General features: G+C 30.1%; 54 protein-coding genes, 2 tRNA genes and 1 pseudogene (2 of these 57 running past the window's edge). 30 read left to right on the forward strand and 27 right to left on the reverse strand.

The features are described 5' to 3' along the window. From DUT90_RS05965 to DUT90_RS06080, 25 genes are all read left to right on the forward strand, one after another. A protein-coding gene (locus DUT90_RS05965) for a DASH family cryptochrome (RefSeq protein WP_114426250.1) crosses the window boundary here: on the forward strand, positions 1-1,235 show its 3' portion. It extends 76 nt beyond the left edge of the window; only the last 1,235 of its 1,311 coding nucleotides appear in the window; its start codon lies off the left edge, out of view; the stop codon is at positions 1,233-1,235. Next, positions 1,236-2,720: a cryptochrome/photolyase family protein gene (locus DUT90_RS05970; RefSeq protein WP_114426251.1), complete on the forward strand. Its 1,485-nt coding sequence runs from the start codon at positions 1,236-1,238 to the stop codon at positions 2,718-2,720. It begins immediately after the preceding gene. Next, positions 2,713-4,200: a cryptochrome/deoxyribodipyrimidine photo-lyase family protein gene (locus tag DUT90_RS05975; protein ID WP_181858149.1), complete on the forward strand. Its 1,488-nt coding sequence runs from the start codon at positions 2,713-2,715 to the stop codon at positions 4,198-4,200. The genes DUT90_RS05970 and DUT90_RS05975 overlap by 8 nt, the downstream gene beginning before the upstream one ends. Positions 4,201-4,290: 90 nt before the next feature. Then, positions 4,291-4,722, forward strand: coding sequence for a hypothetical protein (locus tag DUT90_RS05980; protein WP_114426253.1), 432 nt, complete (start codon positions 4,291-4,293; stop codon positions 4,720-4,722). A gap of 11 nt (positions 4,723-4,733) precedes the next feature. After that, positions 4,734-5,006 carry a TIGR03643 family protein gene (locus DUT90_RS05985; RefSeq protein WP_114426336.1) on the forward strand — a complete coding sequence of 91 codons (273 nt, stop codon included), beginning with the start codon at positions 4,734-4,736 and terminating at the stop codon, positions 5,004-5,006. Positions 5,007-5,071: 65 nt separating this feature from the next. Beyond that, the gene (gene folE / locus DUT90_RS05990; protein ID WP_114426254.1) at positions 5,072-5,770 is read left to right on the forward strand and encodes a GTP cyclohydrolase I FolE; all 699 of its coding nucleotides are present in this window, start codon (positions 5,072-5,074) and stop codon (positions 5,768-5,770) included. Positions 5,771-5,773: 3 nt separating this feature from the next. Continuing rightward, the gene (locus DUT90_RS05995) at positions 5,774-6,001 is read left to right on the forward strand and encodes a hypothetical protein (RefSeq protein WP_114426255.1); all 228 of its coding nucleotides are present in this window, start codon (positions 5,774-5,776) and stop codon (positions 5,999-6,001) included. 72 nt (positions 6,002-6,073) lie between these two features. Next, on the forward strand, positions 6,074-6,289 hold the full coding sequence (locus DUT90_RS06000; protein WP_114426256.1) for a hypothetical protein: 216 nt from the start codon (positions 6,074-6,076) through the stop codon (positions 6,287-6,289). Positions 6,290-6,296: 7 nt separating this feature from the next. Continuing rightward, on the forward strand, positions 6,297-6,980 hold the full coding sequence (locus DUT90_RS06005) for an SDR family NAD(P)-dependent oxidoreductase (protein ID WP_114426257.1): 684 nt from the start codon (positions 6,297-6,299) through the stop codon (positions 6,978-6,980). A 5-nt stretch (positions 6,981-6,985) separates the two neighbouring features. Continuing rightward, positions 6,986-7,462 carry a glutathione peroxidase gene (locus DUT90_RS06010; protein WP_181858150.1) on the forward strand — a complete coding sequence of 159 codons (477 nt, stop codon included), beginning with the start codon at positions 6,986-6,988 and terminating at the stop codon, positions 7,460-7,462. A 6-nt stretch (positions 7,463-7,468) separates the two neighbouring features. Beyond that, positions 7,469-7,657, forward strand: a complete 189-nt coding sequence (locus tag DUT90_RS06015; protein WP_114426259.1) for a Lacal_2735 family protein — start codon at positions 7,469-7,471, stop codon at positions 7,655-7,657. Then, complete coding sequence (locus tag DUT90_RS06020; RefSeq protein ID WP_114426260.1) at positions 7,644-8,096, forward strand: TspO/MBR family protein; 453 nt, start codon at positions 7,644-7,646, stop codon at positions 8,094-8,096. Before DUT90_RS06015 ends, DUT90_RS06020 begins: the two co-directional genes overlap by 14 nt. 1 nt (position 8,097) lies before the next feature. Beyond that, entirely contained in the window at positions 8,098-8,562 is a 465-nt protein-coding gene (locus DUT90_RS06025) for an SRPBCC family protein (RefSeq protein ID WP_114426261.1), read from the forward strand. 1 nt (position 8,563) lies between these two features. After that, entirely contained in the window at positions 8,564-9,868 is a 1,305-nt protein-coding gene (locus DUT90_RS06030; RefSeq protein WP_114426262.1) for a deoxyribodipyrimidine photo-lyase, read from the forward strand. 288 nt (positions 9,869-10,156) lie between these two features. Beyond that, positions 10,157-10,230 (forward strand) — tRNA-Thr (locus DUT90_RS06035). Positions 10,231-10,300: 70 nt separating this feature from the next. Then, positions 10,301-10,375 (forward strand) — tRNA-Pro (locus DUT90_RS06040). 312 nt (positions 10,376-10,687) lie between these two features. Then, entirely contained in the window at positions 10,688-11,293 is a 606-nt protein-coding gene (gene udk / locus DUT90_RS06045; RefSeq protein WP_114426263.1) for a uridine kinase, read from the forward strand. 4 nt (positions 11,294-11,297) lie between these two features. Beyond that, positions 11,298-11,621 carry a septum formation initiator family protein gene (locus tag DUT90_RS06050; RefSeq protein ID WP_181858151.1) on the forward strand — a complete coding sequence of 108 codons (324 nt, stop codon included), beginning with the start codon at positions 11,298-11,300 and terminating at the stop codon, positions 11,619-11,621. Beyond that, on the forward strand, positions 11,614-12,960 hold the full coding sequence (locus DUT90_RS06055) for a methylmalonyl-CoA mutase subunit beta (protein ID WP_114426264.1): 1,347 nt from the start codon (positions 11,614-11,616) through the stop codon (positions 12,958-12,960). The genes DUT90_RS06050 and DUT90_RS06055 overlap by 8 nt, the downstream gene beginning before the upstream one ends. 5 nt (positions 12,961-12,965) lie before the next feature. Continuing rightward, positions 12,966-13,298 (forward strand): hypothetical protein, encoded by a 333-nt coding sequence (locus DUT90_RS06060; protein ID WP_114426265.1) that lies wholly within the window; start codon positions 12,966-12,968, stop codon positions 13,296-13,298. After that, positions 13,291-15,354 carry a methylmalonyl-CoA mutase gene (gene scpA / locus DUT90_RS06065; RefSeq protein ID WP_114426266.1) on the forward strand — a complete coding sequence of 688 codons (2,064 nt, stop codon included), beginning with the start codon at positions 13,291-13,293 and terminating at the stop codon, positions 15,352-15,354. The genes DUT90_RS06060 and scpA overlap by 8 nt, the downstream gene beginning before the upstream one ends. Before the next feature lie 11 nt (positions 15,355-15,365). Further along, the gene (locus DUT90_RS13340; RefSeq protein WP_181858152.1) at positions 15,366-15,542 is read left to right on the forward strand and encodes a hypothetical protein; all 177 of its coding nucleotides are present in this window, start codon (positions 15,366-15,368) and stop codon (positions 15,540-15,542) included. Between the two features lie 352 nt (positions 15,543-15,894). Further along, the gene (locus DUT90_RS06070) at positions 15,895-17,412 is read left to right on the forward strand and encodes a GH3 auxin-responsive promoter family protein (protein ID WP_114426267.1); all 1,518 of its coding nucleotides are present in this window, start codon (positions 15,895-15,897) and stop codon (positions 17,410-17,412) included. A 339-nt stretch (positions 17,413-17,751) separates the two neighbouring features. Further along, positions 17,752-19,014, forward strand: a complete 1,263-nt coding sequence (locus DUT90_RS06075; protein WP_114426268.1) for a putative DNA modification/repair radical SAM protein — start codon at positions 17,752-17,754, stop codon at positions 19,012-19,014. A gap of 34 nt (positions 19,015-19,048) precedes the next feature. Next, complete coding sequence (locus tag DUT90_RS06080; protein ID WP_408962306.1) at positions 19,049-19,843, forward strand: TIGR03915 family putative DNA repair protein; 795 nt, start codon at positions 19,049-19,051, stop codon at positions 19,841-19,843. Here the strand turns inward: DUT90_RS06080 and DUT90_RS06085 are convergent. After that, positions 19,838-20,404: a hypothetical protein gene (locus DUT90_RS06085; protein ID WP_114426270.1), complete on the reverse strand. Its 567-nt coding sequence runs from the start codon at positions 20,402-20,404 to the stop codon at positions 19,838-19,840. The genes DUT90_RS06080 and DUT90_RS06085 overlap by 6 nt on opposite strands. 102 nt (positions 20,405-20,506) lie before the next feature. On the opposite strand from DUT90_RS06085, the gene ccsA reads away from it, so the two are divergent. Both ccsA and DUT90_RS06095 read left to right on the forward strand, forming a co-directional pair. Beyond that, on the forward strand, positions 20,507-23,710 hold the full coding sequence (gene ccsA / locus DUT90_RS06090) for a cytochrome c biogenesis protein CcsA (RefSeq protein ID WP_114426271.1): 3,204 nt from the start codon (positions 20,507-20,509) through the stop codon (positions 23,708-23,710). A 132-nt stretch (positions 23,711-23,842) separates the two neighbouring features. Then, positions 23,843-24,358: a DUF2892 domain-containing protein gene (locus DUT90_RS06095; protein WP_114426272.1), complete on the forward strand. Its 516-nt coding sequence runs from the start codon at positions 23,843-23,845 to the stop codon at positions 24,356-24,358. A gap of 55 nt (positions 24,359-24,413) precedes the next feature. Here DUT90_RS06095 and DUT90_RS06100 read toward each other — a convergent pair whose 3' ends face one another. From DUT90_RS06100 to porU, 7 genes are all read right to left on the reverse strand, one after another. Further along, entirely contained in the window at positions 24,414-26,024 is a 1,611-nt protein-coding gene (locus tag DUT90_RS06100) for a LysM peptidoglycan-binding domain-containing protein (protein ID WP_114426338.1), read from the reverse strand. A 5-nt stretch (positions 26,025-26,029) separates the two neighbouring features. Further along, on the reverse strand, positions 26,030-27,565 hold the full coding sequence (guaA, locus tag DUT90_RS06105) for a glutamine-hydrolyzing GMP synthase (protein WP_114426273.1): 1,536 nt from the start codon (positions 27,563-27,565) through the stop codon (positions 26,030-26,032). A 69-nt stretch (positions 27,566-27,634) separates the two neighbouring features. Further along, positions 27,635-28,699: a 3-oxoacyl-ACP synthase III family protein gene (locus DUT90_RS06110; protein WP_114426274.1), complete on the reverse strand. Its 1,065-nt coding sequence runs from the start codon at positions 28,697-28,699 to the stop codon at positions 27,635-27,637. A 120-nt stretch (positions 28,700-28,819) separates the two neighbouring features. Further along, positions 28,820-29,203, reverse strand: coding sequence for a group III truncated hemoglobin (locus DUT90_RS06115; protein ID WP_114426275.1), 384 nt, complete (start codon positions 29,201-29,203; stop codon positions 28,820-28,822). Next, entirely contained in the window at positions 29,200-29,682 is a 483-nt protein-coding gene (cdd, locus tag DUT90_RS06120; RefSeq protein ID WP_114426276.1) for a cytidine deaminase, read from the reverse strand. Before cdd ends, DUT90_RS06115 begins: the two co-directional genes overlap by 4 nt. Positions 29,683-29,746: 64 nt before the next feature. After that, complete coding sequence (porV, locus tag DUT90_RS06125; protein ID WP_114426277.1) at positions 29,747-30,865, reverse strand: type IX secretion system outer membrane channel protein PorV; 1,119 nt, start codon at positions 30,863-30,865, stop codon at positions 29,747-29,749. A 39-nt stretch (positions 30,866-30,904) separates the two neighbouring features. After that, the gene (gene porU / locus DUT90_RS06130) at positions 30,905-34,303 is read right to left on the reverse strand and encodes a type IX secretion system sortase PorU (protein WP_114426278.1); all 3,399 of its coding nucleotides are present in this window, start codon (positions 34,301-34,303) and stop codon (positions 30,905-30,907) included. Between the two features lie 202 nt (positions 34,304-34,505). Between porU and gldJ the strand changes: the two genes are divergently transcribed. Beyond that, the gene (gldJ, locus tag DUT90_RS06135) at positions 34,506-36,179 is read left to right on the forward strand and encodes a gliding motility lipoprotein GldJ (RefSeq protein ID WP_114426279.1); all 1,674 of its coding nucleotides are present in this window, start codon (positions 34,506-34,508) and stop codon (positions 36,177-36,179) included. A 66-nt stretch (positions 36,180-36,245) separates the two neighbouring features. Next, a complete protein-coding gene (murF, locus tag DUT90_RS06140; RefSeq protein WP_114426280.1) occupies positions 36,246-37,502 on the forward strand; it encodes a UDP-N-acetylmuramoyl-tripeptide--D-alanyl-D-alanine ligase in 1,257 nt (418 codons plus the stop codon). Here murF and DUT90_RS06145 read toward each other — a convergent pair. After that, positions 37,495-38,349 (reverse strand): N-acetylglucosamine kinase, encoded by an 855-nt coding sequence (locus DUT90_RS06145; RefSeq protein WP_114426281.1) that lies wholly within the window; start codon positions 38,347-38,349, stop codon positions 37,495-37,497. The genes murF and DUT90_RS06145 overlap by 8 nt on opposite strands. A gap of 155 nt (positions 38,350-38,504) precedes the next feature. Here DUT90_RS06145 and DUT90_RS06150 point away from each other — a divergent pair, with 155 nt between their 5' ends. Continuing rightward, positions 38,505-39,242, forward strand: a complete 738-nt coding sequence (locus DUT90_RS06150) for a tyrosine-protein phosphatase (RefSeq protein ID WP_114426282.1) — start codon at positions 38,505-38,507, stop codon at positions 39,240-39,242. A 31-nt stretch (positions 39,243-39,273) separates the two neighbouring features. Here the strand turns inward: DUT90_RS06150 and DUT90_RS06155 are convergent, their stop codons facing one another. The 18 genes and pseudogenes from DUT90_RS06155 to DUT90_RS06240 form a co-directional block, all read right to left on the reverse strand. Next, the gene (locus tag DUT90_RS06155; protein WP_114426283.1) at positions 39,274-41,655 is read right to left on the reverse strand and encodes a tyrosine-protein kinase family protein; all 2,382 of its coding nucleotides are present in this window, start codon (positions 41,653-41,655) and stop codon (positions 39,274-39,276) included. A 1-nt stretch (position 41,656) separates the two neighbouring features. Then, a complete protein-coding gene (locus tag DUT90_RS06160) occupies positions 41,657-42,460 on the reverse strand; it encodes a polysaccharide biosynthesis/export family protein (RefSeq protein WP_114426284.1) in 804 nt (267 codons plus the stop codon). Between the two features lie 3 nt (positions 42,461-42,463). Then, positions 42,464-44,371, reverse strand: coding sequence for a nucleoside-diphosphate sugar epimerase/dehydratase (locus tag DUT90_RS06165; RefSeq protein ID WP_114426285.1), 1,908 nt, complete (start codon positions 44,369-44,371; stop codon positions 42,464-42,466). A gap of 262 nt (positions 44,372-44,633) precedes the next feature. Then, complete coding sequence (locus DUT90_RS06170) at positions 44,634-45,599, reverse strand: glycosyltransferase family 4 protein (RefSeq protein ID WP_114426286.1); 966 nt, start codon at positions 45,597-45,599, stop codon at positions 44,634-44,636. A gap of 4 nt (positions 45,600-45,603) precedes the next feature. Then, positions 45,604-46,527 carry an NAD-dependent epimerase/dehydratase family protein gene (locus DUT90_RS06175; protein ID WP_114426287.1) on the reverse strand — a complete coding sequence of 308 codons (924 nt, stop codon included), beginning with the start codon at positions 46,525-46,527 and terminating at the stop codon, positions 45,604-45,606. 3 nt (positions 46,528-46,530) lie between these two features. Then, complete coding sequence (locus DUT90_RS06180; protein WP_114426288.1) at positions 46,531-47,277, reverse strand: glycosyltransferase family 2 protein; 747 nt, start codon at positions 47,275-47,277, stop codon at positions 46,531-46,533. Positions 47,278-47,280: 3 nt separating this feature from the next. Then, the gene (locus tag DUT90_RS06185; protein WP_114426289.1) at positions 47,281-48,204 is read right to left on the reverse strand and encodes a glycosyltransferase family 2 protein; all 924 of its coding nucleotides are present in this window, start codon (positions 48,202-48,204) and stop codon (positions 47,281-47,283) included. 7 nt (positions 48,205-48,211) lie between these two features. Then, a pseudogene (locus DUT90_RS13565) lies at positions 48,212-48,367 on the reverse strand (type B chloramphenicol O-acetyltransferase); the annotation flags it as partial. A gap of 407 nt (positions 48,368-48,774) precedes the next feature. Continuing rightward, positions 48,775-49,893, reverse strand: a complete 1,119-nt coding sequence (locus DUT90_RS06195; RefSeq protein ID WP_114426291.1) for a glycosyltransferase family 4 protein — start codon at positions 49,891-49,893, stop codon at positions 48,775-48,777. A 24-nt stretch (positions 49,894-49,917) separates the two neighbouring features. Then, complete coding sequence (locus DUT90_RS13535; RefSeq protein WP_220222560.1) at positions 49,918-50,484, reverse strand: DapH/DapD/GlmU-related protein; 567 nt, start codon at positions 50,482-50,484, stop codon at positions 49,918-49,920. Beyond that, positions 50,474-51,580: a glycosyltransferase gene (locus DUT90_RS06205; protein ID WP_114426292.1), complete on the reverse strand. Its 1,107-nt coding sequence runs from the start codon at positions 51,578-51,580 to the stop codon at positions 50,474-50,476. The genes DUT90_RS13535 and DUT90_RS06205 overlap by 11 nt, the downstream gene beginning before the upstream one ends. Continuing rightward, positions 51,573-52,751 (reverse strand): O-antigen ligase, encoded by a 1,179-nt coding sequence (locus DUT90_RS06210; protein WP_114426293.1) that lies wholly within the window; start codon positions 52,749-52,751, stop codon positions 51,573-51,575. The genes DUT90_RS06205 and DUT90_RS06210 overlap by 8 nt, the downstream gene beginning before the upstream one ends. Positions 52,752-52,756: 5 nt before the next feature. Next, a complete protein-coding gene (locus DUT90_RS06215; protein ID WP_114426294.1) occupies positions 52,757-53,767 on the reverse strand; it encodes a glycosyltransferase in 1,011 nt (336 codons plus the stop codon). Between the two features lie 9 nt (positions 53,768-53,776). Beyond that, positions 53,777-54,697 (reverse strand): glycosyltransferase family 2 protein, encoded by a 921-nt coding sequence (locus DUT90_RS06220; protein ID WP_181858153.1) that lies wholly within the window; start codon positions 54,695-54,697, stop codon positions 53,777-53,779. Between the two features lie 10 nt (positions 54,698-54,707). After that, a complete protein-coding gene (locus DUT90_RS06225) occupies positions 54,708-55,757 on the reverse strand; it encodes a glycosyltransferase family 4 protein (RefSeq protein WP_114426296.1) in 1,050 nt (349 codons plus the stop codon). Positions 55,758-55,779: 22 nt separating this feature from the next. Continuing rightward, a complete protein-coding gene (locus tag DUT90_RS06230) occupies positions 55,780-56,301 on the reverse strand; it encodes an acyltransferase (RefSeq protein WP_258848509.1) in 522 nt (173 codons plus the stop codon). Between the two features lie 14 nt (positions 56,302-56,315). Next, positions 56,316-57,422 carry a polysaccharide pyruvyl transferase family protein gene (locus tag DUT90_RS06235; protein WP_114426298.1) on the reverse strand — a complete coding sequence of 369 codons (1,107 nt, stop codon included), beginning with the start codon at positions 57,420-57,422 and terminating at the stop codon, positions 56,316-56,318. After that, positions 57,422-57,671 carry the final stretch of an acyltransferase gene (locus DUT90_RS06240; protein ID WP_114426299.1) on the reverse strand. The gene runs 347 nt beyond the window's last position, so 250 of the gene's 597 nt are visible here — the last part of the coding sequence; the start codon falls outside the window, past its right edge; its stop codon occupies positions 57,422-57,424. Before DUT90_RS06240 ends, DUT90_RS06235 begins: the two co-directional genes overlap by 1 nt.

Below are 57,671 nucleotides of genomic sequence, written 5' to 3' on the forward strand. Positions count from 1 at the left end.
CTAAAGCTACCGAAAATCATGATAACGTAATTGCTGTGTTTTTCTTTGATCCAAAATTTTTTAATAAGGACAGATTTGGATTTAGAAAAACCGAAAAATTTAGAGCGCAATTTCTGTTAGAATCTATTAAAAATCTAGAAGAAAATTTAGCTAAATTAAATATTACTTTACTTACCTACTTTGAAAGTCCCGAAGAAAGAATATCTCAACTTTGTTCGGAATTTTCCATTAATACCATTTATACACAAAAGGAATGGACTCCTGAAGAACTTTTAAGCAATAGAGGTATTCAAAAATCTCTTGTAGAATCCATAAAAATTATTGAAGATTTTGATCAGTTTTTATATCATCCTGAACACGTGACTTCTAATTTTTCTAAAATTCCGGACGTTTTTACCGTTTTTAGAAAAAAAATAGAAAAATACGTTTCGGTATTACCTGAGGTAAAACCTACTTTAATGCCTCTAGATAATTTGCTCTCTGTTTCAACTAAAATACCTACAATAGAAGATTTAGGGTACTCCACTTTTGAAGCCTCTCCAAAAACAGCTTTTCCTTTTAAAGGTGGTGAAGATACTGCTTTAAAGAGATTACATTATTATTTCTTTGAAACTAAAAAGGTAAGTTTTTATAAAAAAACAAGAAATGGTTTAGTAGGTATAGATTATTCTACAAAATTCTCATCATGGTTGGCAAACGGATCAATTTCACCAAAAACTATTTATTGGAACCTAAAGAACTTTGAAGAACAACACGGCAAAAATCAATCTACATATTGGGTGATTTTTGAATTGATTTGGAGAGATTACTTTAAGTATATTTCTTTAAAATACGATGCTAAAATATTTAAGATTGGAGGTATTCTTGATAGAGATTATGAATGGAAAAATAACCAGAACACCATTCAAAAATGGATTGATGGAGAAACTGATGATAATTTTGTAAATGCCAACATGATAGAACTTAAAGAAACTGGCTGGATGAGTAACCGCGGTAGACAAAATGTGGCCTCTTATTTTGCAAAAGAACTATTACAAGATTGGAGGATAGGTGCTGCATATTTTGAATCGATGTTAATAGATTATGATGTGCACAGCAACTATGGAAACTGGATGTATGTAGCTGGTGTTGGCAATGATCCTAGAGATCGAAAATTTAACGTAAAGTTACAAGCAGATCGTTATGACAATAATCATTCATTCAGAAATTTATGGCTTCAAAAAACATTGTTTTAGATGAAAGAGAACAAGGTACAAATTATTTTTCCACATCAACTTTTTAAAAAAACCGATGTTTTACAAACTGTTGATACGATTTATTTGGTAGAAGAATATTTGTTTTTCAATCAATATAAATTCCATAAACAAAAAATTGCTTTTCATAGAGCAAGCATGAAAGCCTATGAAGCTTTCTTATTAGAACTTAACAAAAAAGTAGTTTACATTGATGCCATTGATGAAAACAGCGATATTAGACTGCTATTACCTAAGTTAGAAAATGATGGTTTTACAAAAATTCATATCATTAATCCCACAGATAATTGGCTAGAAAAACACATTGTGGCATCTAAAGGAAATTTAGAAATTATTTGGTATAGCAATCCTTTATTTATCAATACAAAAGAAGATTTATCCTCTTTTTTTAAACCTTCCAAAAAAAAGTTTTTTCAAACCTCGTTTTATAAAAGTGAAAGAAAAAACAGAGATATTCTTATGGATGGTAAAAACCCGACAGGTGGCAAGTGGACATTTGATGGGGAGAATAGAAAAAAATATCCGAAAGGAAAAATCCCTCCTAGCATTCAGTTTCCTGAAGCATCAAGCTATCATAAAGAGGCTAACCATTACATCAACACCCATTTTAAAGAAAACTATGGTAGTTTAAGTAATTTTGTACAGTACCCTATAAATTTCCAATCTGCAGAAAATTGGTTAACTCAATTTTTTGAAATCCGATTTCATGAGTTTGGTGTTTATGAAGATTCTATTGTTAAAGAAGAGCACTTTTTAAACCACAGCTTACTTTCTCCATTAATTAACGTAGGTTTATTAGACCCTTTAGATGTTATTCATAGAGCCATATATTATGCTACTAAAAATAATGTCCCAATTAATTCTACAGAAGGCTTTACAAGACAAATATTAGGTTGGAGGGAATTTATAAGAGGAGTGTACGAGGCAAAAGGGACCGAAGAAAGAACTAAGAATTTTTGGAATTTCTCTAGAAAAATTCCTGCTTCTTTTTATGATGGTACAACAGGAATACAACCCATAGATGATGTCATCAAAAAAGTAAATAAAACAGCATATGCCCATCACATAGAAAGATTGATGATTTTAGGAAACTTCATGGTCTTGTGTGAATTTGATCCAGACGAGGTCTATAAATGGTTTATGGAACTATTTATTGATGCTTACGATTGGGTAATGGTGCCCAACGTGTATGGGATGAGTTTGTTTGCCGATGGAGGTTTGATGTCTACAAAACCCTATATAAGCAGCAGTAATTATATTATGAAAATGAGTAATTACAAAAAAGGAACTTGGCAAGACACGTGGGATGGTTTGTTTTGGACCTTTATGGACAAGCATAGAAACTTCTTTTTAAGCAACCCTAGATTGGGCATGCTTATAAGAACTTTTGATAAAATGAAACAAGAAAAAAAAGAAATGCATTTTAATAATGCTACACTTTTTTTAAACGCATTAGATAATGGCTGATAAAGAAGAAATAAATATAGTATGGTTTAAGAGAGATCTTCGGTTACAAGATAACGAAGCTATTTTTAATGCCTTAAACACAGGTAAAAAAACCTTGTTTTTATACGTTTTTGAAAACTCTTTAATTAATGACCCTCATTACGATATACGTCACTGGAACTTTATAAAGCAGTCTATTGCAGATATAAATAAGGATTTAAAGCAACACAATACTAAAATTATTTGCGTACAAACAGAGGTCATTACTGCCTTTAATCAGTTGTTGAACTTTTATACTATAGATACTGTTTTTTCTCATCAAGAAACAGGCTTACTTATTACATACAATAGAGATAAAGATTTTGCAAGGTATTGCAGAAATAACAACATCAATTGGATTGAAAACAACAATAATGGTGTATTAAGAGGTTTATTGAATAGAGAAGATTGGTTTGAAAAATGGGATGATTACATGTATGCTCCGCAAATTCAAATTAGTTATTCAAATGCCAATTTTGTAGATATAAAAACTATAGAGACGTTAGAAAAAAATTTTACCACCCCTAATTTAGCTACAGAAAAACAAACAAAATTTCAGTTTGGTGGAACAAAAACAGCTTGGAAATATGCTATGAGTTTCTTTGAAGAGAGACACAAACAATACATGTTTCATATTTCTAAACCAGAACTATCTAGAGAAAGTACCAGTAGACTCTCTCCATATATAGCATGGGGAAATGTATCTATAAGGCAAATATTTCAAAAAGCATTATCCTATCAAAACGAAAATAACAAAAGACATTTAGGAGCTTTTATATCTCGATTACGTTGGCAAGCACATTTTATCCAAAAATTTGAAATGGAACATACCATGGAAAACGCTAGTGTAAATAAAGGATATCATAAATTAAAAAAAAGTATTTCTATAAAGTACCAAAAATCGTGGCAAGAAGGTAAAACTGGTTTTCCATTAGTAGATGCCAGTATGCGTTGTTTAATTGAAACAGGATTTCTAAACTTTAGAATGCGATCTCTTTTGGTTTCTTTTTTTACGCACATTCTATGGCAGCCTTGGCAGGCATCTTCACAATATTTGTCTAAGCTTTTTTTAGACTTTGAACCAGGCATTCATTTTCCTCAACTGCAAATGCAAGCAGGAGAAACAGGTATAAACAATCTTAGAATATACAATCCTATCAAAAATAGCACAGAACATGATGCAGACGCTACTTTTATAAAAAAATGGGTACCAGAACTAGCAAACTTACCCTTAGCCTTTATACATGAACCTTATTTAATGACGCCTTTAGATCAGCAGTTTAATAATTTTAAATTGGGTGAAGACTATCCATATCCAATCATAGAATTACAATCTGCACGAAAAAAAGCAAGCGACATTCTTTGGAACTTAAAAAAAAATTCCACTGTCTTAGAAGAAAACCTAAGAATCTTAAAAAAGCACACCCTTTCTGACAGAAACAGAATGCTTAAAAACGACTAAGCATCATCATTTTAGTAAATTATAATGTTATGTTAATTTTTGTTTAACATTAAATAAAATAAGTTAAACATTATTATATTTGAATAGATTATGATTTACAATACAACACACAACAATAAAGAAGCTGATGCTATTTTTGAAGACTTACTGGGTAGAAAAACACCTTTTTTAAGATCTATAAAACTAGGAGGTACTGGTTCTAAAAGAATGATTATTGATGAGGTTGGTAATGGTTTTAAAAAATACATGAATACAGTTTCAGATATTAATTATGGAAATATAGAGTTAAGACCTAAGGGTATCTTAGTTCACATAAATAAAGGCCTAAAAACATTTAGTTGGGCTATTCCATTCTACCAATTACACACATATAAAACAAGCGGATTTAGCATTCATGCTCAGGGTAATTTTGTGCGTTTTAAGAATAATAAACTGTTAAAAGAAAATAAAAAATTTATAGCCAAATTGATAGACCTTAAGATAGAGTTTGATAAACAATTTGATTTTGATTTTACTCATTAATGTTATTTTATATGAAACTAGACGCTGTAGCAACAGATAGAATTATAGAAATGGCTTGGGAAGATAGAACAACTTTTGAAGCCATAGAGCTGCAATTTGGCTTAAAGGAACAAGAAGTTATCAATCTCATGAGAAAAGAGATGAAACCATCGAGTTTTAGAATGTGGAGAAAAAGAGTACAAGGAAGAAAAACAAAACATCAAAAATTAAGAACATTTGAAAAAGGTAGATTTAAATGTACTAGACAAAAAACAATTTCTAATAACTCTATAGCAAAACGATAATTAACTAATAGTGCTTTGCTTTTAAGTTTAGGGTACTTGAAGACAGCACAATAAAAAGACAACCGATGATTACAGACGTAATAATAAAGGAGAAAAAAGTATCAGAAAAACTAAACGGTTTTACCGTTGAAGAAGTTGGAGATGACCACTTGTATACAGGCGTAGAAACTCCGATGAAAAAAGATGCTTTTATACTTTCTGATGAAGACAAAAAAGATAAAATCTCAAAGTTGTTTGCTGAAATTATGGACGTCATGGGGCTAGATCTTACTGATGATTCTTTAAAAGGAACACCAAAAAGAGTTGCAAAAATGTACATAGATGAAATCTTTTCTGGTCTAAACCCTACCAACAAACCCAAACCCGCTCTTTTTGATAATAAATACCAATACAACCAAATGTTGGTAGAAAAAAATATAACTTTTTACTCTAATTGCGAACATCACTTTGTTCCTATTATAGGTAAAGCACATGTAGCTTATATTTCTTCTGGCAAAGTAATTGGGCTATCTAAACTTAATAGAATTGTACAATATTATGCTAAAAGACCTCAAGTACAAGAAAGGCTTACCAATCAAATAGCTGAAGAGCTAAAAACGATTTTAGACACTGAAGATGTGGCGGTTATTATAGACGCTAAACATCTATGTGTATCATCTAGAGGTATTAAAGATGATACTTCATCCACAGTAACATCATACTTTGGAGGTAAATTTACTAATCAAGAAAAAATTACTGAATTACAAAACACTTTAAATTACTAAGTCATGGATTTAATCAACAAAGCACTAGAGTTTGAAAAAAGAAAAATGAGATTTCCAACAACTAGCGATCGTATTTTGGCTTCTAGAGAAGCCAAGTCTCTAATTTTAAGTCTAAATGAGATTTACAAAAAAAATAAAGATCAAAAAATAATGGATATTATGAAACGTTTGACTGCAATTAAACAGCGAATTGAAAAGCGTTTAAAAGGAAAACCTCTTACAGCAGCATAATAAATTCAGTTTTTTCTTGCTTTTCTAACTTTTATATCTATATTGCCAAATTAGATAAACCAGAAACGCATAATGAATTTATTAGAGAGAGCCACTGAGTTTGAAAATAGAAAATTCTCTTTCAAAACTACAAGTGATAGAATCTTAGCTTCAAGAGAGGTAAAAGCTTTAATACTAGAGCTTAACGAAGTATACAAACTAGAAAAAGATCCTAAAATTATGGATCAAATGAAGCGCTTGACAGCAGTTAAACAAAAAATTGAAAAGCGCTTGAAAGGAAGACCTTAAAGCACTTATGAAAAAAATTATAATTATTGGGGGAAGTAAAGGAATTGGAAACGCAATCTCTACTTCCCTTTTAGATGAAAATGAAGTTATAAACATTAGTAGAACTTCACCTCAAAAAACGCATCCAAATCTTACACATTACACTTGTGATGTACTTACTGATAATTTTCCTGAAATAGAAGCAGCAGATAATTTAATTTATTGTCCTGGAAGCATCAATCTAAAGCCAATATCTCGCTTAAAACTAAATGATTTTAGAAATGATTTTGAAATAAACGTAATTGGTGCTGTAAAAGCCGTCCAAAAATATTTGCCCATTCTTAAAGAAAGTAATCAATCTTCGATATTACTTTTTAGTACGGTCGCTTCTAAGTTAGGCATGCCTTTTCATGCTAGTGTTGCCGCCTCAAAATCTGCCATAGAAGGTCTTACGAAATCTTTAGGCGCAGAATTAGCTCCAAATATTAGAGTTAATGCTATAGCTCCAACAGTAACAGATACAGATTTAGCCTCAAAATTACTACGTAATGAGCGCTTAATAGAAAACATAAAAGAGCGTCATCCTCTCAAAAAATTCTTAGACCCTAAAGAAGTAGCTGATTTGGCTACATTTTTAATCTCAGAGAAAGCAAGCTCTATTTCTGGTCAAATTTTTGAACTTGACTGCGGAATCGTAAGCTTCAAAATCTAATTTTTATGACACATAGCATATATGACATTGAGATTAATAGTCTCAAAAACACACCTATACAATTATCAGATTTTAAAGGAAAACATATTTTAATTGTAAACGTTGCCTCTAAATGTGGTTTCACACCTCAATACAAAGAATTAGAAGAATTACATACAAAATATAAAGACAAACTTATAGTTATTGGGGTTCCTTGCAATCAGTTTGGAAAACAAGAACCAGGAGACGCTTCTGAAATTCAAGAATTTTGTCAAGTAAATTTTGGTGTATCTTTTTTAATTGCCGAGAAAGTAGATGTTAAAGGCATTAATCAACACCCGCTATATACGTGGTTAACACAAAGAGAATTTAACAATAAAAAAAGTTCTTCTGTAAAGTGGAATTTTCAAAAATATTTGATTTCACCTGAAGGTAAACTAATCGATTACTATTTTTCCATTACTAAGCCATCGAGTTCAAAAATTACAAAATACTTAAATTAGAAATATATGTTTGGATTATTTAAGAAAAAAAGTCAATTACAAAAATATCAAGAACTCTATAAAAAATTAATGGAAGACGCATACAAATTACAATCTATTAATAGAAGTGATAGCGATCAAAAATATCTAGAAGCAGACTTGATTTTAAAAAAGATAGAATCTTTGCAAGCAAAAGCAATTGATGAAAAAACTTAAATATACTCTCTTATTTTTTATCATAAATTTTACGGGTTTAGCTATTGGTAATTTTTTTATGAATGGTGGTCCAAAGTCTGATTGGTATTTAAATCTAAACAAAGCACCCTGGACACCCCCAGGTTGGGTATTTGGTGCTGCTTGGACTTTTATTATGATTTGTTTTTCTATATATTTAGGAAAACAATTTTCAGAAAAAAATCGAAGTAAATTAATAAGTGTCGTCTTTTGTTTAGCTTTTATTCTTAACGTAAGTTGGAATTATATATTTTTTAATCAACAACTGATTTTCTTAGCCTTAATTAACATTACACTATTAACAACAGTTTTATGCTATTGCTTTTTTAATTTTAAGAATTATAATTATTTGTTGCTGCCCTATATAATTTGGTTGTGTATAGCAACCTCTTTAAACCTATATATTCTAGTACACAACTAATATGAAAATATACACATTACATAAAAAACAAAAATTACCCATCTCTGTTGATCAAGCCTGGGAATTTTTATCTAGCCCAAAAAATTTAAAAACAATTACACCCGAATACATGGGGTTTCATATTCTTTCTGGAGCAAATAAACCTATGTTTCCTGGTCAAATCATTCAATATATTGTTACACCTGTACTAGGCATCAAAACAAAATGGGTAACTGAAATAACCCATGTTAAAGACAAAGAATATTTTGTAGATGAGCAACGTTACGGACCGTATGCTTTATGGCATCACAAACATTTTATTAATAAAATTGAAGGTGGTGTAGAAATGGAAGATATTATAGATTACAAAATACCTATGGGCATTTTAGGCCAAATAGTACACCCTATTTTGGTAAAACCAAAACTTGAAGAGATTTTTAATTACAGGCAAAAAAAACTGATATCCCTTTTTGGAGAATACAAGTAAAATGAAAAAGACAATTAATATTTTTTGGTTTAGACGAGATTTAAGATTAGATGACAATATTGGTTTCTATAATGCCTTAAAAAGTGAGCACCCTGTGCTTCCTATTTTTATTTTTGATGAAGCTATTTTAGATAAATTGCCAAAAGATGATGCACGTGTTACTTTTATTTTTAATGAATTGCAAAAGATGAGAAAAACCTTGCAAGATGAAAATGATAGTAGTTTGGCCATTTTTTATGGAACACCAAAACAGATTTATCAAAATTTAATAGAAGATTACCACATAGATACTGTTTTTACCAATAGAGATTACGAACCTTATGCAAGGGAAAGAGACAAAGAAATTAAAGGGTTATTAACAGAAAAGAACATTAATTTTAAAACCTTTAAAGACCAAGTAATTTTTGAAAAAAACGAAGTGGTTAAAAAAGATGGAGATCCTTATGTTGTATACACTCCTTATATGAAAGTTTGGAAAGAGCAATTTAAAACCTATAATTTAGACATTTACTACACAAATTCTTATTTAAAAAACCTTGTAAAAAACACACGTTTACCTAACCTTTCCTTATCCGATTTAGGTTTTACAAGGTCAGGTATAAAAATTGAACAATACAAGGTTACCCCTACATTAATTCAAGAATATGAAGATACACGTAACTTTCCTGCAAAAGATGCCACCTCTAAATTAGGACCACATTTACGTTTTGGAACAGTTAGCGTTAGAAAAATGATAAAAAAGGCTACCGCAGAAAAAAACGAAATCTTTTGGCAAGAATTAATTTGGAGAGAATTTTTCATGCAAATTTTATGGCATTTCCCACATACTCAAAACAAAGCTTTTAAAGAAAAATATGACAGAATAGCATGGAGAAATAATGAAGAAGAGTTTAAAGCATGGTGTAAAGGAGAAACAGGTTACCCTTTAGTAGATGCAGGAATGCGCCAATTAAACAAAACTGGTTTTATGCACAATAGAGTACGCATGTTAGTTGGTAGTTTTTTATGCAAACACTTACTTATAGATTGGAGATGGGGAGAAGCTTATTTTGCAGAAAAATTGCACGATTATGAAATGGCAAGTAATGTTGGTAATTGGCAATGGATTGCTGGTTCTGGCGTAGACGCATCTCCATACTTTAGAATATTCAATCCTACAACTCAAATTAAAAAATTTGACAAAAACCTAAATTATATCAAAAAATGGGTTCCAGAATTTCAGGAACTTAACTATGTAAAAGAAATTGTAAACCATAAATTTGCTAGAGAACGCTGTTTAAAAGTATATAAAGAAGCTGTTTCTTAACTATAAAGATCCTTTTTCAATCATAGATTGAATTAAATAAGTTACTAAAAAACAAAACAATAGTCTACAAATACAAAAAAAAGAATACGATACAAAGCAACAAATAAACTATTTAACCGTTCTGAAACTAGTAAACAGAAATTACAAAAAAGTAAATTTTTGTTTTAATACATTTTTTATTCTTGATTAAAGCTTCAATTTATTTGAAGCTTTTTTTATGAAATTTTTTAAAATTTATCTTGGAGGTCATTAATTTTTATATTTTATTTGCGCTCGTTAAAAATAATAGCCGATGTAGCTCAGCTGGCTAGAGCAGCTGATTTGTAATCAGCAGGTCGTGGGTTCGAGTCCCTCCATCGGCTCAATTTAAAAAAAGTCTCAAAAAATATATATTTTGAGACTTTCTTTTTTTTATTTTAGCAACACTAATTTCGGGTAGTAGCTTAGTCCGGTTAAAGTGCTGGTCTGGGGGACCAGAGATCGGAGGTTCGAATCCTCTCTACCCGACTTTTAATGATAATTTAAATTTGTATCGTTTCTCTGTAATAGATTCTCAAAATTTTAATTAAACCTTAAAGAATCTTATTCATAAAACAGTTAAGTTCTTTTAAAATTAACACACTTATAAAAAACTTTAATCATCAGTATTTAAAAGATATCCTTTCAGTACTAAACAGATCGATCTATTACTTACGGAAGTATAGAATTTATAATACTTGAAAAATAGTTCAAAAAAGAACTTGTATAAGTATCACTAAAACCTAAAAATTTATAAAATCTTTATTATTTTAGTGGTTTATTTATTAGAATCATAATTACATGCTTATTATCGGAATTGCAGGTGGTACTGGTAGTGGAAAAACTACGGTAGTAAACCAAATTGTTAAACATTTACCTACAGATGAAGTCTGCGTCTTGTCTCAAGACTCCTACTATAAAGCTACTGACAATCTATCTTACGAAGAAAGAACTAAGATAAATTTTGATCATCCAAGAGCAATTGATTTTGAGTTATTAGTAAAACATTTACAACATTTAAAAAAAGGAAAAACCATAGAACAACCTATTTATTCTTTTGTCACACATAACAGAACTAAAGATACATTAATAACTAGACCTAGAAAAGTTGTCATTGTAGAGGGTATTCTTATTTTTAATAATGAGGAACTTAGAAGCTTGTTTGATATAAAAATATTTGTCCATGCAGATACAGATGAACGTTTAATACGCAGAGTTCGAAGAGATATTTCTGAAAGAGGTAGAGATATAGATGAAGTTTTAAATCGTTATCAAAATACGTTAAAACCAATGCATTTACAATTTATAGAACCTACAAAAAATTTTGCAGATCTAATTATACCTAATGACAAACACAATACAGTTGCTATTGATATTGTCAGAACAGTAATAAACGAACGATTGTAACTTGATGAATTTTAACAAAGTAAAAAATAGTAAAATTGTAAAAATTACAACAAATATATTTGTACTAATTGGTGTACCCTTTTTAATTTGGATGTGTTTTTTTGATGAAAATTCTTATGTTGTACATAAAAAATTCAACAATGAAATTACTGATTTGGAAAATACAATTTTATTTTATCAGAAAAAAATAGCCGAAGACAAAGCTATTATTAAAAGCTTAAAAGATTCATTACAGTTAGAAAAATTTGCTAGAGAAAAATATTTAATGAAAAAAGAAAATGAAGATATATATATTATAGAATTTGATACCTTAAAAAATAATGACTAAGTTCTTATTTGATGAATTTCATAAAATATCACCTGCAGCTTGGAAACAGAAAATTCAATTTGATTTAAAAGGTGATGATTACAATGACACTTTACTTTGGAAAACAAATGAAGGCATTGTTGTAAAACCTTTTTATACATCAGAAGACAGAACAAATCTAACAACTAAATCCTCTCAAAAAGATTTTAATATATGTCAAAGCATATTTGTTGATGATGAAAAAATAGCAAATTCATTAGCTATTGATGCTTTAAACAGAGGAGCAAATTCAATACAGCTTAAAGCTAATTCTACTTTTAACTACGCTATTTTACTTAGAAACATCAACCTTAAAAACACCATACTCTATTTTAATTTCTCTTTTTTAGACGCTAATTTTACCATTGAGCTTTCTAAACACATAAATTCTCAAAATGCCTATTTTCAAGTAGATATTATTGGTAATTTAGCAGAAACAGGTAACTGGTTTTACAACTTAAAAAATGATTTTTCCATTTTAGAAAACATCGTAAACAACACTACAAATAGTATTTCTGTGTCATTAGATTTATATCAAAATTCTGGAGCTTCTATTACACAACAACTTGCTTACACATTAGCTCATGCTAACGAATATTTGAATTATTTTGGAAGCAAAGTGGCTTCAAGAATTCATTTTATCTTTTCTGTTGGAACAAATTATTTCTTTGAAATTTCTAAAATTAGAGCTTTTAGAATATTATGGAAATCTCTTTTAAGAGAATATTCTTTAAATAATAATACTCATATTTTTACAACACCAACGCTAAGAAATAAAACTCTTAAAGACTATAATGTTAACATGCTAAGAACTACATCAGAATGTATGAGTGCTATTTTTGGTGGATCAAATACAATTGCTAACGTTGCTTACGATGCTTTTTTTCAAAAGTCTAATGAATTTGGTGAAAGAATTTCAAGAAATCAATTGCTAATATTAAAAGAAGAATGCCAATTTGAATCACCACAAAATTATGCAAACGGTAGTTATTACATTGAATCTATAACGCATCAGCTTGCAGAAAATGCTCTTTTTATATTTAAAGAGATTGAAAATTCAGGTGGTTTTTTAAAACAGTTGAAGTCTGGGAAAATTCAAGAAAAAATAAAACAGAACGTTTTAAAAGAAAATAATCAATTTCTGAATAAAGAATTGGTTTTGGTAGGCACTAATTACTTACAAAACAAGAAAGAATCACATCATTCTAAATTTGAATTATACCCTTTTGTAAAAGAAAGAAATATAAAAACCCTAATTCCTCCAATAAATCGTAACCGAATTTCCGAATTAGATGAAAAAAACAAATCCCCTCTAAAATAGTATTTATGAATAATCAAAAAGAAATTGTTACACTACAAAAAAAGCAAAAAAATATAAAAAAAGAAATACAAGTAGTCAAAAAGAAACTACCTACATATGTAATCGCTTTTTTATTTTTTGCCTCTATTAGTCTCTATTTTCTTGAAGAAAGGTTTTACAATTTTTTTGGAAATAGCGTTAAGTTAGTCATAATAATTATACTTATAGCCTCGGTTATTTTCCTTCTTTTCCTAATAAAATTATACATAAATATCAAAACAAAACAAAAAGAATCAAAAAACATCGGTAGCAAGCTATACAAACTTATGAAGTTGGAGGTTAAAAATGATAATGAATAGAAAAGATATTTCAAATATTAGACTAATAAATCAAAAATCTTCAAAATCAAAAGAATTTAAACATGAAGGTTTTGTTGCTGGTATTGCTCCAAATTTGAGAGGGCCGTATGCTACAATGTATGTAAAAAAACCTTGGACCATAAGACAATACGCAGGTTTTTCTACTGCAGAAGAAAGTAACCTTTTTTACAGAAAAAATTTAGCAGCAGGACAAAAAGGTTTATCTGTAGCCTTTGATTTGGCTACTCACAGAGGGTATGATTCTGACCACCAACGCGTAGAAGGAGATGTAGGTAAAGCAGGAGTAGCTATAGATTCTGTAGAAGATATGAAAGTTTTATTCAATCAGATTCCTTTAGATAAAATGTCTGTTTCTATGACTATGAACGGAGCAGTCTTACCCATTTTAGCTTTTTATATCGTAGCTGCAGAAGAACAAGGAGTTGCTCAAGAACAACTTTCTGGAACCATACAAAACGATATTTTAAAGGAATTTATGGTTCGTAATACATACATCTATCCACCTTCCCCATCTATGAGAATTATTGCTGATATTTTTAATTATACCAGCAAAAAAATACCTAAATTCAACTCCATATCCATTTCTGGCTATCATATGCAAGAAGCTGGTGCCACTCCAGAAATAGAATTAGCATATACACTTGCAGATGGTTTAGAATACATTAAAAAAGGGTTAGAAGCAGGTATGGATATTGATACTTTTGCTCCAAGACTGTCATTTTTTTGGGCCATTGGTATGAGTCATTTTTCTGAAATTGCAAAATTAAGAGCAGCAAGAATGTTATGGGCAAAAATTGTAAAACAATTCAATCCTAAAAACCCAAAATCCTTATCATTAAGAACACATTGCCAAACAAGTGGTTGGAGTTTAACTGCACAAGATCCTTTTAACAATATTGCTAGAACAACAATTGAAGCAATGGCTGCCGTTTTTGGCGGTACACAAAGCTTACATACTAATGCTTTAGATGAGGCTATAGCGCTACCCACAGATTTTTCTGCTAGAATTGCAAGAAATACTCAAATTTTTTTACAACAAGAAACATATATAACCAAAACTGTAGACCCTTGGGCTGGTAGTTTTCATGTAGAACAATTAACAGAAGATATTGCTAATAAAGCTTGGAAACTGATTGAAGAAATTGAAGATTTAGGCGGAATGACAAAAGCTATTGAAAAAGGAATTCCGAAATTACGTATCGAAGAAGCTGCTGCAAAAAAACAGGCAAAAATTGACAACGGAGAAGATGTTATTGTTGGTGTAAACAAATACCAATTAAAACAAGAAGATCCGCTACATATTTTAGAAGTAGATAATGAAGCTGTTCGTAAATCTCAAATAGATCGGTTGGCAATATTAAAAGCAAATAGAAACGCTAAAGAAGTTAAAAAAAGTTTAGTAGCTTTAACTCATGCTGCAAAATCAGGAAAAGAAAACTTGTTAGATTTAGCTGTAAAAGCAGCCAAAAACAGAGCTACTTTAGGTGAAATTTCTGATGCTTTAGAAGAAGTTTTTGGACGACACAAAGCAGTAACTAAAACCATTTCTGGCGTGTATAGTAAAGAAATAAAAAACAATAAACTCTTTGAAAAAGCTAAAAAACTAGCAGATAAATTTGCAAAATTAGAAGGCAGACGCCCTAGAATTATGATTGCTAAATTAGGTCAAGATGGTCATGATCGTGGTGCAAAAGTTGTGGCTACTGGTTATGCTGATTTAGGATTTGATGTAGATATTGGCCCCCTATTTCAAACCCCACAAGAAGCTACAAAACAAGCTGTGGAAAATGATGCGCATATATTAGGAATCTCTTCTTTAGCTGCAGGACACAAAACGCTGGTACCTCAAGTAATTTCTGAACTAAAAAAATATGAACGAGATGATATTATGGTTATTGTAGGCGGTGTTATTCCTCCCCAAGACTATCAATATTTATTTGATGCTGGTGCTGTTGGTATTTATGGTCCAGGAACTAAAATAGCTCAAGCAGCCATAGATTTGTTAACCATTTTAATTGACAGTATAGTAGAATAAAAATCCTAAACATGACCCAAAAAATCACATACTACTTTTTAATGTTTCTTGGAGGCTTAAGTATTCTTGTTGGTATTTTATCCTTTATTAAAGGAGGTGATTTCTCTGCATATTTCTTTGCTTTTTTTATTGGAATAGCACTCATAGGAACAACGCATTACAACAAGCAACAAAAGAAGCGTAAATAACATGAGTCCGGGATAAAAAACATTGTTTATCAGTAAATTACTATTTTTATTGTTTAAAACGGATGTCATTTCAACTGAAATGGAGAAATCTTAGTTTGTATATGAGGTTTCTCAATCACACTTTTACTTCGTAAGCTAATTTCAATTTAAATACATTTAAATTTCAGCAATGTTCTAAATGAAAATCATCTATTTTTCAACTAAAGAACACTCGTATAATAGAAAAGTTATATAGAACTACTCACGGAAAATAACTTTACTGTACTAATTTTTTCTCAAATGCATTCACTTTTAAACTATTACCGTTAATAGTTATCTTGTAAAATAACCATTTTTGTAAAAAATCAACACAATGGCAATCATAGGAAACATTATAAAAGGGGTAATTAGCTTAACAGATACACTTATTTCTGAAACAAATCATACGCAAGCACAAGAAAAGGTATTAAAAAACTTATTAGAAACAGCCAAAGACACTCAGTTTGGTAAAAAACATCAATTTAAAACTATACTTAATAGCACTAATTTACAAGAAGTTTTTGCAGATTCTGTGCCTTACTTTGATTATCATAAAATCAATGAACAATGGTGGTACAAACTCCACCAAGGCGAAAAAGACGTCACTTGGCCAGATGCTCCTTCTTATTTTGCCTTAAGTTCAGGAACCACAGGTAAAAGCAGCAAAAAAATACCCGTAACAGATGCTATGATTGATGCCATAAAAAGCGCTGGAATTAAACAGGTACTTTCTTTAAACAATTTTGATTTACCTGCAGATTTTTTTGAAAAAGAAATTATGATGCTCGGTAGCTCTACAGATTTACAAGAAAACAACAATCATTTAGAAGGAGAAATTAGCGGAATTAGCGCAAGCAATATCCCTTTTTGGTTTAAAGGCTACTATAAACCTGGAGAAAATATTGCAAAAATTGATGATTGGGATGAACGCGTATCTCAAATTGCAAAAAATGCAAAAAACTGGGATATAGGTGCACTAAGCGGAATACCAGCGTGGATAGAACTCATGCTACAAGAAGTCATTACCTACCACAATGTTGAAAACATTCACCAAATTTGGCCAAACTTAAAAGTATACACTTCTGGTGGTGTTGCTTTTGGTCCGTACGAAAAAAGTTTTAAGGCACTTTTAGGCAAACCTGTTACCGTTATAGATACCTATTTAGCATCAGAGGGGTATATTGCTACCCAAACAAGACCAGAAACAGACGCTATGCAATTGAATACCGAAAACGGTATTTATTTTGAATTTGTTCCAATGAATCCAAAATACATCAAACAAGACGGTTCTTTAAAGAAAAACGCACCTTCAATATCCTTAAAAGATGTAGAGTTAGATAAAGATTATATTTTAATAATTAGCACGGTATCAGGAGCATGGAGGTACTTAATAGGAGATACCATTAAATTTACAAACATAGAAAAAGCAGAAATCAAAATTACTGGCAGAACCAAATTCTTTTTAAATACGGTAGGCTCTCAACTGTCTGTCAACAAAATGGATGATGCCATGAAACATTTAGAAGAAACATTTGCTACTAAAATTTCTGAGTATACCATCTGTGCAAAACGTTTTGATGACGGAGAATTTTATCACTCTTGGTACTTAGGTACAGCACTGAAAGCGAGTAATACAGAAATCGCAAAAACCTTAGATACTTTTCTAAAAAAAGCCAACAAAAATTATAAAGTGGCCAGAAGCAAAGCCTTAAAAGGAGTTAAAGTTCAGGTTATTCCTGTAGAAAAATTTCATGCTTGGAGTGATCAAAATAAGAAAAAAGGAGGTCAAGTAAAAATGGAGCGTGTTATGAAAGAAAAGAAATTTAAAAAATGGGAAGCCTTTGTAAATTAGATGTTTTAGAAGCTGTTTCCAGCTTTTGCTACTCGCTTTTTTATATCAAATTTTGTAGTAGTTGCCTTTATAAAAGGTATTTCCATTTCTTTAATCAAGTCTCAAACTTAACAAGACATAAAAAAGAGCTCAAACAAGCCGCTCAATCTGGGCTAAACTTGTTTGCTTACTTGTAGAATTCTAGAAAAGGTTTTCTCCTTTTTTAAAAACATTTCATTTTGTGGAAAAGTATTATAACAACATGTTTTTCAAAAGCTGAAAATAATTAATTTCATGCAAGATTAACCTCAGCAAATTAAAGCTCAATATTTTTAAGAAACACCAAAAAACCAAGAGTTTATGTCTTTTGAACGCACTTTAGAAAAACTAAAAATTTTGGCAGATGCTGCAAAATACGACGTTTCTTGTTCTTCTAGCGGAAGCAAAAGATCAAATACAAACAAAGGTTTAGGAAATGCTACAGGAATGGGAATTTGCCATTCGTACACAGAAGATGGTAGGTGTGTTTCTTTGTTAAAAATTTTATTGACAAACTATTGCATTTTCGACTGTGCCTATTGTGTTACAAGAAAAAGTAACGATGTAAAAAGAGCTGCTTTTCAGGTACAAGAAGTAGTAGACTTAACTATAAATTTTTATCGTAGAAATTACATTGAAGGTTTGTTTTTAAGTTCTGGTATTTTTAAAAGTGCAGACTACACTATGGAGCGTTTAGTTGCCGTTGCCAAGAAATTACGTTTGGAAGAAAATTTTAACGGGTATATTCATTTAAAATCTATTCCTGGTGCTTCAGATGAATTAATGCGTGAGGCTGGTTTATATGCAGATAGATTGAGTGTAAATATCGAAATTCCAACAAAATCTGGACTACAATTACTAGCTCCTGATAAAAAATTTGAAGATTTTATAAAACCCATGGACAAGGTAAAAAATGAAATCATCCAATACAAAGCAGAAAAAAAGATTATTAAAAGCACCCCAAAATATGCTCCTGCAGGTCAAAGCACTCAAATGATAGTGGGCGCAAGTGGAGAAAATGATTTCCAAATTTTAAAAACAGCAGAACATTACTATAAAAACTACAATTTAAAAAGGGTTTACTACTCGGGTTATGTTCCTATTAGTTATGATAACAGGTTGCCTACTATTGGCAGCGAAGTACCAATGTTAAGAGAAAACAGGTTGTACCAATCAGACTGGTTAACCCGTTTTTATGGTTTTCAAACCAATGAAATTGTAAACTTACAGCATCAAAATTTAGACTTAGACATAGATCCAAAACTAAGTTGGGCATTAAGAAACTTGCAGGAGTTTCCTGTAGATGTAAATAAAGCAAGTAAAAGAATGTTGGCTAGAATTCCTGGTGTGGGTATGAAATCTGTTGCCAAAATTATAATGGCAAGAAAATATAGGAGATTAAATTGGGAGCATCTTAAAAAAATTGGAATATCTTTTAACAGAGCTCAATACTTTTTAGTTTGCGATAGTCATCAATTTGAAAGAAGAGACTTAACAGCAGAAAAAATTAAAAGTTTTATCCTAAAAAATTCTAAAAGTAAATATGAAAAAATGTTAAGCCCTCAATTAAATTTGTTCACTTAACCATTATAGCTTCACTTCTTTTTAATATTTTTTAATGAATATAAAACCTAGGATGCAAGAAAAAACATTAGTATACGATGGTTCTTTTGAAGGCTTTTTATCTTGTGTTTTTTATGTTTTTGAGTACAAATTACAGCAAGTAACTATTCAAAATCAACTTACAAATCAAAATAGATTATTTTCAGAAAATGAAAGTATTATTACAGATTTAGAAAAATCTGACCGAGTTTGGCAAGGTTTAAAACGGAAAGCATCTACAATTACGTCAACCAAAATCTACTATGCTTTTTTAAGCGAAAAGGAGAATATAGAAAACATATTACTATCTTACATTCAATACATTTTTAACCATCAACAAAAGGTAGACACAGACTATACGAACCCTAGCGTTTTAAAAACCTCACAAGTTGCTAAAAATGTAAGCAGAGAAAAACATAGAATGGAAGCTTTTATTAGATTTAAACTTACCAAAGACACTATTTATTTTGCCAATATAGAACCAGATTTTAATGTATTACCCTTAATTTCTAAGCATTTTAAAAACAGATATGCAGATCAAAAATGGGTTATTTATGATATCAAAAGAAATTATGGTATGTATTACAACTTGCAAACGTTAGAGTTCATTAACATGGAATTCCCACAAAACTTTGACTTTACAAAAACAGACAATAATTTCTTTTCCGATAAAGAATTCCATTTTCAAAAATTATGGAAAGATTATTTTGATAGCACCAATATTAAAGAGCGTAAAAATATAAAACTTCATGTTAGGCACGTTCCAAAACGCTATTGGAAATATTTGAGTGAAAAACAACCAGATTTATGATAACACCTCTTTCATTTTATCTCTTTCTGCTACCAAAACCATTATTTCTTCTGGAGACAGATAATACTTTCTCATTCTGTTTTTATACACTTCAGAAATATCTGCATGACTTAGTATAAAGTTTTTTGTTTTTAAAATATAATCTTCCATTTTATGCTGTACCGCAAAATTGTCGGCAGCTCTTTCTGCTTTAACAATATAGTTTTCAGAAAACAAATACCTTATTCCAAACCAAATTAAATTCCACTTCCCTCTATTTTGATAATCCATAATGTGTCCTAATTCATGGCCTATCCAACCAATAAAAATATCATCAGGAATATCAAGAGTAGAAAACTCTTTGCCTGAAATTTTAAATTTCTGACTAATTAAAATCAAATATTTTCTATCCTTTTTAGGTTTAAAAAAGCTTCCAAAAGTAGGTCTTGCCTGCATTGTAGACTTTTTAATATTTTTTTTGATTTTAAACTCAATATAAACATCATTTAATTGCGGATAATAACGTAACGCATGTTGCACTTTCTCTTTGATTTTCTCAGGTATTATTTTTGAATTATCCATATATTTTTTAGGTATTTTAACACTTAAATATAAACTATCAGTAAAGGTTTTTTGTGCTTTTATGCGTAAATTTGTAACTCTTTTAAAAAGCTTAATTTCAAGATGAAAAACGCATTTAATTTTCTCTACTCTACTCGTTTAATGGCTATCCTTTTTTTTCTGTTTGCAACTGCCATGGGCGTTGCTACTTTTATAGAAAATGATTATGGCACACAGACTTCTAAAGCACTCATTTATAATGCATGGTGGTTTGAGGCTATAATGGTCTTTTTTGTGATTAACTTTTTTGGAAATATTTTTAGATATAGATTGCTTAGAAAAGAAAAATGGTCTGTTCTCATGTTTCATTTGGCCTTTTTGTTCATTCTCATTGGTGCTGGAATTACTAGGTATATAGGGTATGAAGGAATAATGCTTATTAAAGAAGGAGAAACGACTAATCAATTTTTGTCAGAAACTACCTACTTAAATGTTGTTGTTGATAATGGGCAACTTCAAAAGCCAGAAATTAATAAACCTATGTTGCTCTCTGCTTGGGGTAAAAACTCTTGGTCTTTTAGTGATGATTTTAAATCTGACGGCAAAAAACAAGAATTTACAATCAATTTAGTTGATTATATTCCATGGGCAGAAAAGAAATTAGTTGAAGATGAAAACGGAGTTGAACATTTGTTTTTTGTAGAATCTACAGACGGTACTAGACACGAACATTGGATAAAAAAAGGGACCATCCAAAATATTCATGGGGTTTTAGTAGGTTTTGATGCTCAGGATGACAATGCATCTATCAACTTTAAAAAACAAGATGGAAGCTTAAAAATAATAACCAAAGAAAATGGAGATTGGTTGCGTATGGCAGATCAAAAAAGAGGAAAATTAACAAAAGATTCTATTCAACATTTTCAATATTTAACCTTACATAATGTTGCTGGTTTACAATTTGTTGTGCCTAGACCTGCAGAAAAAGGTATGATGAAAACTGTAAGCGGTCCAAAAGATGATAAAAAGCTAGACGTTATTACGCTAGATATAAGTACTAATGGTGAGACAAAAAGAATTGAGTTAACAGGTGGTAAATTTAACTCTCAAGGATCTGAAGAAGTTGCTGTAGGCGGATTAAACTTTAGAATGCTCTATGGCTCTAAAATTTTACAGACACCTTTTTCTGTAAAATTGAATGACTTTCAGTTAGAGAAATATCCTGGATCAGAAAGTGCTGCTTCTTACGCCAGCGAAGTTACAGTTATAGACCCTAATGAAACTTTTGATTACCGTATTTTTATGAATCATATTTTAGACCATAAGGGGTATAAGTTTTTTCAATCTAGTTATGATTTATCTGGCCCCGTAGAAGAAACTCATTTATCTGTAAACCATGATTTCTTAGGTACTTTTATAACCTATTTAGGATACTCGCTACTCTACACAGGTTTAATTTGTATTCTTTTTGCCAAACATACACGCTTTGATACTTTAAAAAAGACACTAAAAAAAATACGAACTAAAAAAGCTACTTTAACCGCTATTTTATGTATCGTATTTAGTACAGTAAATTATGCACAAGAACACAATCATGATGAACATGATAATCATGATGGCCATGACCATGCACAACAAAGCACAACCGTTAATCATCAACAAATAAGGATAGCTGACAGACAAATAGATTCTATTTTACATGCAAATTTGATAGACGAAGATCATGCAGAAAATTTTAATCGATTGATTATCCAAGATGCTGGAGGTAGAATGAAACCTGCACATACTTTTGCGTCTGAATTGGTTAGAAAAGTAAGTCATACTGAAACATTTAAAAACATGGCTGCAAGTCAAGTGTTGCTTTCTATTGTAGAAAATCCGCGCTTGTGGTTTGAAGTACCTGTTATTTACTTAGAAAAAGGAAATACCAAAATTAGAGAATTTTTAAATTTAGAGACAACCACTGAGTATGCCAGATTATCAGATTTTATTACTCCGAGAGGTGAATATAGAATAAGAGAACAAGTTGCTGAAGCACAGAAAAAAAATGTCAAAAATAAGTTTGAAAAAGACTTAATAAAAATTGATAGAAGAATTGGTTTACTATACAGTGCTATCGGTGGTGGAATACTGAGAATCTACCCAATCCCGAATGATGAAAACAACAAATGGGTTTCTAAACCAGAAGCAACTAAAGCTGGTTTTAAAGGGATAGACTCTGTTTTTGTACGTCAGTCTTTACCAGTTTACATCAGTTTCTTACAAGAAGGGAAAAAAACTGGAGATTACACCAAAGCCAATCAAATTTTAAGTGGCCTACAAAAGTTTCAAAAGAAGTATGGTTCAGAAGTATATCCTAATGAAGAAAAAATTGATTTAGAAATATCTTATAATAAAATTCAGCCTTTTCAAGCACTAGCCAAATATTACGGCTATTTAAGTGTAGTGCTTCTCATATTTGTTTTTATTGAAATTTTCAACACTAAAAAATGGGTAAATACTTTTATAAAAATCTTAATTGGTGGTGTTATTCTCTTATTTTTATTACACACTTTTAGTTTAGGAGCTCGATGGTATATTAGTGGTAACGCTCCTTGGAGTAATGCTTATGAGTCTATCATATTTGTAGCTTGGTCTACAATGTTATTTGGTCTTTTTATAGGTAGAAAATCTACACTTACCATTGCTGCGACTACTTTCTTAGTAGCCATTATGCTAGGTTTTGCTCATCAAAATTGGTTAGATCCTGAAATTGCAAACTTGCAACCCGTTTTAAATTCTTGGTGGCTTTTGGTACACACTTCTATTATAGTAGCTAGTTATGGACCGCTTTCTTTAGGAATGATCTTAGGGATTGTTTCGCTCTTTTTAATCGTCTTCACCAATAAAAAGAACAAAAAGAAGATGGATATAAATATCAAAGAAATTACCATTATTAATGAAATGACCGTTACTGTAGGTTTAATTATGTTAACCATTGGTAACTTTTTAGGAGGTATGTGGGCCAATGAAAGTTGGGGAAGATATTGGGGATGGGACCCAAAAGAAACGTGGGCATTAATTTCTATAATGGTTTATGCTTTTGTTTTGCATATGCGTTTAATACCTGGTTTACGAAGTAGGTATACTTTTAATTTATGGACAATTGTTGCTTATGCTTCTATTATGATGACCTATTTTGGTGTTAATTTTTATCTATCTGGATTGCATTCTTATGCTAGTGGAGATAAAGTTATTACACCAACATCTGTATATTATTCTGTAGGATTTGTAGCTATTTTAGCTTCTTTAGCATACATTAAAAATAATAAATATTACAAAAAGTAACTTCTTGGTAAAAAAACCTAAAAAAAGAAATTTCATTAGAAGTTCCATAGAAATTTAGCAAGAAAATGTATTTTTGCCCTTTCATATTTAAATAACATCTCGACTATTTTCGGGTAGACAAATAAAAAATAAATGTTTCATAAAAATATAAAATTAGTATTAGCTGCTTTAATTACAGTTTGGTCTGTGTACCAATTTAGCCAAGGAAATATTATGAATGGAATTTCCATTCTATTATTAGCAGGAATTTTTGTCTTGTTTTATTTTAAAAACGAATTTATTTTATTGGCTTTTTTACAGTTGAGAAAGCAAAATTTTGACAGTACAAAAGAGTGGCTGAGTTATATAAAAAACCCTGAAGCTGCTTTAACCACAAAACAACAAGGCTACTACAATTATTTACATGGTATTATGTTAAGTCAAACTAACATTACACAGTCAGAAAAGTTTTTGCGTAAAGCTGTACGTTTAGGTTTGGCTATGGATCATGATTTGGCTATGGCTAAATTACAATTGGCAGGTATAGCAATGACCAAAAGACGTAAACGTGAAGCTACTACTTTAATGGCTGAAGCTAAAAAGCTTGACAAGCATGGTATGCTAAAAGAACAAATGCAAATGATGAAACAGCAGATGAAAAAAATATAATTTTATCTTTTCTATAAAAAAAATCCGCTAGTAGCGGATTTTTTTATAAGATGATTTATTTGAGTCTTTTAAGACTTAAATCTTTATTATACTTTACAATAAAAAGCCCTTTGTTTTCTGTTGTTCCAAGTAATTTATTATTATAATCAAATTTAGATTCGACTCTAAAAGATGCCCCATCTTTAAACGTAGATTTTAATTTTTTACCAGAAGCTAATCTTATTAAAATATCATAAGTAATATCAAAACCTTTTGTAGCATAAAAAGATGGTAAAGCATTATTGTTTTTAATGTATTGTGCATTGAATGTTTTTGTCATTGGCGAGTTTTCATCAACGTATTCATCACTTACATAAGTAAAGTTTACTCTAGCTAATTTTAAGTTATCTATTTTTTCAAATGCTTTTCCTTTATTATAGGTAAACACTCGCATTTGTAAGGAATCTGCCAAACTATTTGCACTATTTATAGCGTCAGAGACAATTACTTTATCATCTGTAGCCAACAAAAGCCAATTTTTTGTATCAGGTTTTAAAACATTTGTAAATCGTTCTCTAGGAATGTATCCTTCTTTTGGTTTTACCACATGCACTTTAGCAATAGAATCGTGCGCTTCTAAAGTAGATGCAATCATCTTAGATGATACATCTGAAGCGAATTTACCATCACCAACAACAATAATATTTTGGTTACTAATACTATCTTTTAAAAACGTTAAAAGTTCTTCTCTAAAAACTTCTTTTTCAGGAGACGTTTTGATCAATTTTGATGAGGTAAACTTAGATTGATTTTTAGAATATATTGGATATACAACTGGTGTTGATGTTTTGCCTGATAAAAACTGTGCTTCTTCATAATACAATGGTCCAATAATAACATCATTATCATCTAAATCTATATCTTTTAGTATCGTATTTAATTTAGTACTATTTCTACCTGTATCATATACGTTAACAGTTACATTTACCCCTTGCTTTCTTAAAGAATCTACTGCAATTTCTGACCCTAAGTAAAAATCTGTAACAATGTTGGCTAACCTACTTCTTGTAAATAATTCTTCTGCTTGTAGACTATCATTTTCTTCTGTTACAAAAGGTAACAAGAGAGCAACTTTAATAGAAATACCTTCTTTTATTACATCTTCATAAATGGTAATATTTGATGCTACTTCATTTACTATTGGTCTTATTTTGATAATTTGTCCTGTTTTTAGTCCTTCAGATAATTCTGGATTTAAAGCTAACAAATCAGTTTGTTTTACATTGTAGAAACGCGTTAAAGCATAAAAGGTATCTCCTTTTTTTACCTGGTAAATCACAAAATTTTTCTTGAGTTCTTCTAAAGCATCATCTTTTGCTGTTTCTTTTTCATTTATTGCTTTTTTGCTCTCAAGATGTTTCTTTTTATCTTTAACTATATTTTTATTAGGTTGTACTCTGGTAACACTTTTTTTGTTTGGAATTACTATTACTGTGTTTGCTGATGGTTTTCTAGCCACATCAGGGTTTAACCTTAACAAATCTTTTGTTTTCATATCCAATTTACTGGCTATAGAGCGCATTGTTTCTCCTTCTTTAACCTTATATTGAATGTATTTTTTTTGCTGTCCGCATGAAACAGAAAAGGTTAAAAAACAGCAAAGAATAAAAAATTTGAGGTGCTTCATGTACGTTATTCCCATTCTATTGTTGCAGGTGGTTTTGAGCTAATATCATACACAACTCTATTTACACCTTTTACGTTATTAATTATTTTATTAGATGTTTTCTGCAAAAATTCGTAGGGTAAATTTACCCAATCTGCGGTCATTCCATCTGTACTTTCTACAGCTCTTAAAGCTACTACTTTTTCATAAGTTCTCTCATCTCCCATAACTCCTACAGAATTAACAGGAAGTAACATGGCCCCTGCTTGCCAAACGCTATTATATAAACCATCTTCTTTAAGTCCGTTTATAAAAATAGCATCTACCTCTTGTAAGATACGTACTTTTTCTGCGGTAATATCTCCCAAAATACGGATTCCTAACCCAGGACCAGGAAAAGGGTGACGCCCCAATAACTCTGGATCAATTCCCATAGAAGCTCCTACTCTTCTTACTTCATCTTTAAAAATCATACGTAATGGTTCTACAATTTTTAATTTCATAAAATCAGGTAAACCTCCTACATTATGATGGCTTTTAATGGTTGCAGATGGCCCTCCGTTTACTGAAACAGATTCAATAACATCAGGATAAATTGTACCTTGTGCCAACCAAGTTACATCTTTAATTTGGTGTGCTTCATCATCAAAAACTTCAATAAATGCATTTCCTATAGCCTTTCTTTTTTGTTCAGGGTCTGTTACACCTTTTAAAGCTTTTAAGAAACGTTTGGAAGCATCTACTCCTTTAACGTTTAAACCCATACCTTCGTATTGTGCAAGCACATTTTTAAACTCATCTTTTCGTAAAAGACCATTGTTTACAAAAATACAGTATAGGTTTTTTCCGATAGCCTTGTTTAGTAACACTGCGGCAACTGTAGAATCTACACCTCCAGAAAGCCCTAAAACTACCTTGTCGTTTCCTACTTTTTCTTTGATTGATGCTACTGTACTATCTACAAAAGAATCTGGGGTCCATGTTTGCGCAACCCCTGCAATTTTTACCAAAAAATTTTCTAGTAATTGTTTACCATCTTTAGAATGATATACTTCTGGATGAAATTGAATAGCAAAAGTTGTTTCTCCATCAATTGTATAAGCAGCATTTTCTACGTCTTTAGTACTTGCTAGTAATTTTGCATTTGTTGGCAATTCTTTAATAGTGTCTGAATGACTCATCCAAACTTGACTACCTTCTGATATATTTTCAAAAAAAGTCTCATCACTTTTTATAAAAGATAAATTGGCTCTACCATACTCTCTAGTATTAGAAGGTGCTACTTTTCCTCCAGAAAAATGTGCTAAGTACTGAGCACCGTAACAAACCGCTAACATTGGTTTTTTACCTCTAATTTCTGATAAATCTGGGTGTAAAACATTTTCTCCTCTTACAGAGTTTGGGCTACCGGATAGTATAACCGCTTTGAATTCTGATTGGTTTTTTGGTGGATGATTGTATGGGTGAATTTCACAATAAATGTTTAATTCTCTAACTCTTCTCGCAATTAGCTGCGTGTATTGCGAACCGAAATCTAAAATAAGTACCTTGTCTTGTTGCATGCGCAAAAATAATATTTTGAATTAGATTTACGATAAGAATTTATAATTTTTACAACAAATGAGTATTCCTTAAAATTGATATACTATTGCATTGATATTCATCCCTGCACCTACAGAGGCTAAAAGCACAACATCTCCTTTATTAACTTCTTGGTTTTCTATTTGGCCTTTTAAAACCAAATCTAATAATGTAGGAACAGTTGCTACAGAACTATTGCCTAATTTATGAATACTCATAGGCATTACATCTTTGGGTACTGGCTTTTTATACAACCTGTAAAAACGTTTTATGATGGCTTCATCCATTTTTTCATTGGCTTGATGGATAAATATTTTTTTTATATCTTCTATAGCTATACCGCTTTTATCTACAGCAGATTTCATAGCTTTAGGTACATTTGTTATGGCAAACTCGTAAATTTTTCTACCATACATTTTAATATAACGGGTATCTTTTGTTTTGGCTTGTTTATAAGACGGACCAAAAAATAAAAAATAAGCCTCTTCTTTTGCCCATGTTTGTGAGGCGTGTGCTAAAATTCCCGAATCAGATGCTGATGTTTTTTCTACGATACAAGCACCTGCTCCGTCACTATAAATCATAGAATCTCTATCATGTTTATCTACAACTCTAGACAAGGTTTCTGCACCTATAACCAAACATTTTTTTGCAATACCCGCTTTAATAAATGCCTGCGCTTGTATGACTCCTTCTACCCAACCTGGACAGCCAAATAAAATATCATAAGCTACACAATTGGGATTTTCTATTTGCAAGCGATATTTAACTCTAGTTGCTAAACTTGGTAACATATCGCCTTGAACGGTACCTTCTTTAACATCACCAAAATTATGCGCTAAAATGATATAATCTAGTTCTTCTGGGTTTATGCCTGCATCTGCTATTGCTTTTTCGGCTGCAAAAAATGCTAAATCTGAGGTTGTATATTCTGGCTTTGCATAGCGTCTTTCATCTATACCCGTAATGGCTTTAAATTTTTCTATAATAACTTTATTTTCTGAAGAAAAAGAACTCCCATCATTATTCAAAAAATCTTCATTTAAAAAATCTTTATTTTCTTTTTTTATTGATGGAATAAAAGTACCTGTTCCTGTTATTTTAGAATTTACCATAAACGTTTAATTTGACAGAGCAATATATGAAAAGAAATTACATTGCATTTATTATGCACGCATAACAATGGGAAACTCAAAACGATTTCTAAAGAATATTACCTATAAAAAGTTAGACGTTTAATTTTCATAAACATTCATCTTAAGTTGCATTACTGTTGCTATAGACGTTGCCCTATTTTTCATTAAGTTACATTTTTGTCCTTCAAAATAGTTATCAATCGTTGCAAATAAATACGATATCCAAATCGTAAAATGTTGTTTTTTAAACCTTGTAAAAGCATTTTGGTCTAGATGTTTTTTCATAACATTATTTGAATACACTGCTGTATCTAATAAAATATCTGACCAGAAATTTGTAATAACTTCTATATGGCTTTGTAAATGATTATCTGCAACAATATTTTTAAAAAAAGGAAACATTTTTGGATCACCTAACAACTCATTGTAAAATTTTGTGATAATGAATTTGATGTCTTCTCTAGATGAAATATCTACTCTCATAAATATGAACTATCAAACGAAAAAGGCAATAAAGAAAGTAACGACTCTGTTTTGACAATTTCCCCTACTTCTCCCATAAAAATAACCTGAAAAGGTGTTTTTTGATTGATTTCATATTCAGATAGTGTTTGTCTACATGCACCACAAGGTCCTATAGGTTTATCTACTTTTGAGAGTTCTGAACTGGCTGTAATTGCTAATTTTTTAATTTTTACCCCTGGGTAATGAGACCCTGCATTCCAAATAGCGACTCTTTCTGCACACATTCCTGATGGATAAGCTGCATTTTCTTGATTATTTCCCAAAACAATCTCACCATTTTCTAACAATATTGCTGCACCAACATTAAACTTAGAATAGGGTGCATAGGCTTTTTTTCTTGCTTCTATTGCCTTGTTCATTAATAATAAATCTTCTTTTTGAAGTTCTGAAATATCATTAAAAATAGTGACCGATGTTGAAACCTGAATTTTGTGCATATTATTTTAGTCAAAAAAAGCAGCCTAATGAGACTGCCTTTGAGTTGTATACATTTAATGAGTTTTAATAATCGTCAAAAATTTCACCTAAATCAAATGATAAAGAAAAACGTAATGAGTTTTCTAAAGGGTTATTTACATCAGAAGAGTTGATTAAATACGATAAATCTATATTTAACGCATTGGTCTTAAAACCACCTCCTAAAGTAAAAAATTGTCTATTTCCTTTATTAGGGTTTTCATTAAAATATCCTGCTCTAATAGCAAATGCATTGTTGTATAAATACTCTGCACCCAAAGCATAGGTAAATTCTTGCAACTCTTCACTAAACCCTCCTGGAGCATCTCCAAAAGAAGTAAAAATACCTTCTACCCAACCAATTTCTTGATCAGAACCATCAGGTTGTGGTGTAGGTACTAATAATTTTGTAAATTCTAATGTTGTAGAAATCGTGTTGTAATCGTCCAAAATAAAATCAAATCCTCCTCCTAATTTTAAATTCGTAGGAATAAAATCTTCTTGACCAGGAGTATACGATACTTTAGGTCCAATATTAGTAATATTAAAACCAATTCTATAACGTCCGTTAAAATTACCATAGTTTTCTTCAAAAGATTGGTAGTATCCAGAAACGTCTACAGCAAATGAATTTATTGGCTGTAACGTGTTACCTGCTGTACCGTTAAAAGACAAATTAGATCTTAAATATTTTAAACCAACTCCCATAGAAAAGGTTTCACTCAATTTTAATGAATACACACCTGTTACAACAAATTCGTTAGGGTTTATTGAACCGTTTGGGTTTCCATTATTGTCCGTTAAATCTATTTGTCCTAAAGAGAAATATCTAAATTCTGCACCCCAGGCAGCATTTTCACTAAATCTTTTCATATAAGAAGCACTACCTATAAAAATATCATCTGTTAAATTTCTTAACCAAGGAGAATACGTTATACCAGCTTTAACTTCTCTATCACTAAAAGCTATTTTAGATGGGTTGTGAAAAAGTGAAAACCCATCTGCACTTGTAGCAACTCCAATATCTCCCATACCTCCAGATCTTGCATCAGGAGCAATTAATAAAAAAGGTGCTGCAGTTGTAATTCCTCCTCTTGTTTGTGCTTTTGTAACAGCGCTTATTGCTAAAACACAAACGATAAAACATACTATAATTTTCTTCATTTTTTATTTTCTATTCTTAATTTTACAAATATCTAACTTTTATTGAAGTATTACTAATTTTTCATACTTCTCTGCAACCAAATTACTTGTTGTAGACTTTACTCTAAGTTTATATACATAAACTCCTTTACCTATTTTATTACCAAAATCATCTAAACCATTCCATGTAATATTTCTTGATAAATTACCTGTTGTTTGCACGGTTTGATTAATGGTTTTTATGAGTTTACCTGAAACGGTAAACACTTGAACCTGTACCTCTAAAGCTTCATTTGGCTTATTGTGATTAAACCAAAATTCTGTATAATTTATAAATGGATTTGGATAATTTAAAACATTTTCTAAATTAAGTATCTCATCACTTACAACCACGAAGTTTAACGTGGCTTCAGACGAATTATTGTAAGTATCCCAAGCTTTAACACTTAAGGTATGAGGACCAACTTCTAAGTCTCTGAGCCTAAAGGTTACCTTACCCCTAGTAAAATCGTTGAGTTCTGTTTCGTAAAAATCATTTAAAACGATAGGATTAGATGTGTCTCCATCTAAAATACCTACAATATCATGATCTACTGCTGTAATAGAAGTATTAATACCACTTGGGTCTGCTAAAGATGCTATTAAATTGGGGGAAGTATTTGTATTTCCTCCATCTGTAAATGATTCGTCATTCATAAATAATCTAATCTCAGGACCAACTGTATCATCAGGTGCATCTTCATTTATACCTCCAATAACTACATCTAAATTAAACCCAGATTTGTCTATTTCTCCATTTTCTGCATAAAAACTCAGTTTACCTCTACCAAAAGCTATTTTAATATCTTTGGGTACTATAAAGTCTACTTTAAACACACCATTTTCTACTGTAGATTTTCCTTTAAATAATTTACTATTCTGTGTATCAAAGTCTAAGTTTACTCCAGAACCATCGTTATCTAAAGTTCTTTGTGCTATAGGCTTATCAAAAATTGTAGTTGACAACGTACCATTAAAATCGCTCATCAAATTGTTGGCTCTATCTTGCACCTCTCCTTCAAAAGTTACTCTAGAAAGTGCTTTTATAGTATCTAACGATTGTGTAATATCTCTATCATTCATTTTGGTAAGCCTAATATTAGGCTCAGGAATGGCAAGCTTCATCGCGGGATCTCCAAAATTGTAAATAAAAAACTTTTGATTTGTTCTAGCACTATTTTTTGCTTTTACCAAGGATTCTGCAATAGTTAAATCTTCATCATTAAACTCTAATAAAATTCTAATTAAATCTTCATTAAAAGCTTGCCCAACGTTTATAAACACCTCTCTAGTAGTGGTTATCATATTAGCTGCACCACCTTGCTCACTCCAAAAAGTCAACTCACCTGCAGTGATTCTGCTTGGGTTATCAAACCTAGAAAAATCGCAGGTAACCGTTATTAAAAGTGGTAGTGTATTTCTGTTGTTTAGATTTTGAATTTGAGGTCTTTCTAAAATTCTTTCAGAAGCAAAACCATCTTCTCCTCCATGTCCAAAATAATCAAAAACCAATGTTCCTCTTTCTATAGCGTTATTTATAGCGTTGTTAACTTCTGGATATCTTTCTCCTCCTGATGAGTTTTGCTGTACAAAAGAATCTGCATAAATTTTATCGACATTAAAAACCGGTCTGCTTTCTTTAATTTCATCAGCTATGATTTCTACACCTCTTTGAATAGCAATATCAAAAGAATCATCTATATCATCTGCCAATAGCGTTATTGTATTTCTCCAGTCTCCAATTGCATTTCTACTGTAATAACTCAAAATCTTATCAACTACAATTCTTGCTTGAGGTATATCTGAAACGGGAATCCTACTTGAAGCTACATCTATAGTATGTGTATTAGACATTGTACCTTCATTATCTTCTAACATTACAAAAAAATCATCTGTAACATAAGAAATGGCAAGATTAAAACTATCTTCCGCTAATTTTACGGGTACTATATTGTTGTTTCCTGGCGTTCTGTTTTTATAATCAAAAGAGCTATCTCCAAAGAAGCAAACAAACTTTAATTTTTGATCTTCTGAAGAATTTGTATCGTACAAGTGTCTTATAAAATCTCTTATCCCTGTAATGTCTTTAGAACCTGATGCGAATTCATTATAAATTTCGTCTAAAACAACAACTTTGGTAGACAAATCTGAATTTTCTTGATGAAAATCTGCGAGTCTTTGAGCTTCAGAAGCCAATTCGTTATTGGTGATAATTAAATAATTGATATCTCTTAAACTATGTAAGTCTTGATTGGCTACTCTACCTTCTTGAAGTGCTTGTGGTGTATAAAAGTCATTTTGATTCAGTACCACATATTCTTTTAAAACCCCTCCTTCATCTGTAAAACTAAAAGCATTATCTGTATTTTCATTTGCAATTGTTTCTGGATTTATAGGGTTTGTTACATCCCAAACTTGAAAAATATTATTATTGTTTTCTATTAGATACTCTACAGCAGATGTAGCGTTGGCTTGGTCAAAGTTTCTAAATGAAAATTGATTTCCGTTTGCTAGTAACTGTTTTTTTCCGATAACTTCTATATAATCTAAAAAAGCATTAGCAGATGGGTTGCCTCCATTATTATATGTAATGGTTACATTAACAGCATCTCCACTTACTGAAGCACTTGCAATATTTTCTCTAGTTACAGCTTTGGTTAATGATGTAGGTCTTACACCAAAATAACCCAATGTAAACAAATCTTGATCATTTACCCTTATATCCATAGAAGATGAAGATATAGATGCGGCTACTCCTCTTACACGAATACGAAGATCTTCATTAGGCACTGCATTTGGAAACGGAATACTAAAACTTTGCGTATTTTCAATATTAAAATCTTGATTAAAAAACCATTGAGTTCCTGCAGCTAAAATATTACGTTCTTCTTTCTCAAAAAAAGTATAATCATTGTAAGTTGTAATTTGAGACGTTGTGTTAGCTACAACAGGGTTTTTTGGTTGTATGCGTTTTCCGTTTTCTTCAGAAACTGTTATAAAATAAAAAGACTCGTCAGAAAAAATATTTTGTCTATGCCTAGTAGTATTAGGGTTACTTGTACTTACAATCCAATCATGAGGTCCTTTAGCATAAAAAAGGATAAAGTCTGAACTGTCAAAAGAGCCATCACTTTCTCCTTCTATATAAATTGCATTTTCTTGTAAATCTTCAAATCGAAAATCTGAATTTAAAACAGGTAGTAAGTTTCCTCCATTTCCATAAATACGAATTTTTCTAGGGTCTAAACCGTTAGTAGAAACTCCAATTTCTTGCAATAGGTTTCTATCTATTCTAAAAACACCTGTTGTATCTACAGAAAACTTAAACCAATCTCCAGAAGATAACACAGAATTAGTAACTTGAGCGTTTGCAACTTGTATAAACGCAACAAATAAGAGTAAAAAAATATGTCTTTTCATAATTGTATTCAAATAACGCAAATTATTTGTAGATATTTTAACACAAATGCTCTAAAATTATACTAAATTTAAATCGTTCTCGTTTATTAGAATGTGAACGTAAAAATGAGGCGTTAAAATTAGCATTTTACTTGTCTGAACGTAGAATTATTGTAAATTGCATCGCTATAATCAAAACCCTAAACAATTTTCAAATTAGAAAATGAAAAACATCTATAAAATATCACTGTTTACGCTGTGTGTATTCGTATTAGCTAGTTGTAGCAGATCAACTTCTGGGAGTTCTAAATTAACAGGAATTCCTTTTAACAACCCAAAATATGGCAATTATATAAGAGGTGGGGCTTTTGCTGGTCAAGACACACCTTTAGGTATGGTAGCCATAGAAGGAGGTACATTTACTATGGGACAAGTTCAAGATGACGTTATGTTTGATTGGAATACAACCCCAAAAAAAATGCATATTCGTTCTTTTTTTATGGATGAAACTGAGGTTACCAACTCAGAATACTTTTTATATGTACAATATATCAAAGACGTTTTTCCTCCATCAGAAGAAAAATACAAGCACATATACAATTCTGTTTTACCTGACACTTTAGTGTGGAGAAAAAGTTTAGGTAATACAGATATTTTATCTGAAAATTATTTACGTCATCCTGCTTATGCTGATTATCCTGTAGTTGGAGTGAGTTGGTTACAGGCAAATCAATATTGTAAATGGAGAACTGACGCGGTAAATTTAAAAAAATTAATAGACAAGGGATATATCAAAAATATTTTTGATAATGATTCTATTAGAAACTTTTTTGATACGGATGTATTTTTTGCTGACTCTGAAAAACTTTTTGATGGTGACTCTACAATCTACCAAAGAGGTATTAGAACAAGGGGTGCTGTGAGAGGAGAAAGAGGATCTTTTCAAGGTAGAAAAATTACTAAAGCAGATGGTGTTTTAAGTCAAAAATTTAGACTTCCTACAGAAGCTGAGTGGGAGTTTGCTGCCAAAGCTAATATTGAAAACAGAGAATACAATAATGTTAGAGGTAGAAAAAAATATGCTTGGAACGGTAAGTATACAAGAGAAACTGAAAAAAGATTTAGAGGAGACCAATTGGCAAACTTTAAGCAAGGTAAAGGTCAATACAGTGGTCTATCTGGTTGGAGTTCTGATGGTTCAGACATTCCTATTCGTGTAAAATCTTATCCTCCAAATGCATTTGGATTGTACGATATGTCTGGAAATGTCGCAGAATGGGTAGCAGATGTTTACAGACCGATAATAGACAATGAAGCTAATGATTTTAATTATTTTAGAGGCAATGTGTTTACCAAGAAAATGATTGATAAAGAAGGTAATGTAGTTATTGCTGACGTTTCTAGTGGTGCTGAAGTTGAATATGATACGTTACCAAACGGTAATATTATTCCTAAACAATTACCAGGAAGTATCAAATATATTCCAATTACTAAAAATGATGTTACGTTAAGAAGAAACTTTAGTGTTTCTGACAATAGAGCCATTGGGGATGGTGATTTAAATTCGTCTAGATTTTATCAAGATGATGAAGATCAATTTGCTTCTAGACCTACTATGTACAATTCTCCAAGAAGACCAACCAAAGAGGTAGATCCTGATACAGGAGAGGAAATTCTAGTAAATGATGCTAAAAAGAGAACAACTTTAATTAGCGACAGAACTAGAGTTTACAAAGGTGGATCTTGGGTTGATAGAGAATATTGGCTAGATCCAGCACAAAGAAGATACCTACCTGAATATATGGCTACAAACTTTATTGGTTTTAGATGTGTAACGGACAAAGTAGGCCCTATGACCTACAAAAAAAGAACTGCTAGAAATCCTTCTAGAAAATAATATTTTTTTATACAAATAAAGCCTCATTGTAAAGTTTGCAATGAGGTTTTTTTTTATTTTTAAATCATGGACTTAGAAAGTATATATAAATACTACACAGAAAATTATCTCATAGATACAGATACTCGTAATATCAGACAGAATAGTATGTTTTTTGCGCTTAAGGGTGAGAATTTCAACGGAAATATGTTTGCTGAAAAAGCACTTTCCTTTGGTGCTTCATATGCCGTGATTGATGAAGCTGAATATAAAACAGATGATAGAATTATTTTGGTTGATGATGCTCTACACACACTTCAAAGACTTGCTAATTATCATCGAAAAAAACTAAGTATTCCTATTTTTGGACTGACAGGTAGTAATGGAAAAACAACCACCAAAGAATTAATAAATGCTGTGTTATCAAAAAAATACAGGACCACTGCGACACAAGGCAATTTGAACAATCATATTGGGGTACCACTTACACTTTTATCTATGACACCTGAAACAGAAATAGGTATTGTAGAAATGGGGGCTAACCACCAAAAAGAAATTGCTTTCTTATCTTCTATTTGTGAACCTGATTATGGCTATATTACAAACTTTGGCAAAGCACATTTAGAGGGTTTTGGCGGAGTTGAAGGTGTTAAAAAAGGAAAAAGTGAATTGTATACTTTTTTGAGAGCACACAAAAAGACAGCATTTATAAACCCTCATGACAGTATACAGGTAGAAAAAACTAAAGACATAAAAAAAGTTGTATTTTTGGAAAGTATAACTTACTTAGGCCTTAACCCCTATGTGAAATTGTCTTATAAAAATGATACAATACAGAGTAATTTAATTGGAAAATACAATTACTACAATATAGCTATTGCATGTACTGTAGGACACTTTTTTAAAGTTAATCATTTAGATATCAAAAAAGCTATTGAAAACTACATACCAGATAACAATAGATCTCAAGTGATACAAAAAGGTTCTAATACTATTATTTTAGATGCTTATAATGCAAATCCTTCTTCAATGATTGCTGCTTTAGAAAATTTTAATGCCATGACATTTAAATCTAAAACTGTTATTTTAGGAGATATGTTTGAACTAGGAAGTGATAGTGAAAAAGAACATCAATTTATCGCTAAACTAGCTGGAAAATTTAGCTTTGACTGTTGTCTTTTTGTTGGAAAACATTTTTCTAAGGTAAGTACTAACCCTAATTTTTTTAAGAATTTTGATGATTTATACGATTCACTAAAGAATAATCCACTTCAGCATCAGTCTATATTAATTAAAGGCTCTAGAGGTATGCGTCTAGAAAGGCTTTTAGAAATTATTAATTGATATTGTTTTTATGATATTTTAACAACTTATCTATAGGCCTTTGTATAACATCTGTAACTTTTAAATTATTTTTTACAGCTATTTTTTCTAAAATATCTCTAAAATAATGCGCTATAGACCCTATAAAATAAACTGGTGTCTCAGAAGTTTTGTTATAGGGCAATACTCTATATTTAAAAAATTCTTGAAACCCTTTCTTTATGATTCTTTTAATGTACTTATCTTCTTTAAAATCAAACATAAACTTAGCAAAAGAAGCTAAATACATATTTGGGTTTGAAGCTCTATATAAATTCTTCTTTATATAGTCTGCATCTAGATTAAATTCCTCTTTAAATTTTTCTGCAATATTTTTTGGCATTATATTATAATAATAATCAATAATCAATCTCTTTCCAAAGTAATTACCACTAGCTTCATCCATTAAAATATAACCTAAAGAAGGCACCAACATTTCCATCTTTTCTCCATTAAAATAACAACTGTTAGAACCCGTTCCTAAAATACAAACTATAGCTGGTTTTTTACCAGAAGCCGCGTAAACTGCAGCCAACATATCTTCATCTATAACAACTTTAGCATTTACAAAAATAGACTCTAAAACTTCTTTTAAAATTTGAACTGGGTTTGGAGTTCCACATCCAGCACCATAAAAATGAATTTCTTCTACTTGATCTTTTACCTGTATAAGTTGAAACATATTAATAATTCTATTATGTAACTCTTCTGCAGGAACAATTGCTGGGTTTAAGCCTAAAGTTCTAGTTCTAAATAATTCTGTCTTGTTCGTTGTATCTATAGCAATCCAATCTGCTTTAGTTGAACCTCCGTCAGCAATTAGTATCATATTTTTTTATTTTACTCAAAGATATTACAAGTAACATTCATATACAATAGTAGTAATATCTTCAATCGTTTTCGTAATTATTAATTTATCTTAGACTTGTAAATATTGAAAGTATATTATATTTAATTATTGTAAATTTGCTTTAAAGGCTAATTATGTTATTTTTTAAGAAAAAAGAAATTCCACTATCTGATTTTTTTCCTAAAGGATTTGTAGATATTCATTCGCATTTATTACCTGGTATTGATGATGGTGCAAATGATATAGATGATTCTATAGAACTTATTATAAAAATGCGTTCTTATGGTATAAAAAAGCTTATCACTACTCCTCATGTTTTAGGTGATGTTTATCCAAACACAACCGAAACGATTTTAGAAAAATTAGAACTTGTAAAATCTGAGTTGATTAAAAGAAATATTACTGATATAGACGTTTCCGCTTCAGCAGAATATATGATAGACGAACAATTTTCACTACGTCTAGAAAACAACGATATTCTTACCTTAAAAGACAATTTTATATTGGTAGAGATGTCTTATTTTAATGCTCCTTATAATTTGTATGATGTTCTTTTTGAAATTCAGTTAAAAGGTTACAAACCCATTTTAGCACATCCTGAGCGTTATATTTTTTATCATAATAATTTTGAAAATTTTCAAAAACTAAAACGAGCTGGATGTTTATTTCAATTGAACTTATTGTCATTAACTGAACAGTATGGCAAAGGAGTGCAAAATACAGCTAAAAAATTAGTACAACAAAATTTCTATGATTTTGTAGGTACAGATACACATCATAAAGAACATCTAAAGCGTTTAAAAAGCATAGCGACCCCCAAAAACATAAAAACACTAGAACATTTGATTGCTAAGAATGCATATTTTAAATAAAAAAGGAAATCAAATTGATTTCCTTTTTTATTTAACTAAATATTTTCTTGTACCAAGGTTTTTGCTCTTGTTCTACATAACCATAGCCGTAACCGTAACCGTAGCCATAGCCGTAACCATAGCCATAACCTCTTTTCATATCTGTATCATTCAACACTACAGACATATTGGGTAATTTTTTCTCTTTATATAAAGATTGTGGAACTTGCAGCATTCTTTTATCTAAATAATTTGCTCTTGCTACATAGATGAACATATCTGAATACTTTGATATCAGCATTGTGTCTGTTACAAGATTTACAGGAGCAGTATCAACAATAATATAATCATATTGTTCTTTTACTAAAGAAAAGAGCTCTTTTATTCTATCAGTAAGCAATAATTCTGCTGGGTTAGGCGGAATAACTCCCGAAGCAATAATATCTAACCCTTTAATTTCAGGAATAGAAAAAACTATATCTTGAACACTTAATTCTTTATTTTTGATATAATTAGTAATTCCTTTTCTTTCAGGTATTCCTAAATACTCTGTAACCTTAGGAGCTCGCAAATCCATCCCCATTAACAACACTTTTTTATCAGAGAGAGACAATGCTGCGGATAAATTTATAGAGATAAAAGATTTTCCTTCCCCACTTGTGGTAGATGTTATAAAAATGGTTTTTCCTTTTTTATTTTCGTCATCAGTCAATATAAAATCTAGATTTGTTCTAATCAATCTAAATGCTTCTGCTGTGCTAGATCTAGAATCCTTTCCTATAACAATTTTTTCTTTAGTTTCAGAATGTGGCACATCACCCAAGAATGGAACATCTGTTAAATCTTCAATATCTTTTCTAGAATGGATTTTTGTATCTAATAAATTCTTTAGATATATAAAAACAAAAGGGATTACTAGACCCATAATTAGAGAAACTAAATAGATAATATTTTTTTTAGGTGAAACAGGAACCCCATTACCATAAGCTACATCTATAATTTTAGCATTAGGTACTGTAACAGCTAAAGATATAGCAGTTTCTTCTTTCTTCTTTAATAAATACGAGTATAAGCCTGAAATAATTTCTTGCTGTCTTGCTATATCAATAAATCCTCTTTCTAATACTGGAATAGACGAAAGTTTTTCCTTGATATTAGTTTCTACGTTATTAAATTCTCCTATTTGACTTTTTATTGATAAAATTAAATTTTCTATACTCTTGATTAAATTAATTCGTTGAAGTTTTGTTTCTGTAATAATACGTCTTAGATTTGGATTCTCTGGACCTGCACTTAACCTTAGTGTGTTTTTTTCAGAAACCAACTTATTATATGATATAATAGATTCAGAAATATTTTCGTCTCTTAATCCTAAGTTTGGTGGTAAGGTTTCTGTATCTGATTCTTTTAGTCTTTGGTAAACATCTTCAGCTAGGACTAATTCAGAATTTAACTCAATGAGTTTATCATTATATCTAGATGCCTCTTGTAAAATTATCTGACCTTCAGAAGACAAACCTATAAAGTTGTTCTTCTTTTTAAAATTTTTAACACTGTCTTGAATATCTCCTAATTCTATAAAAATCTTTTTAAGTCTTTCATCAATGAAATCTTTGGTTTTTTTTGAAACTTCGTTTTTATCACTTATTGCGTCTAAGTTATATTGCCTTACTAATTCATCCAAAAAGTCAACTGATTTTTCTAAAACATTACCATCTATAGATAAAATTAGTACACTAGAGTTTTTGTTAATAGGTGATATACTAACAGCTGATCTATATTTATCTATAGCTCTTGTTCTTTTTGATATTTTAATAAAAATCTCTTTATTGACCTTATAGTCTGGTCGTACTAAATTTATACTAATAGTTCCTAAGTTACTGTTTTCAATTACACTTCCAAAAGTAAACTCTCCAAGGTTTTTGTTTTGTGAATTTTTTAGTAAGAATTTTTCGTTATCTATTATTGAAACTGATATTAGTGTATCTTTTTCTAAGATTTTAGGGTTCATCTTAGAAAAATTCAACTTAATCGGGGTCCTTTTATATAATTCAGAATTAATAACTCTTCCTTCTACAAAATAAACTACGTTGAGTTCTAGACTATCTACAACTTTACCTACAATTTTTCTAGACCTAATTATTTCTATTTCGTTATCTGTATTATTTGAAGAACCTGTACCTACTATTCCTAAATCTGAAACTGCTTTTAACTCATCAGAGATACCAGACTTTTGGTTATCCTTAATCATGATACTGGCAGAGGCACTATATTTTGGTGTAGAATATTTTAAATATAAATAGGCTATTGAAAAAGAAATAAGACAACTTAACAAAAACCATTTCCAATTATACAAATACCTTTCAAGTTCTTGTCTAATATTTAAAGAATCATTTACTTTTATTTTTTCTTTAGAACTCACTGAATCTTGCATATTATCTAATTAAAAGGGAAACTATAGTAATTAATAAACCTGTTATAGAAATAAATAGACTTCTATTAGAATTATTAGAAGCTGATTGAATTCTAGCATAATTGTGTTCAACATAAATATTATCATTTTGTTGTAAATAGAATACTGGAGAGGTGTATATATTTTTTGACCTCAAATCTATCCTGTACTCTTTTTTTTCGTCTCCTTCTTCTCTAGTTACTAAAATATTATCTCTTCTCCCGGAAATATTTAAATCACCCGCTAAACTTAGTGCGTCCAAGATTGTGACTCTTTCATTAGGTATAGTATAAGCTCCTGGTCTTCTAACATCTCCAAAAATATTTACTTTAAAATTTGTTATTCTAATATTTATCGTAGGATTTTTTAAAAATCTAGGTGATAATTTACTTTTTAATAAAGAAATGACTTCCTCCCTAGTTTTTCCTGCTACTTTAATAGAACCCAATACGGGGAAATCTATGTTACCTTTACTATCCACTAAATAAGGTATAAGCTGTCTTTCTTGGCCTATTCTGTCTGGCGCAGTGATATTTACTGAAACGGTTGGTAAATTAAAAGGAATAGCAGCTTTGATATCGTCAGCAATTACAGTAATCTGCAATAAATCATCAGGTTTAAAGATTGTGGTATATATGTTACTAACCTTTTTTTGGTTTATAGTATCATTTTGAAGGTATGCAATTTTTTTATTGGAGACACATGAAGTTATAGTTATAAGGAATAAAAAGGAAAATATAACTCTATAAAATATAGACATGATTTTTTTTTTTTGCGAAAATAGCATATTTTATGAAACCTTTTCTGTTATCTGATCTAATTTTTCAAATTCCGAATTGTTTGAAACGTATTCGGGAACTAACTCTTTCATAAACTTTACCAAATCACTATTGTTAAGTGTTGAGAAATTAGCCGATAGATGGTTGATATTTTCTTGAACATGAGAGACATCAATTTCCTGACTTTTTGCTATCATAATTTTTTCATGGTACGTTTTAGTAGTGTTTTCTCCATTTGCTAACAATTCTTCATACAACTTTTCTCCAGGTCTTAATCCTGTTATTTTAATATCAATATCTTCTGGATATTTCAAACCAGAAAGATGTATCATTCGTTTTGCAATTTCAAATATCTTGACTGATTTTCCCATGTCAAAAATATAAATTTCTCCACCTTTACCCATAGTACCCGCTTCTAACACTAGACTACACGCTTCAGGAATGGTCATAAAGTATCTTGTTATCTTTTTGTGAGTTACAGTTAAAGGTCCTCCATTTTCAATTTGTCTTTTAAATAGTGGTATCACAGAACCGTTAGAACCAAGTACATTTCCAAATCTTGTTGTTGTAAATTTTGTGTTTTTTGCATTTTTACTAACACAACTAATGTACAGTTCTGCAATACGTTTAGAAGCCCCCATTACATTTGTAGGGTTTACAGCCTTATCTGTAGATACCATTACAAACCTTTCAATATTGTTTTCTATAGATAAGTCTGCTAAATTTTTAGTTCCTAAAACATTAACTTTTATAGCTTCATAAGGTGATTTTTCCATCAAAGGAACGTGCTTATATGCCGCAGCATGAAACACTCTTTGCGGCTTGTACTTTTCAAATATCCTAGATATTTTAAAACGATCTCTAACATCTGACACTATGGCAACAAAATTGGTAATTCCTTTTTGAATTAATTCTTGTTGTAAATCATACAAAGGAGATTCTGCTTGATCTATCAACACAATCAATTTACAATTGTAGCCACAAAGTTGTCTTGATATTTCACTTCCTATAGATCCTGCTGCTCCAGATACCAGTATCACCTTATTACTAACCTCTCTTTGAACGATAGGGTTGTCAATAATAATTGGAGCCCTATCTAACAAATCTTCAATTTTAATCTGTCTAATTTGATTTGCTTGCAAATCACCTCCAATCCACTTCGTTAAGGGAGGTACTATTTTTACTTCTACATCTAAATCTATAAATTTATCTGTAATAGAAAGTAATCTGTTCGGTTTTATGTTTTGGATAGAAATAATAACTTGATCTATATTATTCTTTTCAATGAATTTTGCATTAATATTATCCGGATTGTAAATCTTTACTCTATCTATTTTTTTTCCAATCTTGCTTTTGTTATCATCAATAAAACCGATAACTTCATAATTATGCTTTGTATCTCTATTTAAAGCACTGAATGTAATAATTCCAGAATCTCCTGCTCCGTATATCAAAACATTATTAACCGTATCTAATTCTGTTGAAATTACTTCATAAAAAGCTTTAAAAACAAATCTGCTTAAAATCAAAATAAATGTTGCTACTAAGTAATGTATAGCTATGATTGACTTTGGTATATAAAAATCTTCTATAAGATCTAAAAAGAAATTAAAAGTGACTGCTAAAGAGATTATAAGACATAATAATGTACTTCCTATAAAAACATTAAACGTATCTCTAATACCTGTATGCCTTATTATTCCTTTATAAGACCCAACAAATAAAAAGCTAATCAACGCAAAAACAACTACAAAAGGGATTTGATGTAATAAATTTGAGTAATTAAAATCGAAACTAACGTTAAACCTTATAAAGTAAGCTATGAAAAAAGAAATGATAACCAAGACCAAATCTACGCATAAAACCAGCCACTTGGAGGCATATTTATTTAAGGTCTTTAAAAGAAAGTTTTTTAACATTTTTGGTCTTGTTACTTTGCGAATTTACAATATTTTATTTATTATTGATATGATACTTTTTCTAACTAAAGCTACTTTACTACATTTAAAGAGTAAACATAAAACATTTTCGCAGATTCTATCCTTATTTTTAGACTTAATGCCAAAAATAGGGGAAAACACCTATATATAGGTAAACAATTTAATAACACCCTTCTTTTTTTCTATTAATCCTATTTTTAATAGAACGTGAAATATTTTCTTAGAGATGGTAATATGACCGCTAATTATTTAATATTTGTTTTTTAGTCTCTATTTTTTTAAATAAAAAAACATAACTAAGTATCAAACATAAAACAATACCCAAAAAAACATAGGATTGATTTACCATACTAAATTTATATGTTTTAAAGGCAATGTAACTTATAACAACTTGTAGTATCGCATAAAGTGCAGAAACCTTAAGATGAGAAATTTTATAAACGTCTACTAACTTTTGATAGATATGATGTCTATGAGGGTCTAATACACTTTCTTTAGTGTAGAATTTTCTGTACAGCAATGTCATACCTGCATCTGCACCATATACCATGATACACATTAACACAAATGGATACGATAATTTAATGGCAAATAACATGCCTAAGAAAAAAATTAATATTCCTATTGCTATACTACCAATATCACCTGCAAAAAAAAGTGCTTTTTTTCTAAAATTATAAAACCCAAAAACAATCAATGATAATGCAGCATATAGTATTAAGTTATCGTTTACTAAGTCAACTTCTGTATTGATCAAATAAAAACCAAATAATGAAGACAAACTATATAAACCTGTAATACCATTGATACCATCCATAAAATTAAACATATTTAATACACCAACACCCCAAGCTACATAAAAAAAGAACCAAAATTCTAAGGACACCTCTAATTCGACTAAAACTAAAGCAATGGCTAATATTTGAAAAGGAAATCGTATTTTAGAACTAAGTGTATAAATATCATCTAAAAAACTCACCAATGATATTAACAATACGCCTGCCACAAAATAAGGGTATTGAAATTGATTGAACACAAAAAACAACACTATTGCAATAGGAAAAATAATACCTCCTCCTCTTACTGTAATCTTTGTATGTGAACTTCTTTGGTTAGGCTTGTCTACAATTTTAAACCTAATTGCTAATTTTAAGTAAATGAATGAAGCAGCAATTAAAATAATTAAAACGAGTAAAAATTTTTCCATACTTTTAAAATGAAGCTATTGTTTTTTTTAATCCTTCTGATGTGGATAAAGGTAGTTCTTTTTGAAGAGCTTGTTTAATTTTTAGATTAGATACTTGATAATTTTCTGTAAGTTTTTCTAATTTTTCAGAATTTACAGGCAAAGGCAATATGTCACCTATTTTTGCTAAAGCAATAACTAAAGGTTTTGGAATATTTAAAATTTTTGCTGGTTTTTTTATAGTTTCTCCTATTATTTTTACCAAAGCTGTAGTAGACAAAGACGCATCATCAGCAATATTAAAAACTCCTGATTGAATTTTTTTATTGGTAATTAATTCATGTATTATAAAGCATAGGTTATCTACCGAAACAAACGATCTTTTGTTTTTGTATTTCCCAAATGGATAGGGTATTCCTTTGGATACAAAGCTATACAACACATTCAAATTTCCTTTATTGTTAGGACCATGAATCATGCAGGGCCTTAAAATAAAAACTCTTTTACCTTTAGGAATTTCTTTTGACAAAATATAATTTTCTGCTGCTAATTTAGATTTTCCGTAGGCCGTAATAGGATTAGGAGTTTCGTTTTCTGCCAAAAAACCTTCCACTTGATCTGCTACTGCCTTTACTGAACTCATGTAAATAAAAACTTCGCATTCGCTTTTTAAAAAAACATCAAAAAGTATTTTGGTCAATTCTGTGTTTACTTGAAAGTATTCAGCATCCTCTGAAGTCTTTTTTAAATCATGTGCCTTACCTGCTAAATGAATAAATGCGCTACAAGTATTTAGTATCTCTGTAGTTAAACTTTGATAACCTATCTCTGTAGCACTAGGTTTTCTAGATACCCCTAAGATATCTCCATTTAAATTCGTCAAATAGTTACTTAAATTCACCCCTACAAATCCTTTGTTACCTGTTATGATGTATTGTTGTCTGTTCAAAATTTATGCTTTATTTAAAAAACCTACAATTTTCCAAAAACCTCTTAGTTTTACTTTTGTTTTATTAAAACCTATTTGATTTCTTTCTAAAGCCTTTGCAATTTCTCTAGATACTATTTTATAGCTGCTAAAACCAGAACTGCTTACACCACCTACCAACATAGCCGTGGTGGTAATATTAGAAAATTTCCAAGAAATGTTATGCTTTAAGAAAAAACGAGTAATCAACTCGTAATCTGCACCAATGATAAAATCGAGATGATAACTACCAAATTTGGTAAACAAGTCTCTCTTGAAAAATATAGCAGGATGCGCGGGCATAAAACCAATTTTTAGTTTTTCAGGGTTCCAATTTTTTGCGGAATATTTTCTTACAGTTTTTCCTTCATTATTAAATTGAATAATGTTACCAACAGAAGCATCTACATTATTTTGGTTGTGAAATTTTGCAACATCTTCCAAGACTGTTTCATCGTTAAACACATCGTCAGAATTTAAAATTCCTACAATATCTCCTGTTGCCAGAGCAATACCTTTGTTCATTGCGTCGTAAAGGCCTTTATCTTTTTCTGAAACAATATTTGAAATAACCTCTTGATACTTATTCGCTATTTGTAAAGTATCATCAGTAGATTTACCATCAATAACAATATATTCTATATTTTGATAAGTTTGGGAAGCAACTGATTGAAATGTTTTTTCAATAGTTTTTGCACTGTTATAGCAGACCGTGATTATAGATATTTTCATAAATTAACTAACATTTGTAACATCGTAACCATATTCTTCTTTAAAATATAAAATTAACTGTTCCTTATTTTTACCAACTGCCCTATACGCTTCATAAATTTTCACATCTACTAAAAAACGATACCAAAAACATTGTAATACAGACCAAATAAAGCCTCTTTTACCTTCTAAAAAACCGAGTTGAACAAAGTATCTAACAAAGAAAAATAAGAAAGGCCTAACAAATAAAGGAAGTTTTAAATATGCCATTTTTAACCATCTTCTCCTTTGTTCTGAAGTTCCAAAAAAATTTGAAATCTTTTCTTCACTATTTGTAAAGTTATGCAATTTATCTAAAGTATCTATAGCTTCTCTTGTCGCGTAATTATTGTGTTTTGAAGTCCACCACGTAATATTATTTAGATTATAATCTATCTTATTACCTTCTACATTTTCTATTTCACCTTCTTGTAGTAACAGCATCCTTTCATCCATCCATTTTTGTTCGCACTTGGCCACTCCATTACGCCAAATTTTTAGATGCCAAATAGGATACATCCCTCCTTTTTTAAGAGGTTTATCAAAAAAATACATTAATCTTTTAACTCTAACACCAATTACATCTTTATTGAAACGATTTAAATTTAAAAGTATATTATTTTGAAGCTCTTTATCTAAGTATTCATCTGCATCTATTCTTATTACCCAGTCAGTATCAATATCCGTATTTTCCAAACCCCAATTGAATTGGGTTGCATAATTTACCCATCTGTTCTGGAAAAAACGAGCATTATATTTTTTTGCTATTTGTTCTGTTTTATCCGTAGAATAAGAATCTACAATTACAACATTTTCGCAAACGGTGTTCAGAGAGCGTAGGCACCTTTCTAGATGAACTTCTTCATTGTAAGTTAATATTATTGCCGTTAATGAAGGTTTATTATCCATTTATTACTCTTTTTTTTATAAATTTTGCTGGATTACCTCCTACTATATCATAAGCTTTAACGTCTTTGGTAACTACAGCACATGCACCAATAACTGCATATTCTTCAATACAAATTCCTGGAAGAACAAACGCTTTAGCTCCTATAAAAACATCATTAGCTATATTTATCACACCAATCATTAAAGGAGATTTTAAATCGCTCATATCATGTGTTCCATTACAAATATATGTATACTGAGATATGGTGACTCTCTTTTTTATATTAACTTGACCTAGGTTGTACACCTCGCTATAAGGTCCTAAACAAGATTTACTTTCAATTTTTAACAACCACGGAACATATATTTTTGAGGAGGGATACAAAAACACGTCCCAATCTACTTTAGCACCAAATAACTTTAGCAGAAATATCCTCCAATAATTCCCCATTTTTTTTGGTGAATATTTATATAATAAACTCCAACAAAAACTCCATACTCTTATTAAAACAGCTTCTTTTATTGTCCAAGAAGATGTATAGGGATTCTTTTGATTTCTGGATTTATATTGTAAACGACTCAAAACTAAAATTATTTATTGTTAAGCAAAAAACTAAAATCTTTTAAATATTCTTTAGCGATAATATCATTGCTGAATTCTAAACTTTTTTGAACACCCTTTTCACCCAAATTTCTTCTCTTTTCAGGATTATTTATTAAAATTTCAATTTTTTTACTTAATAAATTTACTCTGTTCGATGCTTTGTGATCAAACACCAGAGCATTCGTATTATCTATTACAAAATCTTTAAAACATGCTAAGTTAGATACTATAGTTGGTGTACCTGTTGCCATTGCCTCTAATGGTGCCACCCCAAAAGTTTCACCTTTTTCAGCAATAGAAGGATAACAATAAATATCTGATTTCACAATTTCGTCACATAACTCTTGCTGATCAGATGTTGGATCAATCCATTTTATAGAAAATTTTGAAGCTAAAGTATTTAATTTATTGATATATAATTCTCCACCTCCTCCATCTGCTACATCTCTAGGGCCCATGAGAGCTAATTCAATATATGGGTACTTTGCTATTAAATTATTAAATGCTTCTACTAAGATTACCAGCCCTTTTTCTTCACAAACCCTACCCGTATAAAGAATTCTTAAATTTTTACTTTCTTTTTTTGAATGGTATTTAAATACATTTGTATTGATGGGATTACTTATTATTTTAGATTGATTTTCTAGTGATGGCTCCTGTTTTATCAACTCATCGTAAACTGGTTTTGACACGCATGCTAATCTATTTACATGCTTATAGAACTTGAATTGTCCTTTAGGATATCTTGCTACATTATATATCGTTTTTTTTATTTTTCTTGAAAAGAAAACACTTAATATTGGAGACCAAAAGGTATTCATAACTAAAATTTCTGTTTTATTCATTTTAATCAATGATTTCAAAGAAAAAACAAAATCTAAACATAAATTTATAGCAAATGAACCAGACCAAGAGTATCCTTTTACATACTGTATTGTAATATTATCTTTATTTTGAACCGTGACTTGAGGTTTTTTTGCTACAAAACAAACCTGATGTCCTTTTTTTACAAATTCTAGACTTAAATTATACCAAAGTCGTTCAACAGCGCCATAACCATGAGGAGGTATTAAACCGAATGGACTTGTTATAACTGTAATTTTCATGGGCTGTATTATATTTTAATTAATTTAAATATTCTCCATTTGCTGGTTACATAGCAAATCAAAACCAAAATTATTTTCTATGTATGACTTTTCTAACATGCTTTTGTATATTTTTTCTTGATTTTTGTCTGTAAATCTATCTTTTATTTTCTTTGCAGGGACACCTCCATAGATAGCATAGGGTTCTAAATCTTTTGTAACCACAGAACCCATTGCTATAATTGCACCGTCACCTATATGAACACCTGTTTTGATCTTAGCATAGGCACCCACCCAGACATCTTTACCTATAGATGTTGTTTTTAAAACTCCTCTACCTGAAAAAATTATTGGCAAATTATGATTATTGAAATTATGATCACCACCAATAATACTCACATTGTTTGCTAACATAGTGTAATCTCCAATGATTACTTTTGGATAAATCTTACAATTTGGACCAACATAGGAATAAGCTCCTGCAGTTAGGTCGGGTGAAATCTCAGATTTTCCTCCAATATAAAATGTTTTATGTACGTTTTTAAGCTTTAACCTTTTTCTCAAAAAATACATTCTTGTATCTCTAAATAGCTTTCTAATTCTAGTCTTCATCTAACTGATTTTTGATAATTTCTATTTGATAAGCTGGGTTAAAATATTTGTCTATTCTTTCAAAACAACTTTTTCTAGTAAACTCTCTATTATGATTATTATTTAACCAATTCTCTATTGTTTTTAATAAAGATTCTTTGTTATTGTATTCAAAAAATTCTCCTGTAACTCCTTTTACTATGGATTCAAATTCTGGCATTTGAAGACTAAAATTGTTATGAGATATTACAGGCGTACCGTAAGTCATTGCATGCATTGCTGTTAAACCGACATTTCCTGGAGACACACATATATCTGCATTGTATAATAGGTTTCCTATGTCATATTCATCATATGAGGGACCAAAAAACCAAGTCAATTTTTCTGTATTGTTTAATTTTACAGACCTTTTTAAATTTTCTTCTTCCTCACCACTCCCAATAAAAATTAAATTTATAGGAGTTTCTTTTGTCACCATTTTTTTTTGAATTTCAATTAAAAAATTTAAATTTTTAATCTTTGTTAATCTTCCAATAAATATCAATACAGGATTATCATTTCCAAAATAATCGTTATAAATACTTGTTTTTTTAAGCTTACTTCTGACTTCTAATTGCTTCTTATAATCTAACGAATTGTATATTACATGCAATTTTTCCTTTTTAAATCCTTCATCAATCATAAGTTCTTTGGCATAATTACCATAGAGTAACAATGAATCGGAGAGTTTAAAAAAGGCTTTTTTCAAAATTCTTTTAGAAGCACTTTCATTACCATACCAACCATGCGTCCATAAATAAATTTTTTTATTTGAAAATTTACTAAAAATTAAAATAAACCAAGTAGACAAACAATAATACTCTCCTAATATAATATAATTAGCATAAGGCTTGAACAAGAGTTTTAATGCTCCTTTTTGCCAATAGATATGAGAATATATGTTTATATTTTTTAGCTCTTTTTTAAAGTTTTTAAGCTCTTTATAATCTAATTTTTTGACATCCCCCATTTTATCTCCAAAATAAGAGTCAATATTCAATTGCCTGTCTAATAATTTGAAAATACCCCCTCTGTAATGTTGGGCATAATTGTAAATTAAGCAAGTTTGTTTATTCATTTTGTTTTAATTGAGAAAAACTTAATCCTAAGGAAAAAAACAATACTACCGAGAAATATAGTGCTCCACTAAACGTATGCTGAACAAATCCTTGAATTAATATGATAAAAACCCAAATATAATTTGGGTCTTTAAATGATTTTAAATATACATTTTTAAATCCTTTAAATAGAAGAAAAAACAATAGTACAACACCTATAATACCTGTTGCCATTAATGTCTCTAATATAAAGTTATGAGGATAAAATCCTATTTCAATTCTCCCTCCTAGTATTGGGTTATTTAAAAATTCATTCCATGCGTCAACCCACAAATTCCCTCTTCCAAAATCTCCGCTTTCAAGAGTATTTGAAGTTCTTTCAAATACTGAGGTTCCTGTTTTATTAGCACCGTAAATAATTATAGGTATACTAAGTATAAAACTTACGATAAATTTTAATTTATTTTTTGCTCCTCCATAAATAATAAATAGCGGTAATGACATCACTATTGCTACAATAGAACCTCTTGAAGACCCTAAAAAAAACATTAATAGCGAAAGTATTATTGTGATGTATAAATATATACTGTATGTAATCTTTTTATTTTTGTTGAAAACGAGTTCATAAAAACAGAGAGTAAGTGTTAAAGCACCAGCATAAGACAAGGCTATTGGACTCAAAGTTTCATCTTCTATCCCTGAATATCTTGCCATAGAAATTCTACCAACACCTGCTAAAATTATGGCTTTATACAAGTATAGACTTGTAAGTCCCATCAAAAAACCAGAAAATATAAGCGAACTAAGTATCTTTCTTTTGTATTGGTTAAAACTTATTTTAGAAAACATTAAAAAAGGTAGTATACAGAAATTAACAGCATAAAAGAGATACTCATACCACCTTCTATTTAATACATACAAGTTGCTTTCATTTATTAAGACTTTAATAAAATATAAACTCCAAAAAAGAATAAAAAGAAGATAAATTGGATTTTTTTTATTGTTTTGTATTGATTTGAATTCAAAGATTAAAACATAAAGCATCAATATTGTTGTAATCATTCTTAACGGAATGGTAACCAATCTCGTAGAGTCTGTTAAGCCTAAAGCTATTAGAAGCGCTAATAAGGCATAGTAACCAGAAAACACAAAAAAAGATATGACAACAATTGAATTTTGTTTTAATTTCATAACACCTAATTATGTATTAGTTCTGAGTATGTCTTCTCTAATTTCATAGTTGTTACATCTATACTATTATTAGCTTTGATGAACTCTTCTAGTTTGTTATCTCTACTTTTACCTAAAAGTTTAACAACACCTTGCCCTATTTCATCTACTGATAAAGGGTTTATTAAGGTTGCAAAAGGGCTAAAATACTCTTTTGGACCACCTACTTCTGTAATTAATATTTCACATCCATGATATGCTGCGTTTAAAGCAACAATACCTACACCCTCACATATACTTGGTAAAGCAAATACTTTAGCTCTTTTAAAAAGTTCTATCATTTTCTCTTGAGTAACAAACCCCAAAACTTCAATGTTTTTTGACGTACCAATTTCGTCTTTCAAAGGCTTAAATTGCTCTGGCGTGCCTTTAGCACCCGCTAAAACCAATTGAAATTTATATTTTTTTGCTGCTTTTATAAGCCTCAAAACATTTTTTCTAGGTTGATATATTGAGCTTATATGCAAACAAAAATTTTCTGTATCTACTTTACCTTTTATGTTTTTACAAACGTCGTTATCGTAATTTAAAAAAATAGTTTTTAGTTTATCTTTAGACAACCCCATAGATTTTGTAAAAAACTCAGCTTCATAAGTAGATCTTACATAAACATTTTTAACCATTGGCAACGTTTTTCTTAAGGTATATGAAGGAGACCAAAGTCTTAATTTTTTGAATCCGATAAAAGTAGATATTTTATAGGCTAATTTAGATTGTAAAGAATCTATTATAGGAGAAATGACTATATTATCATTTTTTGTTCTTAAATTCTTAACAAATCCGTATAACCACAAGCCTGTCCCAAATATATGGATAACATCAAATGATTTCCAATCATAATTGCCCCAAACATTTGTTTGTACTACTTTATGGTTTTGTTTTTCCAAACCCTTTTGCCATGATAGAGCTTGATTTTTAATACCATTAGAATTGCCCGAAATAATAGCATCAGGACATAAAATAAATGCAATTTTCATGATATGAAGTTACTCTTTTTTTTTGATGTATTTTTTATGCAATTCTTCTTTTTGCTTCAATTTAAAAAATGAAGTTACCACTCTTCCAAATTTAAAATCGTAGAAAAAATCACCCTTGTATTTATATAGTAATTTAATAGAGTCTATAAACTCTAACACACCAAATTTTAACGCATTAAAGACAAAAGGTCTAATAGAGTTTTGGTATTTGTGCAATCCCTTTTCTCTTAAAAACAAATTTGCTCTTAACATTACTTGATACCTACTTCTATTATTTGTTTTAGTTAGCGTATTGCTTATACTACCACTTTTCATGGTAATACAATATACTACGTGATGTACTACAGCTATTTGACTTGAATAATAGCCTGTTTTTAAACCAAACATCATATCATTACTGGCGGGCACTTCATCAAATTTAAATTTACCTGTTTTTATAAATTCTGCTGAAAACACTTTGCCCCAAGGCACGATATGTTTTAAACGAAGAATATTTGCATCTTCCTCGTATTCGTTTATCATCTTATTAACTCCTAGATGCCTTGTTGCAGGTTTTAAAGTATCTGAGTACTTGCTTTCTACTTTGTAGTACAAAATATTGTATTGATTAGATATGGTTGCTCTAAATGTTTCAAATGCATTGCTTGTAAAGAAATCATCAGCATCAGAAAATAATATCCATTTTCCAGACACCATACTTAGTGCCTTATTTCTTGCACCACCTGCTGTTAATTGTATATCTGAAAAAAAAATTTTTACATGTGCTCTGTCATTTCCTGGGAAGTTTTTTCTGTCTATATTTTGACTATTGTCATCTATAATTAAAATTTGGATATCATCATCTTTAGGTATAGAATCTAGACATCTTTGCAATAAAGTTGTAGAGTCTTTGTGCGGAATAATAACACTAAACAAATAATCTTTTGTCAAAATATATAATTTATTTTAGAATAGATTGATACATATTTTTTGTTAGCTCTGATGATGCTTGCCAAGTTTCTTTTTCAATTCTTTCGAAATTACTTTTGCCTACAGCAATTAAATCTTCTTTTGAGCAATTACTTAGCCATTTGATTTTATCTTCTAATTCTGATAAATTGCTAAAAAGAAAATCATTATCTAGATATTCTGGTAAGCTACCTACTTTAGATGCTATACAAACTTTATTGAAAGACATACCTAATAACAAAGCTCCTGATGTTAAGATATCTTTGTAGCTATAAATCATTACATCGGTAATTTCTAAATAATTTCTAATTTTAGAATCCTCTATGTATTTTGGCACAAATTTAATGTCTTTATTGTTTTTTACAGCTTCTTCTATTACTTCTTTATCCCCAGCATATTTTACCTTCCCGCAAATTAGAAGTTGTGTATTAGTTAATGCTAATTTATTAAATATATTTATAACATCTAAAACCCCCTTATAAGGTCTTATATGCCCTAAAATTGTGAAAGTAGTTTTATTAGCGTCTATAGCTAATTTTTCTTTTAGTACTCTAGTAGTGACTTTATTATAATCGTTATAAGAATTCACATAGTTGCCGTGGGGTATGACATAGACTTTTTTTTGATTAACCTTGTATTTTTCCATTAATTTTCTCTTGGAAAAAGTATTGTGAACACTAAAAGCATCTATCATTGGAATTAATTTTTTCATAAAAAATAATTCTAACTTCAAATGCAAATTTTCATGATTATGTAGGTTATGTACAGTCCACACAAATTTTATATTTTTTTTCTTTAGTTTTTTTAAGTTGTAAAGAAAATACAGCACCTTGAACAAAGTTTTAAAAAAGCTTGTAGTTAAAATAAATGGATCAAACCAATGAAAATGAATAATATCTGCTTCATCAATATTCTTAGTACTAAAAAAGTTTTTTGTACCAAATTCTGATGCGTGAATAAAAATATTATGTTTTTTTAATTCTTTAGCAATTTCTATTTGATAGGGATTTGCTTCTACATATGGTGCAAAAAAAACTCTCATATTAAAGTATTGGAAATTATGATTATTTAAGCCAAGGTCTATAATTGAGATTGTATAGCAATTTACTTTTTCTTTTGCCAATTGGTTTAGCTGGATTTCCCGCAACTATACTCATAGGTTCAATATTTTTTGTAACCACGCTATTTGAAGCTATTACTGCTCCTCTACCAATTCGAATATTTGGCAATATTGTTACTCTTGATGCAATCCACACGTAATCATCTATAGTTACAGGACCTCCTTTAGAATCATGAAAATCTGAATGCGGATCGTGTCCTAGTGTCCAAATATTAGTTTCTTGAGCAATATCAACATTGTTACCTATCTTTAAGATGCCTCCTCTACCATCTAATAGAACTTTAGAATTAACAACACTGTTATTACCTATATAAATATTTGCCGCTTCCCGTATCTCTACACCTCTTAAAAAATTAGTATCAGTTCCAATTTTTTTTAAAACCTTTTTTAAAACCAACTTTCTAACGCTACGCGAAGGAAATTTTAATAAATACGCATTTAGAATAAAATAAAATATTTTTTTCAATGAATTCATTTACTTTATCTATTTTCGTTAAATAACTTTATAAACTCGTCTAATCCAAAGTCAGCTCTTTTTCTTAGCAATTCTAATGACTCTGAGTAGTTTACATCATAATCTAAACGATTTAAACAATTTTTTAATTTATCTAAAGAAAATGGTTTTTCCCACAGCATTACTTCTTTAATGTCTTGAGTTAAAATTCTTAATTTGGGCTCTATTTCTATAGCTATTACAGGTTTCCCTAGTAATGCACCAACTATAGCTCCATGAAACCTTGACGAAATAAAACCATCAAAAGAATTTAAGACGTCTAAAAAATCTTCAATTGAATATTTATTTGGATCCCAATACAAAAAATCTTCATCTTCAAGTTTTTCCATCCACTCGGGATCTTTAAACGGTGCATAAACAATAAATTGAAAATCAAAATTCGGATTTTTTTCTTTATACAATTTCATAATAGGTTCATAGTATGCTCTACCACTATCCTCCCATACCCAATCTCTAACAACAATACCTATCTTTTTCTTTTTAAATTTAACATTATCTACATTTTTAACTTTAAATTTATAAGAGAATAATGAAGAGAATGCTATGTCAGCACCAAAAAAAGATTTGATACCCCATTCTTTAGTATAGTTAACAGAAACTTCATCTCTTAAACCAATAAAATCAGCATTCTTAAGTTGTTTTTTTACCTGCTCTATTTTAAGTTTATTATCATAAAAAGGACCAAGACCGAAACCTAGAAAAGCTGTATGATTTGGTACAAATATTTCTTTCTTAGAATTGTTATTGATTATAAACTTTATTTTGTTTACAATTCTTTTGGGTTCTAAAATCACTTTTTTTAGTAATGAGAAGAAACCTCTATCTTCATTTTTAAATGAAAAGAATTGCGTACCACCTCCATATACAAGCCAATCTTCCCTAAAATTTAAAGTTTTATACTTTGAATTTGATAAGAATTTATTAGGATAAGCGACATCATACATTCCTTCAAAATTTACGTCAATATTAGAAAACTTCTCATTAAAATACTTTTCAAATAATACCATCAAAAGGTCGTCTCCAAAATTTGTAGCGCCATAAGCACCTTTGACATTAATTTTTACTTTTTCCATTAATAAATAGCTGTTTTAGGCTTTAAATTATTCTCTTTTTTCTTCTTTAAGTAAATCATATTTTCTTTTTTCAGATTAAAATAATGTTTTTCATCTCTTTTTTTTATAACTCTACATGGATTACCAACAACAATCGACATTTTAGGTATCTTTCCTGAAACTACAGTACCTGCTCCAACTATACAGCCTTCTCCTATTTCAGAACCCGGTGCAATAATTACATTACCACCGATCCAGACGTTTTCACCA

The sequence above is a fragment of the Polaribacter sp. WD7 genome, assembly GCF_003335085.1.
Classification (GTDB): Bacteria; Bacteroidota; Bacteroidia; order Flavobacteriales; family Flavobacteriaceae; genus Polaribacter.

Coding starts and splice junctions, on each gene's coding strand:
- porV (WP_114426277.1), bottom strand. CDS start 30,865: ATGAAGAAAATTATAGTATGTTTTATCGTTTGTGTTTTAGCAATAAGC.
- DUT90_RS05995 (WP_114426255.1), top strand. CDS start 5,774: ATGGATTTAATCAACAAAGCACTAGAGTTTGAAAAAAGAAAAATGAGA.
- DUT90_RS06030 (WP_114426262.1), top strand. CDS start 8,564: ATGAAAAAGACAATTAATATTTTTTGGTTTAGACGAGATTTAAGATTA.
- DUT90_RS06080 (WP_408962306.1), top strand. CDS start 19,049: ATGAATATAAAACCTAGGATGCAAGAAAAAACATTAGTATACGATGGT.
- DUT90_RS06225 (WP_114426296.1), bottom strand. CDS start 55,757: ATGAGAGTTTTTTTTGCACCATATGTAGAAGCAAATCCCTATCAAATA.
- DUT90_RS06110 (WP_114426274.1), bottom strand. CDS start 28,699: ATGGTAAATTCTAAAATAACAGGAACAGGTACTTTTATTCCATCAATA.
- DUT90_RS06060 (WP_114426265.1), top strand. CDS start 12,966: ATGAATAATCAAAAAGAAATTGTTACACTACAAAAAAAGCAAAAAAAT.
- ccsA (WP_114426271.1), top strand. CDS start 20,507: ATGAAAAACGCATTTAATTTTCTCTACTCTACTCGTTTAATGGCTATC.
- DUT90_RS06150 (WP_114426282.1), top strand. CDS start 38,505: ATGTTATTTTTTAAGAAAAAAGAAATTCCACTATCTGATTTTTTTCCT.
- DUT90_RS06020 (WP_114426260.1), top strand. CDS start 7,644: ATGAAAAAACTTAAATATACTCTCTTATTTTTTATCATAAATTTTACG.
- folE (WP_114426254.1), top strand. CDS start 5,072: ATGATTACAGACGTAATAATAAAGGAGAAAAAAGTATCAGAAAAACTA.
- porU (WP_114426278.1), bottom strand. CDS start 34,303: ATGAAAAGACATATTTTTTTACTCTTATTTGTTGCGTTTATACAAGTT.
- DUT90_RS06155 (WP_114426283.1), bottom strand. CDS start 41,655: ATGCAAGATTCAGTGAGTTCTAAAGAAAAAATAAAAGTAAATGATTCT.
- DUT90_RS06010 (WP_181858150.1), top strand. CDS start 6,986: ATGACACATAGCATATATGACATTGAGATTAATAGTCTCAAAAACACA.
- DUT90_RS06235 (WP_114426298.1), bottom strand. CDS start 57,422: ATGGAAAAAGTAAAAATTAATGTCAAAGGTGCTTATGGCGCTACAAAT.
- DUT90_RS06180 (WP_114426288.1), bottom strand. CDS start 47,277: ATGAAAATATCTATAATCACGGTCTGCTATAACAGTGCAAAAACTATT.
- DUT90_RS05980 (WP_114426253.1), top strand. CDS start 4,291: ATGATTTACAATACAACACACAACAATAAAGAAGCTGATGCTATTTTT.
- DUT90_RS06050 (WP_181858151.1), top strand. CDS start 11,298: ATGAATTTTAACAAAGTAAAAAATAGTAAAATTGTAAAAATTACAACA.
- DUT90_RS06170 (WP_114426286.1), bottom strand. CDS start 45,599: ATGGAAAAATTTTTACTCGTTTTAATTATTTTAATTGCTGCTTCATTC.
- DUT90_RS05970 (WP_114426251.1), top strand. CDS start 1,236: ATGAAAGAGAACAAGGTACAAATTATTTTTCCACATCAACTTTTTAAA.
- DUT90_RS06055 (WP_114426264.1), top strand. CDS start 11,614: ATGACTAAGTTCTTATTTGATGAATTTCATAAAATATCACCTGCAGCT.
- DUT90_RS06205 (WP_114426292.1), bottom strand. CDS start 51,580: ATGAATAAACAAACTTGCTTAATTTACAATTATGCCCAACATTACAGA.
- DUT90_RS06210 (WP_114426293.1), bottom strand. CDS start 52,751: ATGAAATTAAAACAAAATTCAATTGTTGTCATATCTTTTTTTGTGTTT.
- DUT90_RS06025 (WP_114426261.1), top strand. CDS start 8,098: ATGAAAATATACACATTACATAAAAAACAAAAATTACCCATCTCTGTT.
- DUT90_RS06085 (WP_114426270.1), bottom strand. CDS start 20,404: ATGGATAATTCAAAAATAATACCTGAGAAAATCAAAGAGAAAGTGCAA.
- DUT90_RS06070 (WP_114426267.1), top strand. CDS start 15,895: ATGGCAATCATAGGAAACATTATAAAAGGGGTAATTAGCTTAACAGAT.
- guaA (WP_114426273.1), bottom strand. CDS start 27,565: ATGCAACAAGACAAGGTACTTATTTTAGATTTCGGTTCGCAATACACG.
- DUT90_RS06075 (WP_114426268.1), top strand. CDS start 17,752: ATGTCTTTTGAACGCACTTTAGAAAAACTAAAAATTTTGGCAGATGCT.
- DUT90_RS06145 (WP_114426281.1), bottom strand. CDS start 38,349: ATGATACTAATTGCTGACGGAGGTTCAACTAAAGCAGATTGGATTGCT.
- DUT90_RS13340 (WP_181858152.1), top strand. CDS start 15,366: ATGACCCAAAAAATCACATACTACTTTTTAATGTTTCTTGGAGGCTTA.
- DUT90_RS06195 (WP_114426291.1), bottom strand. CDS start 49,893: ATGAAAATTACAGTTATAACAAGTCCATTCGGTTTAATACCTCCTCAT.
- DUT90_RS06115 (WP_114426275.1), bottom strand. CDS start 29,203: ATGAGAGTAGATATTTCATCTAGAGAAGACATCAAATTCATTATCACA.
- scpA (WP_114426266.1), top strand. CDS start 13,291: ATGAATAGAAAAGATATTTCAAATATTAGACTAATAAATCAAAAATCT.
- DUT90_RS06165 (WP_114426285.1), bottom strand. CDS start 44,371: ATGTTAAAAAACTTTCTTTTAAAGACCTTAAATAAATATGCCTCCAAG.
- DUT90_RS05985 (WP_114426336.1), top strand. CDS start 4,734: ATGAAACTAGACGCTGTAGCAACAGATAGAATTATAGAAATGGCTTGG.
- DUT90_RS06095 (WP_114426272.1), top strand. CDS start 23,843: ATGTTTCATAAAAATATAAAATTAGTATTAGCTGCTTTAATTACAGTT.
- DUT90_RS06000 (WP_114426256.1), top strand. CDS start 6,074: ATGAATTTATTAGAGAGAGCCACTGAGTTTGAAAATAGAAAATTCTCT.
- DUT90_RS06005 (WP_114426257.1), top strand. CDS start 6,297: ATGAAAAAAATTATAATTATTGGGGGAAGTAAAGGAATTGGAAACGCA.
- DUT90_RS13535 (WP_220222560.1), bottom strand. CDS start 50,484: ATGAAGACTAGAATTAGAAAGCTATTTAGAGATACAAGAATGTATTTT.
- DUT90_RS06015 (WP_114426259.1), top strand. CDS start 7,469: ATGTTTGGATTATTTAAGAAAAAAAGTCAATTACAAAAATATCAAGAA.
- cdd (WP_114426276.1), bottom strand. CDS start 29,682: ATGCACAAAATTCAGGTTTCAACATCGGTCACTATTTTTAATGATATT.
- gldJ (WP_114426279.1), top strand. CDS start 34,506: ATGAAAAACATCTATAAAATATCACTGTTTACGCTGTGTGTATTCGTA.
- DUT90_RS06215 (WP_114426294.1), bottom strand. CDS start 53,767: ATGAAAATTGCATTTATTTTATGTCCTGATGCTATTATTTCGGGCAAT.
- DUT90_RS06100 (WP_114426338.1), bottom strand. CDS start 26,024: ATGAAGCACCTCAAATTTTTTATTCTTTGCTGTTTTTTAACCTTTTCT.
- DUT90_RS06185 (WP_114426289.1), bottom strand. CDS start 48,204: ATGGATAATAAACCTTCATTAACGGCAATAATATTAACTTACAATGAA.
- udk (WP_114426263.1), top strand. CDS start 10,688: ATGCTTATTATCGGAATTGCAGGTGGTACTGGTAGTGGAAAAACTACG.
- DUT90_RS06160 (WP_114426284.1), bottom strand. CDS start 42,460: ATGCTATTTTCGCAAAAAAAAAAAATCATGTCTATATTTTATAGAGTT.
- murF (WP_114426280.1), top strand. CDS start 36,246: ATGGACTTAGAAAGTATATATAAATACTACACAGAAAATTATCTCATA.
- DUT90_RS05975 (WP_181858149.1), top strand. CDS start 2,713: ATGGCTGATAAAGAAGAAATAAATATAGTATGGTTTAAGAGAGATCTT.